The organism is Ruegeria sp. YTSB088 (genome assembly GCF_059609825.1).
In genome coordinates this window covers 112,371-167,074 of the sequence record NZ_JBXWMM010000007.1, presented here as the reverse complement: position 1 = coordinate 167,074, position 54,704 = coordinate 112,371, and the positions used below count along the sequence as shown (strand labels likewise).

At 58.3% G+C, this 54,704-nt stretch carries 60 protein-coding genes and 1 pseudogene (1 of these 61 only partly in view); 32 read left to right on the top strand and 29 right to left on the bottom strand.

Annotation, left to right across the window (positions count from 1 at the left end; all coding sequences use genetic code 11):
• The first annotated feature begins 39 nt into the window (after positions 1–39).
• The 7 genes from AC2FFA_RS13190 to AC2FFA_RS13160 all read left to right on the top strand — a co-directional run bounded on the left by AC2FFA_RS13190 (position 40) and on the right by AC2FFA_RS13160 (position 6,544).
• Complete coding sequence (locus tag AC2FFA_RS13190; RefSeq protein ID WP_117870451.1) at positions 40–1,743, top strand: acyl-CoA dehydrogenase; 1,704 nt, start codon at positions 40–42, stop codon at positions 1,741–1,743.
• Positions 1,743–2,789 (top strand): MBL fold metallo-hydrolase, encoded by a 1,047-nt coding sequence (locus AC2FFA_RS13185; protein WP_496851947.1) that lies wholly within the window; start codon positions 1,743–1,745, stop codon positions 2,787–2,789. The genes AC2FFA_RS13190 and AC2FFA_RS13185 overlap by 1 nt, the downstream gene beginning before the upstream one ends.
• Positions 2,790–2,793: 4 nt before the next feature.
• Complete coding sequence (locus AC2FFA_RS13180; protein ID WP_117870447.1) at positions 2,794–3,246, top strand: DUF6173 family protein; 453 nt, start codon at positions 2,794–2,796, stop codon at positions 3,244–3,246.
• 56 nt (positions 3,247–3,302) lie between these two features.
• Complete coding sequence (locus AC2FFA_RS13175; protein WP_496851946.1) at positions 3,303–5,144, top strand: glycerophosphodiester phosphodiesterase; 1,842 nt, start codon at positions 3,303–3,305, stop codon at positions 5,142–5,144.
• Positions 5,131–5,670, top strand: coding sequence for a hypothetical protein (locus AC2FFA_RS13170; protein ID WP_496851945.1), 540 nt, complete (start codon positions 5,131–5,133; stop codon positions 5,668–5,670). The genes AC2FFA_RS13175 and AC2FFA_RS13170 overlap by 14 nt, the downstream gene beginning before the upstream one ends.
• An 89-nt stretch (positions 5,671–5,759) precedes the next feature.
• Complete coding sequence (locus AC2FFA_RS13165; RefSeq protein WP_117870443.1) at positions 5,760–5,894, top strand: aa3-type cytochrome c oxidase subunit IV; 135 nt, start codon at positions 5,760–5,762, stop codon at positions 5,892–5,894.
• A 17-nt stretch (positions 5,895–5,911) separates the two neighbouring features.
• Positions 5,912–6,544, top strand: a complete 633-nt coding sequence (locus tag AC2FFA_RS13160; RefSeq protein WP_496851944.1) for a hypothetical protein — start codon at positions 5,912–5,914, stop codon at positions 6,542–6,544.
• On the opposite strand, the gene AC2FFA_RS13155 is transcribed toward AC2FFA_RS13160, so the two are convergent.
• Together AC2FFA_RS13155 and AC2FFA_RS13150 are read right to left on the bottom strand one after the other, a co-directional pair.
• Positions 6,533–6,865, bottom strand: a complete 333-nt coding sequence (locus AC2FFA_RS13155; protein WP_117870439.1) for an AzlD domain-containing protein — start codon at positions 6,863–6,865, stop codon at positions 6,533–6,535. The genes AC2FFA_RS13160 and AC2FFA_RS13155 overlap by 12 nt on opposite strands.
• Positions 6,862–7,578, bottom strand: coding sequence for an AzlC family ABC transporter permease (locus AC2FFA_RS13150; RefSeq protein ID WP_496682495.1), 717 nt, complete (start codon positions 7,576–7,578; stop codon positions 6,862–6,864). Before AC2FFA_RS13150 ends, AC2FFA_RS13155 begins: the two co-directional genes overlap by 4 nt.
• Before the next feature lie 49 nt (positions 7,579–7,627).
• Between AC2FFA_RS13150 and AC2FFA_RS13145 the strand changes: the two genes are divergently transcribed.
• Genes AC2FFA_RS13145 through AC2FFA_RS13120 form a run of 6 tightly spaced genes read left to right on the top strand, consistent with a single transcriptional unit; the run spans position 7,628 to position 12,833 of the window.
• The gene (locus AC2FFA_RS13145) at positions 7,628–8,515 is read left to right on the top strand and encodes a formate dehydrogenase accessory sulfurtransferase FdhD (RefSeq protein WP_496852032.1); all 888 of its coding nucleotides are present in this window, start codon (positions 7,628–7,630) and stop codon (positions 8,513–8,515) included.
• Complete coding sequence (locus tag AC2FFA_RS13140; protein ID WP_496851943.1) at positions 8,512–9,048, top strand: hypothetical protein; 537 nt, start codon at positions 8,512–8,514, stop codon at positions 9,046–9,048. The genes AC2FFA_RS13145 and AC2FFA_RS13140 overlap by 4 nt, the downstream gene beginning before the upstream one ends.
• The gene (gene mobA / locus AC2FFA_RS13135) at positions 9,045–9,689 is read left to right on the top strand and encodes a molybdenum cofactor guanylyltransferase MobA (RefSeq protein ID WP_496851942.1); all 645 of its coding nucleotides are present in this window, start codon (positions 9,045–9,047) and stop codon (positions 9,687–9,689) included. Before AC2FFA_RS13140 ends, mobA begins: the two co-directional genes overlap by 4 nt.
• The gene (mobB, locus tag AC2FFA_RS13130) at positions 9,686–10,177 is read left to right on the top strand and encodes a molybdopterin-guanine dinucleotide biosynthesis protein B (RefSeq protein WP_496851941.1); all 492 of its coding nucleotides are present in this window, start codon (positions 9,686–9,688) and stop codon (positions 10,175–10,177) included. The genes mobA and mobB overlap by 4 nt, the downstream gene beginning before the upstream one ends.
• Positions 10,174–12,243, top strand: coding sequence for a molybdopterin-binding protein (locus AC2FFA_RS13125; RefSeq protein ID WP_496851940.1), 2,070 nt, complete (start codon positions 10,174–10,176; stop codon positions 12,241–12,243). Before mobB ends, AC2FFA_RS13125 begins: the two co-directional genes overlap by 4 nt.
• Positions 12,240–12,833 (top strand): GNAT family N-acetyltransferase, encoded by a 594-nt coding sequence (locus tag AC2FFA_RS13120; protein WP_299899207.1) that lies wholly within the window; start codon positions 12,240–12,242, stop codon positions 12,831–12,833. Before AC2FFA_RS13125 ends, AC2FFA_RS13120 begins: the two co-directional genes overlap by 4 nt.
• Here the strand turns inward: AC2FFA_RS13120 and AC2FFA_RS13115 are convergent.
• From AC2FFA_RS13115 to AC2FFA_RS13105, 3 genes are all read right to left on the bottom strand, one after another.
• Complete coding sequence (locus tag AC2FFA_RS13115) at positions 12,830–13,825, bottom strand: hypothetical protein (RefSeq protein WP_496851939.1); 996 nt, start codon at positions 13,823–13,825, stop codon at positions 12,830–12,832. The two genes, AC2FFA_RS13120 and AC2FFA_RS13115, sit on opposite strands and share 4 nt — an antisense overlap.
• A gap of 14 nt (positions 13,826–13,839) precedes the next feature.
• On the bottom strand, positions 13,840–14,310 hold the full coding sequence (gene greA / locus AC2FFA_RS13110; protein WP_117870427.1) for a transcription elongation factor GreA: 471 nt from the start codon (positions 14,308–14,310) through the stop codon (positions 13,840–13,842).
• A gap of 231 nt (positions 14,311–14,541) precedes the next feature.
• Positions 14,542–14,922 carry a VOC family protein gene (locus AC2FFA_RS13105; protein WP_117870425.1) on the bottom strand — a complete coding sequence of 127 codons (381 nt, stop codon included), beginning with the start codon at positions 14,920–14,922 and terminating at the stop codon, positions 14,542–14,544.
• Positions 14,923–15,008: 86 nt separating this feature from the next.
• Between AC2FFA_RS13105 and soxR the strand changes: the two genes are divergently transcribed.
• From soxR to AC2FFA_RS13085, 4 genes are all read left to right on the top strand, one after another.
• Positions 15,009–15,464 carry a redox-sensitive transcriptional activator SoxR gene (gene soxR / locus AC2FFA_RS13100; RefSeq protein WP_496851938.1) on the top strand — a complete coding sequence of 152 codons (456 nt, stop codon included), beginning with the start codon at positions 15,009–15,011 and terminating at the stop codon, positions 15,462–15,464.
• A 136-nt stretch (positions 15,465–15,600) separates the two neighbouring features.
• The gene (locus AC2FFA_RS13095) at positions 15,601–17,247 is read left to right on the top strand and encodes an electron transfer flavoprotein-ubiquinone oxidoreductase (protein ID WP_496851937.1); all 1,647 of its coding nucleotides are present in this window, start codon (positions 15,601–15,603) and stop codon (positions 17,245–17,247) included.
• 103 nt (positions 17,248–17,350) lie between these two features.
• On the top strand, positions 17,351–19,063 hold the full coding sequence (locus AC2FFA_RS13090; protein ID WP_496851936.1) for a tetratricopeptide repeat protein: 1,713 nt from the start codon (positions 17,351–17,353) through the stop codon (positions 19,061–19,063).
• Positions 19,053–19,874 (top strand): 4-(cytidine 5'-diphospho)-2-C-methyl-D-erythritol kinase, encoded by an 822-nt coding sequence (locus AC2FFA_RS13085; RefSeq protein WP_496851935.1) that lies wholly within the window; start codon positions 19,053–19,055, stop codon positions 19,872–19,874. Before AC2FFA_RS13090 ends, AC2FFA_RS13085 begins: the two co-directional genes overlap by 11 nt.
• Here AC2FFA_RS13085 and AC2FFA_RS13080 read toward each other — a convergent pair.
• Positions 19,867–20,865, bottom strand: coding sequence for a polyprenyl synthetase family protein (locus AC2FFA_RS13080; RefSeq protein WP_496851934.1), 999 nt, complete (start codon positions 20,863–20,865; stop codon positions 19,867–19,869). The two genes, AC2FFA_RS13085 and AC2FFA_RS13080, sit on opposite strands and share 8 nt — an antisense overlap.
• Before the next feature lie 56 nt (positions 20,866–20,921).
• Here AC2FFA_RS13080 and AC2FFA_RS13075 point away from each other — a divergent pair, with 56 nt between their 5' ends.
• The 3 genes from AC2FFA_RS13075 (at position 20,922) to AC2FFA_RS13065 (ending at position 22,193) form a co-directional block, all read left to right on the top strand.
• Entirely contained in the window at positions 20,922–21,137 is a 216-nt protein-coding gene (locus AC2FFA_RS13075; protein WP_117870413.1) for a putative signal transducing protein, read from the top strand.
• Positions 21,134–21,898: a tRNA1(Val) (adenine(37)-N6)-methyltransferase gene (locus tag AC2FFA_RS13070; RefSeq protein ID WP_496851933.1), complete on the top strand. Its 765-nt coding sequence runs from the start codon at positions 21,134–21,136 to the stop codon at positions 21,896–21,898. The genes AC2FFA_RS13075 and AC2FFA_RS13070 overlap by 4 nt, the downstream gene beginning before the upstream one ends.
• A gap of 130 nt (positions 21,899–22,028) precedes the next feature.
• On the top strand, positions 22,029–22,193 hold the full coding sequence (locus AC2FFA_RS13065) for a YdcH family protein (protein ID WP_083445267.1): 165 nt from the start codon (positions 22,029–22,031) through the stop codon (positions 22,191–22,193).
• Here the strand turns inward: AC2FFA_RS13065 and yddG are convergent.
• From yddG to AC2FFA_RS13010, 11 genes are all read right to left on the bottom strand, one after another.
• A complete protein-coding gene (gene yddG / locus AC2FFA_RS13060) occupies positions 22,190–23,056 on the bottom strand; it encodes an aromatic amino acid exporter YddG (RefSeq protein WP_496851932.1) in 867 nt (288 codons plus the stop codon). The two genes, AC2FFA_RS13065 and yddG, sit on opposite strands and share 4 nt — an antisense overlap.
• A complete protein-coding gene (locus tag AC2FFA_RS13055) occupies positions 23,053–24,000 on the bottom strand; it encodes a transcriptional regulator GcvA (protein ID WP_496851931.1) in 948 nt (315 codons plus the stop codon). The genes yddG and AC2FFA_RS13055 overlap by 4 nt, the downstream gene beginning before the upstream one ends.
• Positions 24,001–24,298: 298 nt before the next feature.
• Positions 24,299–25,021, bottom strand: a complete 723-nt coding sequence (phbB, locus tag AC2FFA_RS13050; RefSeq protein WP_117870405.1) for an acetoacetyl-CoA reductase — start codon at positions 25,019–25,021, stop codon at positions 24,299–24,301.
• A gap of 186 nt (positions 25,022–25,207) precedes the next feature.
• The gene (locus AC2FFA_RS13045) at positions 25,208–26,383 is read right to left on the bottom strand and encodes an acetyl-CoA C-acetyltransferase (protein WP_117870403.1); all 1,176 of its coding nucleotides are present in this window, start codon (positions 26,381–26,383) and stop codon (positions 25,208–25,210) included.
• 190 nt (positions 26,384–26,573) lie between these two features.
• On the bottom strand, positions 26,574–27,407 hold the full coding sequence (locus AC2FFA_RS13040; RefSeq protein WP_496851930.1) for an EAL domain-containing protein: 834 nt from the start codon (positions 27,405–27,407) through the stop codon (positions 26,574–26,576).
• Positions 27,408–27,510: 103 nt separating this feature from the next.
• A complete protein-coding gene (locus AC2FFA_RS13035) occupies positions 27,511–27,699 on the bottom strand; it encodes a hypothetical protein (protein ID WP_117870399.1) in 189 nt (62 codons plus the stop codon).
• Positions 27,700–27,792: 93 nt separating this feature from the next.
• On the bottom strand, positions 27,793–28,764 hold the full coding sequence (locus tag AC2FFA_RS13030) for a sterol desaturase family protein (protein ID WP_299899184.1): 972 nt from the start codon (positions 28,762–28,764) through the stop codon (positions 27,793–27,795).
• Positions 28,761–29,147 carry a hypothetical protein gene (locus AC2FFA_RS13025; RefSeq protein WP_117870395.1) on the bottom strand — a complete coding sequence of 129 codons (387 nt, stop codon included), beginning with the start codon at positions 29,145–29,147 and terminating at the stop codon, positions 28,761–28,763. Before AC2FFA_RS13025 ends, AC2FFA_RS13030 begins: the two co-directional genes overlap by 4 nt.
• Before the next feature lie 59 nt (positions 29,148–29,206).
• Positions 29,207–29,536 carry a hypothetical protein gene (locus AC2FFA_RS13020; RefSeq protein WP_496717967.1) on the bottom strand — a complete coding sequence of 110 codons (330 nt, stop codon included), beginning with the start codon at positions 29,534–29,536 and terminating at the stop codon, positions 29,207–29,209.
• 84 nt (positions 29,537–29,620) lie between these two features.
• Positions 29,621–29,989, bottom strand: coding sequence for a hypothetical protein (locus tag AC2FFA_RS13015; protein WP_299899179.1), 369 nt, complete (start codon positions 29,987–29,989; stop codon positions 29,621–29,623).
• A gap of 64 nt (positions 29,990–30,053) precedes the next feature.
• Positions 30,054–30,620, bottom strand: coding sequence for a TlpA disulfide reductase family protein (locus AC2FFA_RS13010; RefSeq protein WP_496717970.1), 567 nt, complete (start codon positions 30,618–30,620; stop codon positions 30,054–30,056).
• Between the two features lie 21 nt (positions 30,621–30,641).
• Between AC2FFA_RS13010 and argH the strand changes: the two genes are divergently transcribed.
• The 5 genes from argH to AC2FFA_RS12985 all read left to right on the top strand — a co-directional run bounded on the left by argH (position 30,642) and on the right by AC2FFA_RS12985 (position 36,379).
• The gene (argH, locus tag AC2FFA_RS13005) at positions 30,642–32,030 is read left to right on the top strand and encodes an argininosuccinate lyase (RefSeq protein ID WP_496851929.1); all 1,389 of its coding nucleotides are present in this window, start codon (positions 30,642–30,644) and stop codon (positions 32,028–32,030) included.
• The gene (locus AC2FFA_RS13000; protein ID WP_371415277.1) at positions 32,012–32,227 is read left to right on the top strand and encodes an argininosuccinate lyase; all 216 of its coding nucleotides are present in this window, start codon (positions 32,012–32,014) and stop codon (positions 32,225–32,227) included. Before argH ends, AC2FFA_RS13000 begins: the two co-directional genes overlap by 19 nt.
• 87 nt (positions 32,228–32,314) lie before the next feature.
• A complete protein-coding gene (locus tag AC2FFA_RS12995) occupies positions 32,315–32,470 on the top strand; it encodes a hypothetical protein (protein ID WP_162896828.1) in 156 nt (51 codons plus the stop codon).
• A 62-nt stretch (positions 32,471–32,532) separates the two neighbouring features.
• Entirely contained in the window at positions 32,533–33,798 is a 1,266-nt protein-coding gene (gene lysA / locus AC2FFA_RS12990; RefSeq protein ID WP_496851928.1) for a diaminopimelate decarboxylase, read from the top strand.
• Between the two features lie 37 nt (positions 33,799–33,835).
• Positions 33,836–36,379 carry a TIGR02302 family protein gene (locus AC2FFA_RS12985; protein WP_496851927.1) on the top strand — a complete coding sequence of 848 codons (2,544 nt, stop codon included), beginning with the start codon at positions 33,836–33,838 and terminating at the stop codon, positions 36,377–36,379.
• A gap of 3 nt (positions 36,380–36,382) precedes the next feature.
• Here AC2FFA_RS12985 and AC2FFA_RS12980 read toward each other — a convergent pair whose 3' ends face one another.
• The gene (locus AC2FFA_RS12980) at positions 36,383–37,123 is read right to left on the bottom strand and encodes a zinc-ribbon domain-containing protein (RefSeq protein WP_496851926.1); all 741 of its coding nucleotides are present in this window, start codon (positions 37,121–37,123) and stop codon (positions 36,383–36,385) included.
• Between the two features lie 182 nt (positions 37,124–37,305).
• Here AC2FFA_RS12980 and AC2FFA_RS12975 point away from each other — a divergent pair, with 182 nt between their 5' ends.
• From AC2FFA_RS12975 to AC2FFA_RS12960, 4 genes are read left to right on the top strand one after another with little or no spacing between them, the layout of a single operon-like run.
• Positions 37,306–37,983 carry a cell division ATP-binding protein FtsE gene (locus tag AC2FFA_RS12975; protein ID WP_496852031.1) on the top strand — a complete coding sequence of 226 codons (678 nt, stop codon included), beginning with the start codon at positions 37,306–37,308 and terminating at the stop codon, positions 37,981–37,983.
• Positions 37,980–38,879 (top strand): cell division protein FtsX, encoded by a 900-nt coding sequence (locus tag AC2FFA_RS12970; protein WP_496851925.1) that lies wholly within the window; start codon positions 37,980–37,982, stop codon positions 38,877–38,879. Before AC2FFA_RS12975 ends, AC2FFA_RS12970 begins: the two co-directional genes overlap by 4 nt.
• Positions 38,879–39,619 (top strand): lysophospholipid acyltransferase family protein, encoded by a 741-nt coding sequence (locus AC2FFA_RS12965; RefSeq protein ID WP_496851924.1) that lies wholly within the window; start codon positions 38,879–38,881, stop codon positions 39,617–39,619. The genes AC2FFA_RS12970 and AC2FFA_RS12965 overlap by 1 nt, the downstream gene beginning before the upstream one ends.
• On the top strand, positions 39,606–40,211 hold the full coding sequence (locus AC2FFA_RS12960) for a pyridoxamine 5'-phosphate oxidase family protein (RefSeq protein ID WP_496672345.1): 606 nt from the start codon (positions 39,606–39,608) through the stop codon (positions 40,209–40,211). The genes AC2FFA_RS12965 and AC2FFA_RS12960 overlap by 14 nt, the downstream gene beginning before the upstream one ends.
• A 20-nt stretch (positions 40,212–40,231) precedes the next feature.
• On the opposite strand, the gene AC2FFA_RS12955 is transcribed toward AC2FFA_RS12960, so the two are convergent.
• Positions 40,232–40,825, bottom strand: a complete 594-nt coding sequence (locus tag AC2FFA_RS12955; protein ID WP_299899163.1) for an NAD(P)H-dependent oxidoreductase — start codon at positions 40,823–40,825, stop codon at positions 40,232–40,234.
• Between the two features lie 100 nt (positions 40,826–40,925).
• On the opposite strand from AC2FFA_RS12955, the gene AC2FFA_RS12950 reads away from it, so the two are divergent.
• The gene (locus tag AC2FFA_RS12950) at positions 40,926–41,504 is read left to right on the top strand and encodes a TetR/AcrR family transcriptional regulator (RefSeq protein WP_299899161.1); all 579 of its coding nucleotides are present in this window, start codon (positions 40,926–40,928) and stop codon (positions 41,502–41,504) included.
• Positions 41,505–41,525: 21 nt separating this feature from the next.
• Here the strand turns inward: AC2FFA_RS12950 and lpdA are convergent, their stop codons facing one another.
• The 9 genes from lpdA to sucC all read right to left on the bottom strand — a co-directional run bounded on the left by lpdA (position 41,526) and on the right by sucC (position 51,976).
• A complete protein-coding gene (gene lpdA, locus AC2FFA_RS12945) occupies positions 41,526–42,914 on the bottom strand; it encodes a dihydrolipoyl dehydrogenase (protein WP_496851923.1) in 1,389 nt (462 codons plus the stop codon).
• A 72-nt stretch (positions 42,915–42,986) separates the two neighbouring features.
• Positions 42,987–43,256, bottom strand: a complete 270-nt coding sequence (locus AC2FFA_RS12940) for a hypothetical protein (protein WP_117870372.1) — start codon at positions 43,254–43,256, stop codon at positions 42,987–42,989.
• Between the two features lie 2 nt (positions 43,257–43,258).
• Entirely contained in the window at positions 43,259–44,776 is a 1,518-nt protein-coding gene (gene odhB / locus AC2FFA_RS12935) for a 2-oxoglutarate dehydrogenase complex dihydrolipoyllysine-residue succinyltransferase (protein WP_496851922.1), read from the bottom strand.
• Between the two features lie 3 nt (positions 44,777–44,779).
• Complete coding sequence (locus AC2FFA_RS12930) at positions 44,780–47,737, bottom strand: 2-oxoglutarate dehydrogenase E1 component (protein WP_496851921.1); 2,958 nt, start codon at positions 47,735–47,737, stop codon at positions 44,780–44,782.
• Positions 47,734–48,276, bottom strand: coding sequence for a DUF805 domain-containing protein (locus tag AC2FFA_RS12925; RefSeq protein WP_496851920.1), 543 nt, complete (start codon positions 48,274–48,276; stop codon positions 47,734–47,736). Before AC2FFA_RS12925 ends, AC2FFA_RS12930 begins: the two co-directional genes overlap by 4 nt.
• Positions 48,273–48,926, bottom strand: a complete 654-nt coding sequence (locus tag AC2FFA_RS12920) for a hypothetical protein (RefSeq protein ID WP_496851919.1) — start codon at positions 48,924–48,926, stop codon at positions 48,273–48,275. The genes AC2FFA_RS12925 and AC2FFA_RS12920 overlap by 4 nt, the downstream gene beginning before the upstream one ends.
• A gap of 36 nt (positions 48,927–48,962) precedes the next feature.
• Positions 48,963–49,844 carry a succinate--CoA ligase subunit alpha gene (gene sucD, locus AC2FFA_RS12915; protein WP_117870362.1) on the bottom strand — a complete coding sequence of 294 codons (882 nt, stop codon included), beginning with the start codon at positions 49,842–49,844 and terminating at the stop codon, positions 48,963–48,965.
• A gap of 13 nt (positions 49,845–49,857) precedes the next feature.
• A complete protein-coding gene (locus tag AC2FFA_RS12910; protein ID WP_496851918.1) occupies positions 49,858–50,685 on the bottom strand; it encodes a glycosyltransferase family 25 protein in 828 nt (275 codons plus the stop codon).
• Positions 50,686–50,782: 97 nt separating this feature from the next.
• The gene (gene sucC / locus AC2FFA_RS12905; RefSeq protein ID WP_117870358.1) at positions 50,783–51,976 is read right to left on the bottom strand and encodes an ADP-forming succinate--CoA ligase subunit beta; all 1,194 of its coding nucleotides are present in this window, start codon (positions 51,974–51,976) and stop codon (positions 50,783–50,785) included.
• Positions 51,977–52,368: 392 nt separating this feature from the next.
• Here sucC and AC2FFA_RS12900 point away from each other — a divergent pair.
• Positions 52,369–53,361 (top strand): annotated as a pseudogene (locus AC2FFA_RS12900) (zinc transporter ZntB).
• A gap of 121 nt (positions 53,362–53,482) precedes the next feature.
• On the opposite strand, the gene mdh reads toward AC2FFA_RS12900, so the two are convergent.
• Complete coding sequence (mdh, locus tag AC2FFA_RS12895; protein ID WP_117870353.1) at positions 53,483–54,445, bottom strand: malate dehydrogenase; 963 nt, start codon at positions 54,443–54,445, stop codon at positions 53,483–53,485.
• A gap of 161 nt (positions 54,446–54,606) precedes the next feature.
• Here mdh and AC2FFA_RS12890 point away from each other — a divergent pair, with 161 nt between their 5' ends.
• A protein-coding gene (locus tag AC2FFA_RS12890; protein WP_496851917.1) for a sulfite exporter TauE/SafE family protein crosses the window boundary here: on the top strand, positions 54,607–54,704 show its 5' end (the start). 658 nt of this gene lie beyond the right edge of the window; 98 of the gene's 756 nt are visible here — the first part of the coding sequence; it begins with the start codon at positions 54,607–54,609; its stop codon lies off the right edge, out of view.

Sequence of the window (54,704 nt, the reverse complement as noted above, 5' to 3'; positions counted from 1 at the left end):
CGCCGATGTATTCTGATCCGTTAGACCCCGAGAGAAACCATGCCATATCGCGCCCCAATCTCTGATTATCAATTTCTGCTGGACCATGTCGTCGGGTTCGACCAGGTCGCTGCCACCGAGACTTTCGCGGATGCCAGCGCCGATGTCGTCAGCGCCATCCTGACCGAAGCAGCCAAGATGAGCGAAGAGGTTCTGGCTCCATTGCAGCGTGCCGGTGATCTGGAACCGGCACGGCTTGAGAATGGCGTGCTGCGCAGTTCTCCGGGCTATGCCGATGGCTGGAAGGCGATTGCCGAAGGCGGGTGGATCGGGATCAGCGCTGATCCTCAATTTGGCGGTATGGGCCTACCGATGGCCATCACTACTGCCGTGAACGAGATGATGAGCGCCGCTTGCCTGTCGCTGCAACTTGCTCCGCTGATGGCGCAGGGCCAGATCGAGGCGCTGGAACATCACGCCAGCGACGAACTGAAGTCGCTGTATCTGCCCAAAATGATTTCCGGTGAGTGGTCTGCCACCATGAACCTGACCGAAGCACAGGCCGGATCGGATGTCGGTGCGCTGACCTCGAAGGCCGAACCAAACGGTGATGGCACCTACTCAGTGACCGGGCAGAAGATCTTCATTTCCTGGGGCGACAACGACTTTGCTGAAAATGTCTGCCATCTGGTTCTGGCCCGTCTGCCGGACGGTGTGCCCGGCACCAAGGGCATTTCCTTGTTTCTGGTACCGAAATACATCCCCGATGCGGCTGGAAACCCCGGCGTGGCCAACGACCTGAAGGTTGTTTCTGTCGAACACAAGATGGGCCTGCATGGCTCACCCACCTGCGTGATGCAATATGACGGCGCCAAAGGATGGCTTGTCGGTAAGGAACATGGTGGTATGGCGGCCATGTTTACCATGATGAACAACGCCCGCCTGGGTGTGGGTGGCCAGGGTGTGGGCGTTGCGGAAGGTGCCTATCAGCACGCTTTGGCCTATGCGCTGGAGCGTAAGCAGGGCAGGACGCCTTCGGGTACGATCATCGATCATGCGGATGTGCGTCGCATGATCATGGATATGCGCGCCGATATCTTTGCTGCGCGTGCGATTCTCATGGCCAACGCAACGGCGATTGATATGGCGAAAGCCACCGGCGACACAGACTGGGTTGCGCGGGCCGCGTTGTTGACGCCAATCGGCAAAAACTTTGGGGCCCGGACCGGAATAAGCGTGGCTGAAACCGGCGTGCAGGTGCATGGGGGCATGGGCTTTGTCGAAGAAACAGGTGCGGCGCAGTATTCCCGCGATGTTCGCGTGACCGCGATTTACGAGGGAACCGATGGCATTCAGGCCATGGACCTTGTTGCGCGCAAAATGATGGACGGCGGGGAGGCGGCGTCGAACCTTCTGGACGAGATCGAAGAACAGGCAGAACACGCGCGTACGACGATGCCCGATTTGGCCGGTCCTGTGTGGGAGGCAACAGAAACCCTGCGCGAGGCCACCGAATGGTTGGTGGCGCAGGACGACATGAACGATCGATTTGCAGGCGCAACGGCATATCTTCAGGCGTTTGCCCGGGTGCTTGGCGGGCACTATCACCTGTCCGCGGCACTGGCCGATCCGGAAGGACCACGGGCCAAGCTGGCGCGATACTACATCAACGCCTTGTTGCCCGAGCATTCCGGCCTTCTGGCGCGGGTGCAAAGCGGGGCGGATGATCTCTTTTCGCTCAGCCCAGACGAATTGGCGGCGTGATGGACGGGGATCGCGTTTCGGGGATCAGGTATCCGTGGGCTGAACCGCCTGCGCCGGGTGAGGCCGTCGAGGTTGCCGAGGGCGTTCTATGGATGCGCCTGCCTCTTCCGATGGCGCTGGATCACGTCAATATCTACGCACTGGACGATGGCGAAGGTTGGACGGTGATTGATACCGGGCTGTCGTCGAACAAGACGCGGCGTATCTGGGAAACCCTGATGGGTGGGCCTCTCGGGGGCAAACCGATCACCCGTGTGGTGGTGACGCATCATCATCCTGACCATGTCGGCAATGTCGGGTGGTTTCAGTCGGAGCACGGGGCCGAGCTGGTCACAAGCCGCACCTCATGGCTGTTTGCGCGAATGCTGACGCTTGATGTGCAGGAAACATGGCCGCAGGAGACGCTTGATTTCTATCGCTGCGCGGGCATGGCACCCGAGGTTCTGAATGCGCGGATGAAGGATCGTCCGTTCAACTTTGCCGACACGGTCTATCCCATGCCGCTGGGCTTTAAACGGATCAAGCAGGGCGACGTGATCCGAATGGGTGGCCGCGACTGGGACGTTCATATGGGCAATGGCCACGCGCCGGAACACGCCACCTTCTGGAGCCGTGATGACAATCTGGTGTTGAGCGGCGATCAGATTCTCAGCTCGATCAGTCCCAATCTGGGCGTCTATGCCACCGAACCGATGGCCGATCCGGTTTCAGCGTGGCTGGAAGCCTGCGAGCGTTTGCAAACGCTTGCCCGGCCCGATCATCTGGTCCTTGGCGGGCACAAGCTGCCTTTTACGGGTCTGCCGCTTAGAATGAGGCAGCTTATCGACAACCACCACGGCGCTTTGGATCGCCTGTTGAAACATCTGGATCAGCCCAGAGCTGCCGCCGATTGTTTTCTGCCTCTGTTCAAGCGCACGATCCGTGAAGGTGAATATGGGCTTGCGCTTGTTGAGGCGGTTGCGCATGTGAATCATCTCTACCACATTGGTGCAGTAACCCGGACGCAACGCGCCGACGGGGCATGGCTGTATCAGCGCAAAGGGTAGAAGAATGCAGGACCAGATCGAAACCTCGGCCGAGGCCGCCGAAGCCGCTGCTTTGCCGCGGTGTCATGAGGTGCACGCAGATCCCAACGCTCAATCCGGTGCCAAGGACCTGCCCGAGAGCTTGAAGAAGCCGGTCAAGAACAAAAGCCCTGCGCAATGGGCTTACGAACGCTTGATCATGTACATCCAGAACTTCGAAAAGACGCTGGACGGTGATCACGAAGTCGCCATGGGCTTCACCGGTGGCGATGCCGGCGTAATGCGGATCGAGGGGATGGGGTATTTCGACCCCGACATGATTACTTTTTATGGATCGGGCGGGGCCGGGGCCCGCACGCAACTGGTGCAGCATGTCAGTCAGTTGAATGTGATGCTGCGCGCTTTGCCTAAATCCGTCGAGGATAAACCTGCCAACCGTATCGGGTTCCGTCTGGCTGCGGATCTGAATGACAGCTGACTTGCAATTCACGCGTGCGCGCCTTTGAATGACTGCATCAGTCCGGAGGCCGCCACGTGACAACATTTTTTCAAGCAGTAACACATGCCTACGCCGAAGCTTGGGCCCGGCGTTGGGTCTTTGTGCCAATCTATGTCGCTGTGCGTTTGCTGTTGGTGGCGTTGATCGCACCGGGTGTGGCCGTGGCCGTCAATCTGGCGGTCTCTCTGTCAGATCAGACCGCTCTGACCGACCAGGACATTGCGATGTTCCTGCTGTCTCCGGCAGGGTTCATCGCGGGTGTCGCGGTGCTCAGCCTGTTTTTGCTGGCCGAGGTCTTTGTGTTCTCGGTCATGGCCGGGTCCTTGCGCATGGGGGAAGGCGACCCCTGGCGCGCAGGGGGCGCGGCGCTGGCACTGAACCTGTCCCGCTTTCCGGCACTGTTCGGGTTTGCCGTTCGGTTCATCCTGCGTGTCTTGCTGCTTGCCCTGCCGTTTGTGGCCATCGCGGGGTTGATCGCATGGTGGACGCTGACGGAATATGACATCAATTATTACCTGACGTTCCACCCTCCGGCCTTTCAGGTGGCCGTGGTTCTTATTGGACTTGTCGGTCTTGCGTTGGCATGGGTGTTGATTCGCCGTCTGTCCGGATGGGCACTGGCCCTGCACTTGGTCCTGTTTGAAGGTGCTTTACCACGCGGAGCATTCGCCAAAAGCGAACAAAAGATGGAAGGCAAGCGCGGGCGCTTGAAGATCGAACTTGCCCTTTGGCTGGGAATGCGGCTTGTGATTGCGGCGTTGATAGCTGCAATGGCAAGTTTGTTGTTTGCGCTTGTGCCGGTGCAGGAAGGCGGCAGCCTCAGACTGGCATTGATCCTCAGCCTGATCATCGCAGGGCTTTGGTCCTTGGCGGGGTTGGTTCTGGCGGCAACAGCGCTGGGCGCGCTGGCGGTTGTGCTGGACGCGTTTTTCGAAGCTGAGACAAAAGAAGTTCCCCATCCCGAACCCCGAAGGGTCCGCGTACCTGTACTTGTGACTGTCGCAGCGGCCCTGGCGGCATTGGGCATTGGCCTTTGGTTCGGTCAAAGCCGGCTGGAACGGGTGCAGGCGCCGGATCATGCTGAGGTCATCGGTCACCGGGGCGCTGCGGCTTTACGACCGGAAAACACAATGGCCTCGGTCCTGAAAGCGATCGAGGATGGTGCGGACTGGGTTGAGATAGACGTTCAGGAAACGGCGGATGATGTGATTATCGTGGCCCATGACAGCGATTTCATGAAGTTGGCCGGCGTCAACCTGAAGGTCTGGGATGCTACGATACAGGATGTGGCTGATATCGACATTGGAAGCTGGTTCGGGCCGGAATACGCCGCGGAGCGGACCCCGACCCTGCGAGAGGTTCTGGAAGCGGCCAGGGGCAAGTCCAAGGTCCTTATCGAACTGAAATACTATGGTCATGACGTTGATTTGGAAAACCGGGTGATCCACCTTGTCGAAGAGCTCGGGATGCAGGGCGACATTGCTACCATGTCGCTGAAGTACCCGGCTGTGCAAAAGATGAAAAAGTTGCGCCCCGACTGGCGCTCTGGAGTGCTGGCGGCCACGGCTGTCGGGGATCTGTCGGGGCTTGAAGGCGAATTTGTTGCGGTCAATGCAGGCATGGTGACACCGGGACTGATCCGCAAGGTGCAGGACGCGGGCAAGGATATCTACGTCTGGACTGTGAATGATCCGTTGCAGATGTCCAGAATGGCCTCGATGGGGGTGGATGGTCTGATCACCGACCGCCCGGCCATGGCCAATGAGGTTTTGCGCGTGCGCGCTGAAATGGGGCCGGGTGAGCGACTGTTGCTGTGGCTGGCCACTACGTTTGGATTGCAGGTCGATACAGAGGCGATGCGCGATGAAAGCCCTTAAACTGGCGCTGATTCTGGCTCTGCTGCCACTGTCGGCATGGGCTCAGGATTTGATGCGAGGATTTGAAATGCCGGGCCACCGCGCGCTGATCGAACAAAGCGAGGGCGCCGAACTGACCTCGTTTGAAACTGACGGCTGTTCAGGCGGGTTGTCAGCCAGTTGGCGCTGGGTGGCAAAGCAGTTTCCGCAAGTTGGCGAACTGTATCAAGAGCACCCGCCATGGGAGTATTGCTGCGTGACCCATGACCGGGCTTATCACAATGCAGGAGGAGCGGAGACGACCGAGGAAAGCTATGACGCACGTCTGGCTGCGGATGACGCCTTGCACGCCTGTGTGGTAGAGCACGGAGACCGCCATGCAGAAGATTATGCCGACCGGTACGACATGACACCTGACCAGATTCGCAGCGTGCACGCGATCACTGCGGATGCAATGTATGGGGCGGTGCGATTCGGTGGCGGGCCCTGTAGCGGCCTGCCCTGGCGGTGGGGTTTCGGGTATCCCGGTTGCTCGGTTCTCAAGTAAGCGCATCTTGCGCGTGAAAGACGTGGTGACAGGCGTTGTATTTTCTATTATCCAACAGATCAAACACGCGAATTGGGAATCTGAGACTCATGGCTGAATACAAGCACGGCGAAATGGACATCACGGTCCAAACCAAAACTTTCAATGGTTTCATCAAAGCCACCACGTGGTGTGTAGTCGCCATTGCCTTCCTGTGCCTGTTCCTGGCGGTTTTCGCCTCCTGATAGTATTGGGGGCTAAATTGCTCAGGATTTTGATTGCCTGCTTGTTGGCAGCGACGCTGGCAGGCTGTGCCAATTCAAGCCGTCCTCAGGCGGATCAGAATGAAGTCGTATCCCGGTCCTACAGTGATCCGGGGCTATCGACGCTGACGCTTTACACGATGATCAGCACCCGCACCGGATCGGGTGCACATACGTCGCTGATGATTTCGGGTAGCGAGCGGGTGATCTTTGACCCTGCCGGTTCGTTCCGGGCGGATGTTGTTCCTGTGAAGGATGACGTGCTCTATGGCATTACCCCGGCGGTCGAGCGGGCCTATCGCAGCTCGCACGCGCGCGAAACGCATTATGCCCGTATACAGACCATACAGGTGAGCCCGCAACAGGCTGAAATCGCCTTGCAACTGGCAAAGCAGTCCGGTCCGGTCGCCGGCGCATTCTGCACCAACGCGACTTCGCAACTGTTGAAGCAGGTGCCGGGATTCGAGCAGATCGATGTGACGTTCTATCCGGTGAAATTGTCGGAACAGTTCGCACAGATTCCGGGCGTCGTGACCGAAGAATACCGGGAAAACGACGATGCGGATCTGCAAAAAGGGTTGGCGGCGAACAATGCGCGTCTCAACCAGCTGAACGCTGTCTCAACTCAGTAGATAAAGCAGACCATAGAGCGTGGCGGCCCCGGAAAAGATGGCCGCCAGCACGTTTTTGCTGATCACTCCCACTATCAGGGCAACAGCCGCCGCCGACATACGGGGCAGATCGGGCTGTCCTTCGGTGGCCGATGGCCAGACAACCAGCGGTGCGATCAATGCAGGAAGGATGGCCACCGCTGTATACCGCAGGTGACGCAGCAGCCAGGGCGGCATCGTGCGATCACCTACAAAACCGATAAAGACAAAGCGAAGCGCATAACTGCCGATGGCAAGCCCGATGATAATGGCCCAGATGGTGACGGACTCCGGCTGCGTCATGACTGCGTCTTTCTACGTTCGAGGATCAGTTCCGCTTGCGCTCCGGCAATCATTCCAGCGCATCCGGCGATCAACAGACCTAGATTGAACGGGATTGCGACCGTCAGCAACGAAACCGTGATGGCCACAAGTGCTGCGACCACATGTGCAAAGGTCCGCATCATAGGCCCTATCATGGCCAGAAAGGTAATAGGCAGGGCAAAATCCAGCGCCCAGCTTTCCGGTATTTGTGCACCCAGCACTGCGCCCAGATAGGTGCCCAGAATCCAGAGCGGCGTGATCGGCGTGACAGAGCCCACGAAATAGGCCATGCGTTGTGGCACTGACAGGTCAGGCTCTTTCTCGAACCGCACGATGGAGCAGGCATAAGATTGATCCACGGTCAGATATGCCGCAAAGGCACGCTGCCACATTGGCGCGGAACCCAGGTAAGGTGTCAGTGATGCGGAATACATCGCCATACGCAGATTCACGGCCAGCGCCGAGATTACGATGATCACGGTCGGGGTGTTGTCCTGCAACAGTTGCAGGGCCGCGAATTGCGCTGCTCCGGCAAAAACGGTTGATGTAAAGGCCATCGTCTGAACAAGGGTCAGCCCGGCTTCGGTCGCGAAAACACCAAACAGAAGGCCAAAGGGCACGGCGACGAAGATGAACGGCGTCCCGTCCCGAAAACCTTTCCAGAAGTATGACTTGGATGTGGCAGAGGCCATGGCTAAATCCTATGGTGATGCGTGCAGCAGTAACTGTCTTGGGAAGGGGTTGCAATTGGCCACGGAATTCGATCTGTCGAACTATCTTATCGCCCCTGATCCGGGCGCGACACGCCTGACCCGCGCGGTTGAGGGCGTGGACCAGAACGGCGAAATCAACCAGATTTCGGTGGTCGAAGAGCGCCCGTTGACGATATTCCTCAACGCGCAGGAAATCGTGACAGCGATGACCATTGGCGATTACCCCGAATATCTGGCGCTGGGCTTTCTGCGCAATCAGGGGATGCTACTGGCGGATGACGAAATCACGCGCGTGGAATATGATGACGATCTTGAAACCGTGATCGTCCGCACCGCGCGCCAGACGTCTTACGAGGATAAGCTGAAGAAAAAGACGCGCACCAGCGGGTGTGCCGTAGGTACGGTGTTTGGCGACATGATGGAGGGGCTTGAGGACGTGCAACTGCCGCAGGTTCAGGTGCGTACTTCGTGGCTGTACGAACTGGCCTCGAAGATCAACCGCACCCCGTCGCTGTATCTCGAGGCCGGGGCAATCCACGGCACTGTCCTGTGCCGTGAAAACCGCCCGCTGGTGTATATGGAAGACGTGGGCCGCCATAACGCCGTCGACAAGATTGCAGGCTGGATGCTGTCCGAGAATGAGGCGGCGGAGGACAAGATTCTCTATACCACCGGTCGCCTGACATCCGAGATGGTGATCAAGACAGCAATGATGGGCATTCCGGTTCTGGCCTCCCGCTCAGGCTTCACCGCATGGGGTGTCGAGATCGCGCGCGAAGTCGGGCTGACGCTGATCGGCAGGATGCGCGGGCAGCGCTTTGTCTGCCTCTCGGGTGACGACCGTCTGCTGCGCGACGTGGACCCGTCTACCGTGTCAGGCGAGGACAAGAAACACCGCCGCAAAAGTGCAGGATGATTTTGGAAACTCTCAGACTCTTTTTCTTGATTGTTGTGACGGTCAGTATCTTACCGCTGAGCATTCTTGCTGCCCGAAACTACGCGCGCAGCAAACGGACCATCGTAGACGGGATGGCACGGTTGGACGAGGAAACTCTGAATCGATTGGGATGGGACGCAAGAGACTATATCGGTACATTTGACCTGTTTGCCCCATTCCGGATGGGGTGGGCAGCTTGGGGATTGGCGGTGAAAAAACAAAGCGCTGTATTGCAACGTATCCTCCTTCAAGGTTTGCCGGACTCAGTCGTATTACCCGACGAAATCCGACGATCACTCCGCAGGTATCGGTGCTATTTCTGGTCGTTTTTCGCGCCTATGGCGGTTTTGGTGCTGTTTCTCGCTTCCATTCGCTTCAGCCATGTTTTGGCCGACTTTTCCGGACTTCCTTTGAGCCTGTGTTTCATTTTGCTTGGTGCGGGCAATGGGGTTTGGGTTTTTACACCGCTGGAGAAATTTCGAAAATGGCCGGATATCGAAGACCCATCATGACCAAACCGCTCGGCATAATTCTCGCAGGCGGGCAGGCCACACGTATGGGCGGTGGCGACAAAGGTCTGCTGCAGATTGGAAGGCAGAGCCTGCTGTCCCATGTTATCGAACGTATCGCTCCACAGGTGAGTGGCCTGGCGTTGAACGCCAATGGAGACCCCGAGCGTTTCGCCGACCTGAACCTGCCCGTCCTGCCTGATACGATCAACGGATTTGCGGGCCCTCTGGCCGGTGTGCTGGCCGGGCTCGACTGGGCGGCAGGGCAGGGGGCAGACAGCATCGTGACGGTTGCCGCAGACACGCCATTCTTCCCGCGCGACCTGGTGGCGCGACTGACACAGGCTGCGGAAGGGCAGGTGCACCCTCTGGTGTTGGCCACCACGCCGCGTACGGGCGACGAGGCGCTGAAATCCGGCGGGGGCAAGCGGGTCAACCGACACCCGACCTTTGGGATCTGGCCCGTGGCGCTGCGCGATGATCTGCGGGGGGCGCTGATGGACGGGTTGCGCAAGGTGGTGATGTGGACTGACAAACATGACGGGCGCGAGGCTTTGTTCAACGCCGACCCGTTCGATCCGTTCTTCAACGTCAACACGCCTGAAGATCTGGACCGTGCTCGAACTTTGTTGGAGCAAGCATGAGGGTCTATGGCGTCACGGGCTGGAAGAATGCCGGCAAAACCGGGCTGATGGAACGGCTGGTGGCCGAGATAACCAGCCGGGGTTTCTCGGTCTCTACGGTCAAACACGCGCATCACAGCGTCGATGTGGATCAGCCGGGCACGGACAGTCACCGGCACCGCGTGGCAGGGGCCAGCGAGGTATTGCTTGCCTCGGGGCTACGCATTGCTCTGATGCAGGAATTGCGGGGCGCGCCTGAACCGCCCCTCGCCGAACTGCTGGCGCGGCTCTCGCCGGTCGATCTGGTGCTGGTCGAAGGGTTCAAGCGCGAGGACCACCCCAAGATCGAAGCGTATCGCGTCGCGGCGGGTAACGCGCTGATGGCACCTGAAAACGGCACCATCCGCGCGGTGGCCAGTGACACCGCGCTGGATCTGGATCGCCCGGTTTTTGATCTGAACGACACGGCCGGCGTCACGGATTTCATACTGAAAGAGGTCGGATTGTGAGCCCGTTGCAAACCTTTGCAATGGTGGATTGGTCTGGGGGGAACGACACCGGGCCGACCCCGCGCAAGGATGCGATCTGGGCCTGCATTGTACGTAATGGAAAAGTGCTTGACCCCGAATACCTGCGTAACAGGCTGGTTGCAGAGCAATGGTTGGATACTCTGATCCGAGCCGAACTGAAGGCCGGTCGCCGTCTGCTTCTTGGGTTCGATTTTCCTTTTGGATATCCTTGCGGATTCGCCCGCGCGATGACCGGTACGGACGATCCGCTGGCTTTGTGGGACTGGTTCGACCAACATATCGAGGATTCCCCGAAGGCCAACAATCGCTTTGATCTGGCGGGTCGGATCAACTTGCGGTTTGGTGGTCTCGGCCCGTTCTGGATGAACGGATTGCGCCGAGATATTGACGGTCTGCCACGTACCAAAACGGGCTATTCAAACCCGTTCCCGGACCGCCGTGTCGTTGAGACTCTGGCAAAAGGCAGCTTCACTTGCTGGCAGATGGCAGGGGCAGGCGCGGTTGGCGGACAAGTTATGATGGGATTGCCGGTTCTGAACCGGCTTCGCCACCGGTTTACCGGGCAAGTCTCTGTCTGGCCGTTCGAGCCGCTGGATAAACCCGTCGCCTTCGTGGAAATCTGGCCGTCTTTATCCCTTGGCGCAGCACCGGATGGACGGATCAAGGACGCTTGGCAGGTTGAACAGGTTGCCTTGACTCTGTCGCGTCTGACAGAGCAGGAGTTGGATGCGCAATTGAACGTCTCAGCGGCAGAGGAAGGTTGGATATTGGGTGTGCCTCAGGACAAGCCGAACATAGCCCCGCCTCCGTTGCGGAACGATTGTTTTGCGTTGCCTGCCGGGGTCAACTGGACACCGGTCGATGACGCTCTAGCCTATTTGCGCGACAGGCTGCACCCGATCACGTCAGTTGAGACGGTTGCGCTGAACAACACGAGCGGGCGCATTCTGGCCGGGGATGTGGTCGCCCGACGCTCGAACCCGCCGTTACCGAATACGGCTGTGGATGGGTTCGGGTTTGCTGGCCCCGCCCCCGATGGCCCACAGATCATGCCATTGATTGACGGGCGTGCGGCGGCGGGAATTCCGTTCGACGGTGACGTGCCTCAAGGCCGGGCATTGCGCGTGCTGACGGGTGCGGCGCTGCCTGACGGGGTGGATACGGTTATTCTGGAAGAGGATGTCACGGTCAAAGACGGCCACATTGCTTTCCACGGCCCGCTTAAAAAAGGCGCAAATACACGGCGCGCGGGAGAGGACGTGACCGCAGGCGATATCGCTCTTCCTGCCGGGCGCAGGCTGACCCCCGCCGATCTTGCGCTGCTGTCTGCCGTGGGGATTGCCGAAGTCAACGTACGCAAACCGCTTCGCGTGGCTGTAGTGTCCACGGGCGATGAACTGGTCGAAGCCGGAGAGCGCGCTGGTCCGGGTCAGATTTTCGACGCCAACCGCCCGTTGCTGCTGTCATTGATCGATCGGATGGGGTTCGTGCCCGTGGATATGGGCCGTGTTTCGGATGATCGGGACGCCTTGCGGGATCGATTGGACCAGTCAACAAAACAGGCGGATGTGATTTTGACCAGTGGTGGCGCGTCAGCAGGCGACGAGGACCACGTCTCAGCCCTGTTGCGTCAGGCCGGGGCGATGCAGCACTGGCGCATTGCGTTGAAGCCCGGGCGGCCGCTGGCTCTGGGTTTGTGGTCCGGCGTGCCGGTGTTTGGCCTGCCCGGAAACCCGGTTGCGGCCATGGTCTGTACTTTGATCTTCGCGCGCCCGGCTTTGGGGTTGATGTCCGGCGAAGGCTGGGCTGAACCGCAGGGTTTCGAAGTGCCTGCCGCCTTTGAAAAGCGTAAAAAACCGGGTCGCCGGGAATATCTGCGCGCCAGAATGCGCGATGGGCGGGCCGAAGTCTTCCACTCGGAAGGGTCAGGCCGGATCAGTGGTCTCAGCTGGGCTGAAGGGTTGGTCGAAATCGAGGACGGTGCGCGTCACGTCAAACCGGGCGATATGGTCCGTTTCCTCCCGTATGGAAGTTTCGGGTTGTGACGGTCACAATTTCCAGAGAGTTCGCCGATCAGGAACGCGCGCAAGCGGCGGCCCTGTTCTGGCAGGCATTTTCGGCCAAGCTGGGCAAAGTCATGGGGCCGGACGAAAAAGGATTGGCTTTCTTTGAAATCGCATTGAACCCGGATTTCGCGCTGGTTGCGCGGGATGAAACGGGCCGGGTGCTGGGTCTGGCGGGTTTCAAGACACGTGACGGCTCTTTTGCGGGGGGCAATATGTCCGACCTGGCGCGGGTCTATGGCTGGTTCGGGGCTATCTGGCGCGCTTTGGTTCTGAGCGTGCTGGAGCGCGAGCTGAAACCGGGCGTGTTCCAGATGGATGGTATTTTTGTCGCTGCCGAGGCGCGCGGCAAAGGAGTGGGCACGGCATTGCTGAATGCCATCAAGTGCGAGGCCCGTAACCACAACATGTCAGAGGTTCAGCTTGATGTCATCGACACAAACCCCCGGGCCCGCAGCTTGTACGAGCGCGAGGGGTTTCTGCCTTTGGGTCAAGAAAAAACCGGACCGCTGAAGTATCTGTTCAATTTCAGCAGTGCGACCAAAATGTCGTGGGTTGTCGGGCCGGATTAATCAAACGTGCCTGCCACGCGGCCCAGCAACATGAATGCGCGTGCCGTTCGGGTTTCACCCAATTCACTCAGTTCCGCATCGCTTGCCGTGGGTTCAAACTCGGCCATCATCTTGTCAAACCGACGCAGGAAATGGTGAGCGGCGTCGCGGAAAATCGGGTCCTGTTTCATTCGGGCTGCCGTCAGTGCAAGTGAAGATCTGTCGCGTACACCCCCCAGCGCCGCCACAGCTCGCCCGCGTGTGCCCTGGGCGAACTGGCGCCAGATTTCTGGCCGGGCCATGTCGGGGCGCAGGTCATCCATGTAGATGCCTTCCTGGCTGAGCAGCGTCAGAACATCCTGCGAAGCTTGCACAAGCTGTGCCGTCTTGCGGTCCTTCAATGCAACACGCAGTGCATTGAACCCCTCGGTGTCGTCCTGCGTTTCGGGGAAATTCAGTGCGCGGATGAAAACCTCGGTACTCAGTGGTGAAGTGATCTCTTCCGCAGGTGTCCCAAGTTCCAACGAGGTCTGGTCGCCCTGAGTGGAAGGCTGCGCCGCTGCGGCAGAGCGCGCGGTGCGTTTGCTCGAGAATGTTGCCAAGGCGTCTTCGGTTTTCCGTGTGGCCGCAGCGATTTCGTCCAGCTTTTTGGTTACCGCGGGTTCATAAGTGCTGGAGGCGCGTTGCTGCTGCGCCACATAGGCTTGTCGGATCGCGTCAATTGCTGTTTGCAGGCGTTCGCTTTCCTCTCGCATCACCCGGCTGGCGCGCATCGCGGTGGCCGCAACCCAGATCATCGCCACGGGCATGAACACGGCCAGAAAGGCGACGACAAAGCCACCGTTCTGCCCTTGGCCGGGCAGCACGAGAAAGACGACCGACACCACCAGCCAGATCAGGCTGAGCACCAGTGCGGCAATCTCGATTTCGGTGACAGCCGGAGTCTTCGGGCGATCATAGATGCCCAGCGACGTCGGCTTTTCGGTTTCCGGGTCAGGTTTTGGCCCCGACATTACATGCGCTCCGGTCAGGCGTACTCGATACTCAGGATTTCGTAAGAGCGCACGCCGCCGGGTGTACGCACTTCGACACTGTCCCCTTCATCTTTGCCGATCAGGGCGCGGGCGATAGGGGATTTGATGTTCAGCAGGCCGTTTTCGATATTGGCCTCGTATTCACCAACGATCTGCCAGGTCTTTTCTTCCTCGGTATCTTCGTCGACCAATGTAACCTTTGCGCCAAATTTGACTGCGCCGGTCAACTTGGACGGGTCAATGACGTCGGCAAGCGACAGGATACCTTCCAGTTCCTTGATGCGACCTTCGATGAAGCCCTGTTTTTCGCGGGCAGAATGATATTCGGCGTTTTCCTTCAGGTCGCCCAGTTCCCGAGCCGATGCGATCGCTTCGATGATCGCCGGGCGTTCAACGGATTTGAGATTCTTCAGCTCAGCCGCGAGCGCGGCATTGCCCGCAGGCGTCATCGGGATCTTTTCCATACTCTCTACGTCCACGCATAAATTGAGTCGCCCCGCCGCACAGGAGCGTCGGGGCGAGTGTTAGGTTGGCAGTTACCTGACCCAAATGCCACGTGAATTGCAAGAGGTGTCAGCGCCAGCAGCGATCAATTCGCGACTTCGCGCCGTTTTGATTTAGGATGGGGCCTGTGCCGATGATCGGGATGCCGCGACCTGCGCCAACGCTGCGACGGGGTGCAAAGCCAAATCATCTCAATCATATTGCACCACTTCGAACTCGATGCCGTTATCATCTCTGAAATAGAATCGACGTCCAGGTTCGTAATCGGCGTGGTTGTGGGGTTCGAACCCCACATCGCGCACTTTGGCTTCGGTCGCATCGATATCTTCGACCAGCACGCCAACATGGTTCAGCCCTCCGACCACATCGTAGCTGCTTTCATCCGACTGTTTCGGGTCGTCAGGTTTATACAGCGCCAGATACGTATGGGCCGAGCCGACATGCACAGTGTATCCACCGGCAATTGCAGGGCCTTCCCAACGGGTTTTCCAGCCAAAGACCTTTTGCATCCAACCGGCCGAGGCCTGCGGGTCGCGGACAGTGAAATTGGTGTGTTCAAGCGTCGCCATCATGGGATCTCCTGTGTTTTTTGGCTTGTCCCGACTCACCGTAATTTCTAAACCTAACTTTAGGTCAAGGTGTTTTTTGTGAGGGTGTGATGGCTGTTTCAGAGGGGCTGGCGATTGGCGCATTGGCCCGGCGCACAGGGCTGGCCGTGTCGGCCATCCGGTATTACGAAGCACAGGGTCTGATTTCGCCCTGGCGCAACGCGGGCGGGCAGCGACGTTACCAACGGGCCGATATTCGGCGGCTGAGTTTTGTCATGATTGCGCAGCAGTTCGGCCTGACCCTGCCTGAAATCCGTGAGGTGTTGTCGGGCCTGCCGGGAAATCGCACACCGACGCCGCAGGACTGGAAGGCCATTAGTGTACAGCTTCGGGCCCATCTGGATCAGCGAATCGATACCCTGACGCGGTTGCGCGACAACCTCGATGACTGCATCGGGTGTGGGTGTCTGAGCTTGCCGAAATGTGCGCTCTATAACCCCGATGACCGCGCAAAATCGAATGGTAGCGGTCCCAGATACCTGATGGGGGACACACCGGAAGGTTGATGTGTCGAATAGCCCCCTTGTTACGCCGTGTTTCGATTGACCAATGTCTTTGAGACCATGTAATCAGCCGTGAAACAAAATTGCGCAGATCATGCGGTGACAGCGCCAATTCGGAAAGTTAGCTAGGGAGCCCGCGATGGCCGAGATTGAACGCGAAGCGATGGAATATGACGTGGTGATCGTGGGTGCAGGTCCTGCGGGCCTGTCTGCGGCCATCCGTTTGAAACAGCTGGATGCCGACCTGAACGTTGTGGTTCTGGAAAAAGGTTCGGAGGTTGGCGCGCATATCCTGTCGGGCGCGGTTCTCGACCCGTGTGGTCTGGATGCTCTGATCCCGGACTGGAAGGAAAAAGGCGCGCCGCTGAATGTACCGGTCAAGGACGACAAGTTCTACATGCTGGGAGAGGCGGGTCAGGTCCGTATCCCGAACTTCCCGATGCCGCCCCTGATGCACAACCACGGCAACTACATCGTGTCGATGGGCAATGTCTGCCGCTGGATGGCCGAACAGGCCGAGGAACTGGGTGTCGAGATCTTCCCGGGCATGGCGTGCTCGGAAATGGTCTATGGCGAAAATGGCGAGGTCAAAGGCGTGGTTGCCGGTGTCTTCGGTCTGGAACCAGACGGTTCCTATGGCCCCAACACCGAACCGGGGATGGAGCTGCACGGCAAATATGTGTTCCTGTCGGAAGGCGTCCGGGGTTCTCTTTCCAAGGAAGTGATTGCCAAATACGATCTGTCTGCCGGCAAAGAGCCGCAGAAATACGGTGTCGGCATGAAAGAGATCTGGGAGATCGACCCGGCCAAGCACAAGGAAGGCAGCGTCACGCACACAATGGGCTGGCCGTTGGGCAGCAACGCAGGCGGCGGTTCGTTCATTTACCATCTTGAAAACAATCAAGTTTATGTCGGCTTCGTTGTTCACCTGAACTACAAGAACCCGCACCTGTATCCCTACATGGAATTCCAGCGGTTCAAGCACCACCCGATGGTTGCTGATCTGCTGAAAGGCGGCAAGCGCGTCGCTTACGGTGCTCGTGCGATCACCGAGGGTGGTTATCAGTCTATGCCCAAGCTGGTTGCGCCGGGCGTGGCTCTGTTGGGCTGTTCGGCAGGCATGGTCAACGTGCCGCGCATTAAGGGCAACCACAACGCGATGTTGTCGGGCAAAGCGGCGGCTGAAGCGGCGTTTGACGCCATCAAGGCCGAGCGTTCGGGCGATGAACTGACGGCTTACGAGACTGAAGTTCGTAATGGTGCGATTGGTTCCGACCTGAAAAAGGTTCGCAATGTCAAGCCGATGTGGTCGAAGTGGGGCCTGACCGCCAGCCTGATGTTGGGTGGTCTGGACATGTGGACCAACACATTTGGCTTTTCACTGTTCGGTACGCTGGGTCACGGCAAAAACGATGCATTATCGACCGAAGAAGCCAGTAAGCACCAGCCAATCGATTATCCGAAGCCGGATGGAACGCTGTCTTTCGATCGCTTGACGAATGTGTCGTTCGCAGCGACCAACCACGAGGAAAGCCAGCCTTGCCATTTGCGTCTGACCGATCCTGATATCCCGGTAAAGGTCAACCTGCCCAAGTTCGACGAACCGGCGCAGCGTTATTGCCCGGCAGGTGTATATGAGATGGTCGAAGACGAAGACGGTCCGCGATTCGTGATCAATTTCCAGAACTGTGTTCACTGCAAAACCTGCGACATCAAGGATCCCAGTCAGAACATCACCTGGACCACACCGCAGGGCGGTGACGGACCAAACTATCCGAACATGTAAGCAAAAAACGGGCAATGGCAGCGTCATGAAGGCTCTGCCATTGCCTCTTGCCTGCCGAAGCCCTAGCTTAACCTTCAGTCAACGATAGCAAGGCAGGATTTCGGTGGTTTCCCTGGTTCGTCGCGCGGCTTTGTCCGTGCTTCTCATGTCGTCGGTCGCAGTCCCGGCCTATTCGGAATCGAGTGCCGGATCATATCTGGCCGGGCGACAGGCGATTTACGAAAGCGACTATTCTGCCGCTGAACGGTACTACGCTCAGGCCCTCAGGTTTGATCCCCAAAATGCGCTGCTGCTGGAAAGTGTTGTAGTTGCCCGCATCGCTTTGGGGGAAGTGGCCCGCGCGCTGCCTGTCGCCCAGCAGATCGAGAAAGCCAACTTGCCCAGCCAGGCTGCGCGGATGGTGATATCGGTCAATTTGATTGCCCAGGGAAAATTTGACGAACTACTGGCCCGTGACCCTGAAACACAGGGTGTCGGTCCTCTTGTTGATGGCCTGATGATCGCCTGGGCTTATCTGGGACAAGGTGAGATGACGAAGGCGATGGATCAGTTCGATTCTGTCGCCACTCAGGATGGCCTCAGGGAATTCGCGCTTTATCACAAGGCGATGGCATTGGCGTCTATCGGTGATTTCGAAGGCGCAGAGGCGATACTTGCGGACAATGATGGAACGGTTGCCCGGTTCTCGCGTCGGGCTGCGTTGGCCCGCACCGAGATTTTGTCGCAGCTTGATCGCAACGAGGACGCCATTCAGTTTCTGGACGAGGTGTTTGTGGCAGGCAGTGACCCGACCATCGAGACCTATTTGAGCCAATTGGAAGCAGGAGAAACCTTGCCGTTCACTCATGTCCGATCCGCTCAGGACGGCATGGCCGAAATATACTTTACCGTCGGTGCCGCGTTGAACAGCGAAGCTTCAGCCGACTATGTTCTGCTGTACACACGCTTGGCCAGTTTCCTGCGGCCCGATCATGTGGACGCCATTTTGCTGAGTGCAGATCTGCTGGAAAACTTGCAGCAATATGATTTGGCGGTTGAGGCGTACCGTCTGGTCCCAGCGGACAGCAACGATCACCACGCGGCCGAATTGGGCCGGGCCGAAGTTTTGGACCGTTCTGGAAAAACCGATGCCGCCGTCGAAGTGTTGCAAAACCTGGCTGCGCAAAACCCCGACTTGCCGGGTGTGCACGTCGCTTTGGCAGACCTGCAGCGGCGACAGGAAAACTATGCGGCCGCGGTGGCTTCTTACGACACTGCGATTGCCCTGACGGATAGTGCAGCGGGTGGGAACTGGTTCCTGCATTACGCGCGTGGAATCAGCCATGAAAGGCTGAAGCGCTGGGATCAGGCCGAAGCTGATTTCCGCCGGGCGCTGGAGCTGAACCCGGATCAGCCCCAAGTTCTGAACTATCTGGGTTATTCGCTGGTTGAGCGCAAAGAAAAGCTGGACGAAGCGCTGGACATGATCGAACGCGCTGTAGCTGCTCGTCCGGACAGCGGCTACATCGTGGACAGTCTGGGTTGGGTTCTGTTCCGTCTGGGGCGTTACGACGAGGCCGTCGAACACATGGAGCGTGCGGTTGAGCTGATGCCGGTCGATCCGGTGGTCAATGATCATCTGGGTGACGTCTATTGGGCTGTCGGGCGCGCACGTGAGGCCGAGTTCCAGTGGAGCCGCGCCTTGTCCTTTATCGACCCGGAAGATGCTGATGGCGAAGCTGATCCCGATCGCATCCGGCGCAAGATCGAAGTCGGGCTGGATGCCGTCTTGGCCGAAGAAGGTTCGGAGCCATTGAAAGTCGCCAATGGAAATTAAGGCGTTTGCGCCCGCCAAGATCAACCTGACCCTACATGTCACAGGCCGTCGTGAGGACGGTTATCACCTGTTGGATTCGCTGGTGGTTTTCGCTGATCTGGGTGATCAGCTGACATTCAGACCCGGTCCAGAGCTGTCTTTGGACGTGCGTGGCGAGTTTGTCGATGGAGTACCCGCGGACCGCCGAAACCTGGTCTGGAAAGCGGCTGAGGGCGTTGGTTGGACCGGGCATATCGACCTGAGCAAATCTCTGCCGCATGGGGCGGGCATCGGGGGGGGCTCTTCGGATGCTGCCGCAACACTTGGGGCTTTGGCAGGGCAGGGTTGCGACATCCCGCCGGAGCTGCCGTTGACACTGGGGGCAGATGTACCCGTCTGCCTGAAGGGCCGGGCGATAAGAATGCAGGGCATTGGCGATCGGTTGGCGGCGGTGAACCTTCCGCACCTGCCCGCCCTTTTGGTCAACCCGAATGTACAGGTGCCGACAGGTGCCGTTTTCGACGCGCTATCGTCCAGAGAAAATCCGCCGATGCCTGAGGTTATCCCGGACTTTGCAAGCGCTGACGATTGCGCCCAGTGGCTGGGCGAACAGCGCAATGATCTGCAAGTGCCTGCCATGGGTGTTGCGCGTGAGATTGAACAGGTGCTGGACGAGCTGAACATGACCAATCGCGCTCTGGTGGCGCGCATGTCAGGGTCAGGATCAACTTGCTTTGCGCTTTATCCGACGATGAAAGATGCGCATTTCGCGGCGTATGATATCGGCGCAGCCCATCCCGATTGGTGGTGCCGTGCCACGCAGCTTAACTGAGGCGCGAAACCACGTAGTCGGCCAGTTGGCGCAGCAGATTGCGAACTTCGTGGTCAGGCAATACAGCCAAAGCGGTTTTGGCTTTATTTGCCCAACCTAAAGCATCTTGCCGGGTTTCTTCGAGCGTGGCGTATTTGTTCATCAGACCCAGGGCGTGATCCAGATCACCGTCCTGCTGCCGGCCCTTTTCAATCGTACGCTCCCAAAAGGCGCGTTCTTCCGGCGTGGCTTGCGCCACGGCTTTGATGACAGGCAGGGTCAGTTTCCGTTCACGGAAGTCATCGCCAACGTTTTTTCCGGTCGTTTTGCTGTTGCCCTGATAATCCAGCAGATCATCGGCAATCTGGAACGCGATGCCCAATGAATCGCCATAGTCGAAAAGCGCTTGGATCTGCTCTTCCGAGGCGCCTGCGATCACACCGCCCACCTCGGTTGCGGCCGAGAACAATGCCGCCGTCTTACCACGCACAACCTGTAGATAAACGTTTTCATCCGTACGCAGATCGGTTGCGGCTGTCATTTGCAGCACTTCGCCTTCGGCAATTGTTGCAGAGGCATTGGCAAGGATGTCCAGAACCCGAAGCGAACCCGTTTCGACCATAAGCTGGAAACTGCGTGAAAACAGGTAATCGCCAACCAGAACACTGGACTTGTTGTCCCACAGCAGATTGGCGGTCGGGCGGCCGCGTCGCTGCGCGCTCTCATCCACTACGTCGTCATGCAGCAGGGTGGCGGTGTGGATGAACTCGACCGTCGCCGCAAGGCGCAGGTGGTGGTCGCCGGAATAGCCAAACAGGCGTGCTGCGGCCAATGTCAGCATCGGGCGCAGGCGTTTTCCACCGGCTTCGACCAGGTGCTGCGTCACTTCCGGGATACGTGGCGCATGGTCCGACGCCATCCGCGTACGGATCAGCCCGTTCACGGCCTCCATCTCGCCCGCCAGAATTTCGGCCAGGCGCTCATGCGGTTTCGAGATCATGTCGACGGTCATCACACTCCTGATACAAGGCTCGACTTCCGCCTCGCCTTGCCCTTACATCCATCCCCATGAAAGAACTATTGCGCAGTACCGATCCGACGATCCTAGCCTTTGCATCCGCTCTCCTTGAGGGCGAGGATATAGACTGCTTTCAGATGGACGTAAATATGAGCATCCTCGAAGGCGGTATCGGAATCTTTCCCCGACGTCTAATGGTTCGGACCGAAGACCTTACCCGAGCCGAGCGCGTGATGCGCGATAACGAGATCCCGCTGGGCCGATGACGCGCTTCAAAGACAGTGAATTGACGTGCAACGATTTCCTGGGTGGTCGGGTGCGATTGCTGCAACCTGCGTCAGGTTACCGCGCCGGGGTAGACCCTGTTTTGCTGGCTGCATCCGTCCCTGCCAAGGCCGGACAGTCCGTGCTGGAGCTGGGATGCGGCGCAGGGGCTGCCATTCTGTGCCTGTCCGCGCGGGTACCGGGGCTGCAAATGGTTGGGGTCGAATTGCAGCCTGCCTATGCAGATCTGGCGCGCCGAAATTCGGAAATCAACGGCTTTGATATGGACGTGATTGAGGCAGACCTGAACGCTTTGCCTGATGACGTTCGACAGCGCCACTTTGATCACGTTATTGCGAACCCGCCCTATTACCGTGCAGGGGCGCATAGCCCCGCCTGTGACACGGGGCGGAGCATTGCCCTGGGCGAAGAGACTCCGCTGATCGACTGGATCGCCGTGGCGGCCAAACGCCTTGCCCCTCGGGGGTTTCTGCACATGATCCAAAAAGCTGATCGTCTTCCCGATATGCTGACGGCCTGTCAGGGGAAGCTGGGTTCAATCGAGGTGCTGCCGCTCAGCGCGCGGGCGGGCCGCCAGGCCGAGTTGGTCATCCTGAGCGCCCGCAAAGGGGGACGCGCGGCATTTCGCCTCCATGCGCCTTTTATTCTGCACGCAGGTGAGCGCCACGAAAAAGACGGTGAAAGCTATACCGAGGCGGTCTCTGCCGTGCTTCGGCAGGCCGCCCCTTTGCCTCGGATCTGATGCCATCGGCAATGACCAGCCGAATTTGTCGGATTTATTACAGATTCTGTGCGTCTGCAGCGTGACAGTGTGGAAACGATGTGGTCAAATTCTTACGTGACATACAGACACGTAAACAAGGAGGATCCCAATGAGCGTGAGCGCACATCTGACGGAACTGAAGAAAAAGCACGAATCTCTCGGTCTAGAAGTGGAACAAGCCCAACGCTCGCCAGGCATCGATGATCTCCACATAGCTCAGCTGAAAAAACAGAAGCTCAAGCTGAAAGAAGAGATCGAGCGCCTGTCTGCTTAAGTTTTCAGGCTTGCGCGGGCCGCTATCAAGGCCCCGCCGGTAATCAGGAAAGCCGCGATCGCAAGCCCCCAGGATGGGGCGGCGATCCCGGCCGCCACCAAAGCTAGGGTCGACAATACCGGGGCCGCATATGATGAGGTTCCGAGGATTTGTATGTCGCCTTGCTTGACACCAATATCCCAGACGTAAAACGCCAACCCGACTGGTCCAAGGCCGAGTGCCAGCACCGACGCCCAGCCCAGTGCCGTATCGGGCATTGCAGTGTCTTCCACCGCCAGGTGCAGCAGCCCCGAGGCGAGCGCAGCCGCAAGACAGAATACCGCCACGGAACTTGTCGGCGTGCCCTCCAATTTGCGCGATAGAACCGAGTAGCCCGACCATGTCAGTGCGCAGAGCAAGGCCAACGCATACCCCGGCAGGTATTGGGCCTGAAAGCCTGCACCACCGCCTCCGGCGATGATCACAGCGGCCCCGGAAAACCCAAGACAGGCGCCGATCAGGTGACCGATACGCAGATGTTCACCTGGCAAAAGTCCCGACAAAAGCACAATGAGCAGAGGCCAGAGATAAGCGATCAGCCCAGCTTCGGCAGCCGGTGCCATGCGCAGAGCTGAAAAATACAGCGCGTGATAGCCGAATAAGCCCAATGCGCCAAAAAGGTAAGTTGTCCAGGGGACCTGTTTCAAACCGCTCAGACCACCTGTTGCCGCCGCCCAGATCAGTCCAAGCGCCCCGCCGATCGAAAAACAGATCGTGTTCAGCAGCAGCGGCGGCGTGGGTGCCGACCCAACAGTGAACAACGCCAGTAAGGCCCACAGCAAGACGGCCACGAAACCTATGGCCGTTGCACGCATTTTGGTCATGGGGAGGAAACCTCTTCAATCGGAACGATTTTGAAATCATCCGATATATGCGCGGTTTTTTCAATCTCGGCCAGGAACCAATCGCGAAACGCTGCGATCTGAGGTTTGTTTTCAGCCCCCGGCAGGCAAAGAAACCGGAACCGGCCTAGGGTTTCCAGGGCCACTTTGAAAGGCGCAACCAAGCGGCCTTCGGTCAAGTCCTTGAGAATCATGGCGCGCCGCCCCAGTGCGACGCCAACCCCGGCAACAGCCGCGTCAATCGCGTGATCAGCATTAGAAAAATGTGCGCCATGGGTCGGAGTAAAGTCCATTCCCACGGCACGGAACCAGGCGGGCCAATCGCAGGGCGGAGTCAGAAAACTGATCGAATCGTCATGGATCAACGGCGCCTCTTGAAGGCTTTCCGGCGTGGTGAATTGTTCCGCAAGTTCCGGGGTCATGACAGGGGTCAGCCATTCCTTTCTGACGGGAACGGAATACAGCCCGTTATCGGCCGAATTCCCGAACCGGATGGCGACGTCCACGTCGTCTCGCTCCAGATCCATGTTGCGCAGTGTGGCCGAGAACTTCAGATCGATCTCGGGATGCGCCCGAGCAAATTCGTAGAGCCGTGGCGCCAACCACTTGGCGGTCAAAGCTGGACCTGCAGTGACGGTCAGGCTTGTGCCATCTTCCTGTCTGCGCACTGCGCGCCACGCGGATTGCAATGTGGCAAACCCTTCTGCCGCACCGGGCGCGAGGGCACGGCCCGCCTCGGTCAGTTCTACGGCGCGGTTCAGGCGGCGAAACAGCGGCCGTCCAAGGTGTTCTTCTAGCGATTTGATCTGAAAGGACAGGGCGGCTGGCGTCACATGCAGCTCTTCCGCCGCCTTCGCGAAAGACATGTGCCGGGCTGCGGCGTCAAAAGCGCGCAGCGCGGTCAGCGGTGGAAGATAGTCGCTCATAGTGAAGTAAATCTTAACTGATGATCCAAGAAAGCTCGTTTGTCTCTTTCTTTCGTAACCTTCATATTCACATCAGGTCAAATAAAACTGATTTGAAAAGGAGGCTGCCATGATCGAGATGACGACAAATCCCGCCGCCCAAATGGCGATCCTGCGCGCCCATCAAGAGCGCAGCCTGGTGGTCTGGCAGTTTTGGGGATGGGTATTCGGTTCCCGCTGATCGCAGCGCGCGCGATCTTACGGGATTACAAAGGGCCGGCCCAAAAGGACCGGCCCGCTTTTTCTTTCCAAGTCTGGATCAGACGAAGAATTGCGCACCGTTGGCCGAAATCGTCGAGCCGTTGATGAACTGCGAATCATCCGAGGCCAGGAAAACCACACAACGCGCAATTTCCTCTGGCTCACCCAGACGTCCGGCCGGGATCTGGCCGATGATGGACTCGCGCACTTTCTCAGGCACAGCCATGACCATTTCAGTTGCGATATAGCCGGGGCAGATTGCGTTGGCAGTGATGCCCGCTCGCGCGCCTTCCTGCGCCAGAGACTTCACGATGCCCAGATCGCCCGCCTTGGTCGCAGCATAGTTCACCTGAGCGAATTGGCCTTTCTGACCGTTGATCGAGCTGATGACGATGACACGACCGAACTTGCGCTCGCGCATGCCGGGCCAGACGGGGTGTACGGTGTTGAAAACACCGGTCAGGTTGGTGTCGATCACATCCTTCCACTGGTCGGGGGTCATTTTGTGGAACGGAGCATCGCGGGTGATGCCTGCGTTGGCGACAACGATATCGATGGGGCCAACCTCGGCTTCGACCTGTTCGATGCCTGCTTTGGATTCGTCGTAATCGGCGACATTCCACTTGTAGGTCTTTATACCGGTTTCTTCGGTGAATTTTGCGGCGGCTTCGTCATTCCCTGCATAGGTGGCCGCAACGTTATACCCTTCGGCTTTGAGCGCCTTGGAAATTGCTGCGCCAATGCCGCGGGAACCGCCGGTTACGAGTGCTGTTCGTGCCATTTATGACTCCTTCAATTTTAGTCGTCTTGGTAATGCTGTTACTCTGAGAGATGATCGTGCGCAATATTGTTTCGTCATGAATTTCAGATTCCGGGCGGCAATATCGTCGCATCCAAGAGGTAGAACCTCAATGTAACAAAAAAGGCGCCCAACTGGGCGCCTATTTCTATTTGATTGTCAAAGCGCTTAGTCGCGCTCCACACACAGGGCAACGCCCATGCCGCCGCCGATGCACAAGGTCGCCAGACCCTTTTTTGCATCGCGACGCTTCATTTCGAACAGCAAAGTGTTCAAAACACGGCAGCCCGAAGCGCCGATCGGGTGACCGATGGCAATCGCGCCACCGTTTACGTTCACGATCGACGGATCCCAGCCCATATCCTTGTTCACGGCGCAAGCCTGTGCGGCAAAGGCTTCGTTGGCTTCTACCAGATCCAGATCGTCAACCGACCAGCCTGCTTTTTCCAGCGCTTTGCGCGACGCGTAGATCGGGCCGACACCCATGATCGATGGGTCCAGACCGGCGGTCGCGTAGGATGCAATGCGTGCCAGAGGTTCGATTCCACGCTTTTCGGCGTTTTCGGCTGACATCAGCAACGTGGCCGCAGCGCCGTCATTCAGGCCGGATGCATTGGCCGCGGTGACAGAGCCGTCCTTGGTAAAGGCCGGGCGAAGCTTAGTCATGGCCTCCATTGTTGCGCCGTGGCGAATGTATTCGTCCTTGTCCATCACGATGTCGCCCTTACGGGTCTTGATGGTGAAGGGCACGATTTCGTCTGCGAATTTTCCGGCTTTCTGAGCAGCTTCTGCCTTGTTCTGCGAGGCGACGGCGAATTCATCCTGCGTCTCGCGGCTGATCTGCCATTTTTCAGCAACGTTCTCGGCAGTCTGACCCATGTGATAGCCGTTGAAAGCATCCCACAGACCATCGCGGATCATCGTGTCGATGTATTTCATGTCGCCCATCTTGTGACCGGCGCGCAGGGCGGCAGCGTGGGGTGACAGAGACATGTTTTCCTGGCCACCTGCAGCGACGATTTCCGCGTCGCCCAACTGGATATGTTGAGCGCCCAATGCAACGGCGCGCAGGCCCGAGCCGCAAACCTGATTGATACCCCATGCGGCGCTTTCCTGTGGCAGGCCGGCATTGATATGCGCCTGACGCGCGGGGTTCTGGCCTTGGGCGGCAGTCAGAACCTGACCCATAATGGTTTCGCTGACTTCGCCTTTTTCTACTCCGGCGCGCTCGACAACTGCTTCCAGGACGGCAGCGCCCAGATCATGGGCAGGGGTGTTCGCAAACGAACCACTGAAGCTGCCGACACCTGTTCGTGCGGCGGATGCGATTACTACGTTGGTCATATGATCAGTCCTTTACCGTCATGGGCCAGCGGAATTTCTGACGGCGCAGGTCAAGAGGTGTCCTCTCGAAACAAGAGCGCCCCGTGATCCCCCGCTCAAGTACTCTTGCAATAGCGCAATGCTGCACATGCAGCAACGGGCAGCTTGTCTCAGTGTCTGAAAAGACATTAAAATGTCGGTCAAAAGGCGTTCAACTGCCTGTTTTTGATTTGTTTTCCTGCTTCCAGGGTTCCGCGACACTGGGTGCGCCAAACAAGAACCCTTGTAGGCAATCCACACCACTTGCGACCAAAAACGCGGCATCCTCCTGCGTTTCAACCGATTCGGCTGTGACCAGAATTTCAAATTCACGGGCCACCGCGATCAGGGCCCGCACCAATGTCTGGTTGTCAGGATTGTTGCTGATACCCCGCACAAACTGGCCATCGATTTTCGCCGCGTCGAACAGAAATTCGCGAAAATGGCGGAAGCTGAAGTTGCTGGCACCAAAGTCATCCAGCGCAAAAGCGATGCCGCGATCCTGCAATCGGTCCATGAAATCGACAACCAGCTCAGGTACCTGCATGGCCGAGCTTTCGGAAATCTCGAGAATCAACCGTTCGCCCAAGCCGGCATCTCGTTTCAAAAACCTGTCCAGTATTCTGGACCAGTTGGAATAACCGATTGAGCGAGCAGACATGTTGATCGACAGACGAATATCCGGGTTCTTTGCCAAAGTACGCAGCCCGAGTTCCAGCGCCACGCAGTCGAGTTCGCGGCCGATAGGCGTGTTTTCAACCTGAGGCATGAACTCGCGCGCCGGGATGACGCGACCGGTTTCGTCCAGAACCCGAATGAATCCTTCGTAAAACGCGACGCCACGTGGGGCGTGCGCTTGGATCACGGGCTGAAAGGCCAGCTTGCACTGCTTATGCTTCACTGCATCGGTTGCCATCTGCACGACCGAGCGATCCCGTGTCGAAACTGCCGCGTTCAACGGGCTGTCCGACCCCTCAGGCAGATGTGCCAGTCTTTTGTTTCCCATACGCGCGGATTCCCATGTGACCGGGACAGGTGTCCGGTCACAATCTCGGGGCAAAGAGATGAATCTGGAGTTAAGGGTTCAGAAAAAAATCTGCGGCACGGTCTCAGCGGGCGGATTGCCACGCACGCGCCAGTGAAGCTGCTGCACCAAGTATCGCGCCCATTGCGCCAAGGGCCATCATTGCAAAACCAAGCGCAATCAGGGTTGCAACAGCGCCGCCAAGGGCTGCGAGCATGGCAATCATCAAGCCGAACAACCCAACAAAGGTTGAAATGGTTGCCAAACGGTTCATGCCGACCCTCGCTCACTCTTACACTACGCCTATCGACCGATATGGCGCACAAAGACCAGATTTCAAGGTACAAGCAGGCTTTAGTCAGCAGGTTCAGGCCTTTTCTGCTTGTCCGCTGGGCAACTTTCGGTCCAGATTCTCAAAACCGGGCGTTCCGCGATCTTCTGGATGGCGCGTCAGATGCTTGGCCTTGATCTGTTCCGAATTATCCCGGCTGCCATCGTGGCTGTACCCCGGTGGGGCGAAGCAATAGGCCAACCGCTGGCGCAGGGTCAGCCCGGGCTGCGTGGCATCGTTCCAGATGCCGACCCATTCGTGAAACGCAACGCGCAGCGGGTTGAACGTGCCGATATTGTGAACCAACCCGTAATCTACCCGGTCGTTTTCCTGTTCTGGCACAAAAGTGCCAAACATCTTGTCCCAGATGATGAACACCCCGGCATAGTTGCAATCCAGATAGCGCGCGTTGCGGCCATGATGGGCGCGGTGATGGCTGGGCGTGTTCATTACTGCCTCGAACCAGCGGGGCATCTTGCCGATGGCTTCGGTGTGAATCCAGAACTGATAGATCAGATTGAGGCCACCGACGAACAAAACCATCGCCGGATGGAACCCAAGCAGGATCAGTGGAGCGCGTACGACCATCATGAAGGTGAATGTATAGGTCCATGTCTGCCGCAGTGCGGTCGTTAGGTTATAGTGCTGTGAGCTGTGATGGTTTACGTGGCTGGCCCAGACCCAGCGGATGCGATGGCCAAAGCGGTGGACCCAGTAATAACGCAGATCATCCAGGACAAAGCACAGGATGATAACGGGAATTGATGTACCCAGGTTCATCGGAGTGATCTGCCACAGCCACATGAAAAACGCATAGGCGATAAAGCCCAGCAAAAAGCCCGACGCGATGTTTCCAGCGCCCATTATCAATGAGGTCACCGCATCGCGTGTTTCATAACGCCCGCCTTTGCCTTTGACTGCGATCCACAGAAACTCGGCCAGAATCGCTGCGATGAAAAAAGGAACGGCCCATTGTACCGCATCGGGAAAACTAATCTGGTTTGTCATGCGGGCTCCATCAGGTAACGCCAGTGATGGCGTTCGAATTCGTCCAGTCGGATGAGTGTTTTGGGTGCCGAGAATTCGTGAAACAGAATCTCATAACCTTCCGGATGATCCAGAAGGTCATAATCCAGCAGATGCCGGGCAACGGTGTCGGCCCCGAAGGACCAAAGCAACCCATTGCCCGTACTGGTGCGCACCACCGCGGCGTGGCCATCATGGGAAACCGTGACGTCGACCACATCATCGTCCGGAAAGTGACGTGCCCATTGTGAGCGTGCCGTGTCGGGCGTCAGCATCACCTGCTGCGACCTGCCGGTGAGATGCAATAACAGGGTGACGCCAGCTATGCCGCCGACGACCAGCGCCAATAGAATTTCAAGTGGCATTCCATCCTCCTGAGCGTAGAGTGCAAAGGAGCTGAAACTCTGTCAAAGGTGGCGTGACGTCAGCTGTTTTCCAGCCGTTCCAGTATCTCGTGTTGCACCACACGTTCGACGAAAGGTACCAGCCCCTCGGGGCCGGATGCCCGGTCCTTCAGGTGGATGCAGATATCCGGGCGGCGGGCGGCAATTATGCCCACCATTTCACCGCGGATCGTGTCGTCAAGTCCCGCGCCCAACATGGCGCAGGCAATCCGGGGCTCGGCATCCAGCTGTTTTCGAACCTCGTCGGTGTCATGTGCACCCAGCCACTCTATCGGCAGGTGATCCAGTTGCCGCGCCACATCTCCGATCACATTTGGCAACCGTCCGATCAGCAGTACGACGGGTTTCATCATTGCCTCCATTCCAAACAATATGCCTGCCCTGCCCGGCAGGGCAGGAACAGTATACCATGAGATTGATTGGGGGTGATGCCTTTAGTTGTTGATCGAATAAATGGTTGTTTTGCCCTTGCCTTTTTCACGGGTCATTCGGGCAGTGTCCCCGTCAGTTTCCCAAAGCTGACAATCCGTGCCCAGTGCCTTGCCGTCCAATACCCCGTTTCGGCACCAGAATTTTTTGTTCCAGACCCAGGTTCCACTGAACTTTTTCCCGCTTTTGAGTTTGGCTGAAATCGTGCCATCGGCATTCGCGACAAAAACATTGCCTTGTTCGTCGGTCAGCTTTTTTCCAACAATATCTGAATTGAACTGCTTTGCGGTCTTGACCCGTTTGTAGTCGGCATGTGCGGCGCCAGCGATTGCCAATGTGCCTGCAACAGCAAGGAATAGAATCGTATGTTTCATAAAAAAACCTCCCACTCTTAATACGTGGGAGGATACCACAACTCCGCGAATTTTTCTAAATGCGTTAACTTTCAGCGCCAACGAGCGTCGAGATAATCGCCTTCGCACTGTCCGAGTTCCATTCCGCGTCGCCGATCAGCCGGGCGATTTCCTGCCCTTCGGGGTTCAGGATGACTGTGATCGGCAACGCGATCACGCCAAACTCACGCGCAGCTGCCGAACTGGGGTCTTGATGACGGGGCAGGTTGGCGATGCCGTTTTCTTCAAAGAACTTTTTGATACCGGCAGGTGAATTGCGACCCGTGGCCAACGTCAGAACCTGAAACTTGTCGCCGCCGAATTCTTCCTGAAGCTCGGCAATCTGAGGCATTTCCTTGCGGCAGGGCGCACACCAGGTGGCCCAGAAATTCAGCAACACATACTTGCCCTCGTAATCAGCAAGTGTTCCGACACCGCTGTCATCTTCCAGCTGAAACTCAATCAGTTTGGCCGGTTTGGGCTCTTTATGCAGGATCAGGCGTTTCAGGCTGTCTTCCCGCAGAGGGGCGAGCGTCTCGGCATCGGTCGCCAAAGCGGCGTTTGCACCCAGCGCAAGGGCCATATAAAGGGGGATCAGACGAAATAGGCGCATATCAACTCCGGGTTTTCTTACATGACCGATCAATCCTCGAACCAGATGTGGGGCGGCCGCTTTGCCGCCGGTCCAGACGCGATCATGGAGGCAATCAACGCCTCGATCGGGTTCGATCAGCGGATGGCAGCCCAGGACATCGCAGGCTCGCGCGCCCATGCGGCCATGTTGGCTGCCACAGGCGTCATAAGTGATAGTGACGCTGAAGCCATTCGGGAAGGGCTGCTCACCGTTTTGTCAGAAATCCAGAACGGAGAGTTTCAGTTTTCGACTGCGCTGGAAGACATCCACATGAATGTCGAGGCGCGCCTGAAAGAGATCATCAGTGAGCCCGCAGGCCGTTTGCACACAGGCCGGTCGCGCAACGATCAGGTCGCAACCGATTTCAAGCTGTGGGTCCGCGATCAGCTGGACGCGGCTGAATCCGGCCTGTTGGCCCTGATCCGCGCGCTTTTGGCGCAGGCCGAGGCCGGGGCCGATTGGGTCATGCCGGGTTTTACCCACCTGCAAACGGCGCAGCCGGTGACATGGGGCCATCACATGATGGCCTATGTCGAGATGTTTGGCCGTGATTTGTCCCGCGTTCGTGACGCCCGCGCCCGGATGAACGAATCCCCGCTGGGCGCAGCTGCGCTGGCTGGCACGTCGTTTCCGATCGACCGTCATATGACAGCTGAGGCGCTGGGCTTTGACCGCCCCGCTGCCAACTCGCTGGACGCCGTTAGCGACCGGGATTTCGCGCTGGAGTTCCTGTCGGTGGCCTCGATCTGCGCCATTCACCTGTCGCGCTTTGCCGAAGAGCTGGTGATCTGGTCCTCGGCGCAATTCCGCTTTGTCACGTTGTCAGATCGCTTCTCGACCGGATCATCGATCATGCCGCAGAAAAAGAACCCCGACGCGGCCGAACTGATTCGCGCCAAGGTGGGACGGATTTTTGGGGCCAACACGGCGCTGATGATGGTGATGAAGGGCCTGCCGCTGGCCTATTCAAAGGACATGCAGGAAGACAAGGAACAGGTCTTTGACGCCGCCGACAACTGGATGCTGGCGCTGGCCGCGATGGAAGGCATGATCAAGGACATGACCGCCAACCGCGCCAGCCTAGCCGCTGCGGCGGGTTCGGGTTTCTCGACGGCGACCGATCTGGCCGACTGGTTGGTGCGCGTACTGGGCCTGCCGTTCCGTGATGCGCATCATGTGACTGGATCTCTGGTGGCAATGGCCGAGAACAAGGGCTGTGACCTGCCGGATCTGTCGCTGGATGACATGCAGTCGGTCCATGCCGAGATCACAAAGGACGTCTACTCTGTCCTTGGTGTCGATAATTCTGTAAACTCACGCCAGTCCTATGGTGGCACGGCCCCGGATCAGGTCCGTGCTCAGGTTGAACGATGGAAGGCAATCGTGTGATGACCGCGCTGCGTGCGAGCTTGTTTATAGTTTTCGGCCTGATACTGGCCGGATGCGGAGCCGATGGCGAGCCCGTTCAGCCCGCGCCCGCACAGCCAACTGTCAGTGCGACAGTTGGGGTTGGCTCAAGCGGAGCGTATGTTGGCGGCGGTGTGGGTCTGAGCCGTGGACCGCTGGGTATTTACCTGGGATTCTGAGCCACTTTCATATTGCGCATCGGTTTTTGATCTACCAACGCGAGGTGGCATGTCGATGCGCGTGTCATCCAAAGAAAAGATACTGAAATGAGAACACTAGGACTGTTTCTGGTATTTGCGGTTTTGACGGCTTGCGAACCTACATCGGCAAGACGCCCGGAACCTGCGGCCGAACCGAAGCAATCGGGCACCGGAGTTTCGATCTCGGGCTATGGCCGGGTTGGAGTTTCAACCCGAAATTAAACCTGGTCGATGGGTTCGGAATCCATTGATTCGAAGCCATCTTCTGGTCTAAGCGCGCAGGTATGGATCATTTTCTCTACCGCGACGGCGCGCTTTTCGCCGAGGATGTCCCTGTCTCCGAAATCGCTGCTGCGGTCGGAACGCCGTTCTATGTCTATTCCACCGCAACCTTGCTGCGGCATTTCCAGCTGTTTGACGATGCGCTTGACGGCACGGACCACCTTGTCTGCTACGCGATGAAAGCGGCCAGCAATCAGGCGATCCTGAAGACCCTGGCGCAGGCAGGCGCGGGGATGGACGTGGTCTCGGGCGGTGAGTACCTGCGGGCCAAGGCGGCGGGAGTTCCGGGAGAAAAAATCGTGTTCTCGGGTGTAGGTAAAACGGCGGAAGAGATACGTACGGCGCTGACCGGCGGCATTCGTCAGTTCAACGTCGAATCCGAGCCCGAGATGGAAGTGATCAACGCCATTGCACTGGAATTGGGTGTGGTTGCTCCGATCACTGTCCGGGTGAATCCTGATGTGGATGCCAAGACCCATGCCAAGATTGCGACCGGCAAGTCCGAGAACAAGTTTGGAATACCGATTTCCCGCGCCTCGGAAGTCTATGCGCATGCGGCCAGCCTGCCCGGGCTGGAGGTGATCGGCATCGACGTCCACATAGGCTCGCAACTGACCGAACTGGAGCCGTTCGAGCTAGCCTACACGAAAGTGGCCGAACTGACCGAGCAGTTGCGGGCTGAAGGCCACAACATCCGCCGTCTTGATCTGGGCGGTGGATTGGGGATTCCTTATACCCGCTCGAATGACGCGCCGCCGCTGCCGGTGGAATATGGCGCTTTGATCAAGAAGACACTGGGCCATCTGGGCTGTGAGATCGAGATAGAGCCGGGTCGCCTGATCGCAGGCAATGCAGGGCTGATGGTCAGCAAGGTGGTCTATGTGAAGTCGGGCGAAGGCCGTGACTTCCTGATTGTCGACGCCGCCATGAATGACCTGATCCGTCCGGCAATGTACGAAGCGCATCACGATATTGTCGCGGTACAGGAGCCGGCGGCAGGCGTGGAACAGCAAGCCTATGACATCGTCGGCCCGGTTTGCGAATCCGGTGACACTTTTGCCAAGCAGCGCAACATGCCGCCGCTGAAATCGAGAGACCTAATCGCCTTCCGCAGCGCGGGTGCCTATGGCGCGGTGATGGCCAGCGAGTACAATACCCGCCCGCTGATCCCCGAGGTTCTGGTCAATGGCGATCAATTTGCAGTCATTCGTGAACGCCCAAGCTTTGACGAAATCATAAACCGCGATACCATACCTACGTGGCTTTGACGCGATAACCGCGCGGGCCAAACCCCGGAGGCCCGTCTTGTCCGACCGTTCCAACCTGCCCATTCCGCGCCTGTCCCTGTGGCTGACCCATGTCGGCATGGTGGCCGAACAGGTGCTGCGCGCATTCTGGCCGGTGTTCTCGATTGTACTGGTTCTGCTTGCGGCGTTGATGCTGGGGCCGCAAGATCACGTTTCGGTGGAAATCGTCTGGGGTGCCGGTGCGCTGGCGTTTTTGTCGCTTTTGGTGGCGGTTGCTCTAGGCCTGCGAAAGTTCAATCTACCCTCTCGTGTGGACGCTCTGATACGTCTGGATGAGACCCTTCCAGGCCGGCCGATTCAGGCCTTGATGGATGATCAGGCCATCGGTGCGGCCGATCGGGATTCCGTGGCGCTATGGCAAGCGCATAAAGCCCGGATGGCGCAACGGGTCGCGACGGCCGAGCCTGTCAAACCAGACCTTCGGTTGGCATCGCGAGATCCGTATGCGCTGCGCTACGCGGCATTGCTGGCTTTTGTCGTAGCGCTGGTTTTCGGCTCTTTGTGGCGCGTGGGGTCGGTGGTGGATATGGCACCGGGTACTGCAGCCGCCGGGCAAGGACCGACTTGGGAAGGATGGGTTGAACCACCCCGTTACACGGGCCTTCCGACGCTGTACCTCGCGGATCAAACGGACGCGGAGCTTTCCGTGCCCAAAGGCAGCCGCATTACCTTACGGCTTTACGGTGAGGTTGGCGCACATAGCCTGACCGAAAACAGCTCGGCCCTGGGCGTCGAAGCTGCGACCGACCCAGAGCAGGAATTCGTGGCCGAACGCTCTGGTCAATTGCGCATCGACGGGCCTTCGGGGCGGGAATGGGCCGTTGATATCATTGACGACACGGCACCACAGATAGCCGTGGCCGGATCGGCTGAGGCCGAGGCGGGCGGGCAGATGAAGCTGCCATTCGTCGCAGGAGATGACTATGGTGTGGTTTCAGGTTCAGCCCGGATTGAACTGGATCTGGCTGCCGTTGATCGCCGTTATGGTCTGGCAGCAGAGCCCGAACCACGGGAAGCGATCGAGATTGAACTGCCGATGCCGATCACGGGCGACCGGGCGGACTTTGCCGAAGATCTGATCGAGGACTTCTCGCAACACCCCTGGGCGCATTTGCCGGTCCGGATCACTTTGATGGCTACGGACGCGGCGGATCAGCAATCTTCCTCCGAACCATATGTGACCGACCTGCCGGCCCGAAGGTTTTTTGATCCGTTGGCTGCTGCGGTGGTCGAACAACGGCGTGATCTGCTCTGGTCGCGCTCCAACGCGCCTCGCATCGCGCAACTACTGCGGGCTGTATCTCATCTGCCAGAGGACCTGTTTCGTTCGGACACTGCCTATTTGCGCTTGAGGGTCGTACTGCGGCGGCTTGAGACCTTTGATCAATACGGGTTGAAACCTGAACAGCAGGCAGAGATCGCTCAGGCTCTCTGGGATCTTGCCGTGTTGATCGAGGATGGCACGCTGGCGGATGCGCTGGAACGAATGCGCCGCGCGCAGGAACGTCTGACCGAAGCGATGCAGAACGGGGCCAGCGACGAAGAAATCGCGGAACTGATGCAGGAATTGCGCGAAGCGACGCAGGATTACCTCCAGCAGTTGCAGCGGCTGGCTCAGCCCAATGGCGAAGATGGCGAGCGTCAGCCCGGCCAGAACGGCGAATCCCTGCAAATGACGCAGGATGACCTGCAACGAATGATGGACCGCATTCAGGAACTTATGGAACAGGGCCGGATGGCCGAAGCCCAGCAGGCATTGGAAGAGTTCCAGCAGATGATGGAAAACATGCGTGTGACCCAGGGACAGGGTCAGGGCCAGCAGTCCGAGGGTCAGCAGGCCATGGAAGGATTGGCGGAAACCCTGCGCGAACAGCAAGGTCTTAGCGATCAGGCCTTCCGTGATTTGCAGGAACAGTTCAACCCCGGCGCCCAATCCGGTGAAAGCCAGGGCAATGAGGGGCGCAACGGAGGGCAGGGCCGGGGGCAAAGCCACGAAGGTCAGGGCGGTCAGGGGGAAGGCTCGGATCAGGCAGGCGAAGGCCAGCAGGGTCAAGGTTCACTTGCGGATCGTCAGCAGGCTCTGAGAGATGAGCTGGGCCGCCAGCAACAGGGGCTGCCCGGCGCAGGCACACCCGAAGGCGACGCCGCGCGTGAGGCGCTGGACCGGGCTGGGCGTGCGATGGACGAGGCGGAACAAGCCCTGCGCGGTGACGATCTGGCGGAAGCCATCGATCAGCAATCCGAAGCCATGGAAGCGTTGCGTGAAGGCATGCGGTCGCTGGGCGAGGCGATGGCGCAGAACCAGCAAAACCAACCGGGTCAGGGAACGCAGGATGGCGATATGCAAGCCAATAACCGCGATCCACTGGGCCGAAACCCGGGTGCCGCCGGTTCGATTTCAACGGATGAGAATCTGCTGCAAGGCGAAGACGTGTACCGCCGGGCGCGGGAACTGCTGGATGAAATCCGACGCAGAACCGGGGAATCGGACCGCCCCCAGATCGAACTGGAATACCTGAAACGTTTGTTGGAGCGTTTCTAGACCTTAGTTCTGAGTGCCCGACCCAACCTGTGCTTCAAGCCAGATTCGCGCCTGATCCACAAGTGACACATATGAACTGAGCAACGGTTCGGTCTGGGGGATCACCTCGCTGATCTGTTGGGCATTTCCATAGATCAGATACAGAATCACGCCGATGATCAGCATCAGCGCAAAACCGCGTAAGAACCCTCCCGATTTGCGCGGTGTTTGCGCGGCCTCTTCCGGCTCATCTGATCGCATAGAGGAATTGATTGCCTCGACATCCGGTAACGCGTCTTTCTGCCCGGCATCAATTGCGGTTTCCGAAGCCGAAGGCCGTTTGGGTCGCACCTTGGGCTCTGGCGGCGTATCCAGTCCCAGATCGGGCTGGCTCTCAAGGCTACTGCCTTCTTGCGACCGAAGTTCCGCTTCGCGAGCAGCTTCTTCTTTCAGAATGCTGGCAACGGAAGGATCGACATTTCCGGTGGACGCAACGGGTTCGTCAACTTCGGGCTCATCTTCGGATACCACCTCTTCAACAGGTTCCGGTTCTGCATCCTGCTGAGCTTCGACCACGTCGGACGATGCGTCATCCGGTTCAGGCCCTTCTGCTTTGTCGTCTGGTGTGCTTGCGGGCTCCGTGGGGTGCTTCGCTTGAAACCAGGTCTGATCGCAGTTGGAACACTGCACGTCGCGGCCTTCCTCGGGGATGACCTCGTCAGGAACCTCGTACTGCGCACTGCAATTCGGACATGTAAGACGCATGCTGCCTCCTCAGCCGGGTGAAGGGCCGATAATAGTTTTTTCAGGAATGATATTCCGTTAAGACCCAACAGCAAAGAGCGTTTTCGGTTTCACGGGTCAAGTGTCACCAATTGGACTCGGTAGAGCCATTGAAACCAAGACCATGCTCGGGCAAGAAGAGCGGCAAAATAATGGGGGCACGTGTGATCGAGCTGGAAAATGTCAGCTACACCTACGGTGGCGGTGAGTTGCTGAGCGATGTCTCGGTGCAATTGCAGCCGGGTTCGTTTCACTTTCTGACCGGGCCTTCCGGGACGGGTAAGACCACGCTGCTCAAGCTGTGTTATGGCGCCTTGCTACCAACTTCGGGGCGGTTGAGCGTGTTTGATCAGGATATTTCAGCCCTTGATCGCGACCAGCTGGCGGTACTGCGCCGCCGCGTGGGTGTCGTGCATCAGGATTGTCAGTTCCTTGACCACATGACGCTCGCCGAAAACGTCGCGTTGCCACTGATGGTGTCCGGGCGCGCGGGATCATCCGAGCAGGACAACCTGAGCGAACTGCTCAGCTGGGTGGGTCTTGGAGCCAGGCTTGAAGCCCGTCCACCCGAACTGTCCGGAGGCGAACGCCAAAGGGCTGCTCTGGCGCGCGCCGTTATCCTTTCGCCTGATGTGGTTTTGGCGGATGAGCCCACAGGCAACGTTGACTGGGAGATGTCGCAACGGCTGCTGCGTCTTCTGATTGAGTTGAATCGGATGGGCAAAACCGTCCTGATCGCAACCCATGACCTGAGCCTGATCCGCGCGGCCAAAAGCCAGGTGCAGGCGCGTGTCTTGCGTATTTCGCAGCGCAAGCTGCAACTGGCGGGGGCGGATCTATGATCAGCCCTGACCTGCGAAATCTGTTGCGTGGCGACAAGCGGGCAGACCGGGTTGTTCCCCCAACGGGATACACGGCGCACCTGACCCTGTTTGTCGCGGGTGCGATGGCGTTTCTTGCAGTATTCGCTTTGGCCCTGTCTCTGGCGTCGGGGCGCATTGCAGATCGTTGGGCTTCGGAGCTGGCCGGAGCCGCAACCCTGCGCATCAACGCGTCCGCGGAACAGCGCGCAGCCCAGACCGAGGCTGCGTTGACGGTTCTTAGCCAAACGCCCGGCGTGGCCTCGGCCCGTGCTTTGACGCAGGAAGAGCTGGCGGCGTTGCTTGCCCCGTGGTTCGGGCCGGATCTGCCGCTGGATACGCTGCCCGTGCCGCAACTTATCGAGATCATTGAAACCGAACCGGGCATTGATGTGGCCGGGTTGCGTTTGCGGTTGGGGGCAGAGGTGCCGGGCGCCGTACTGGATGATCATTCGCGATGGCGGGAACCTCTGGTTGATGCGGCGATGTCCCTGCGTCGTCTGGGGTGGATTTCGATCCTGCTGATCGGCGGTGCGACCGCGGCCATGATTACCCTTGCCGCCAATGCCTCGCTTGCCGCCAATGCCCAGATCATCGAAGTGCTGCGTCTGGTCGGCGCACGCGACGGGTTCATAGCGGGGGCATTCGTAAGGCGGTTCACATATCGCGCGTTTTTCGGGGCTTCGGTCGGTACATTGCTGGGGATGACATGTGTTCTGTTGTTGCCCGAAGCCTCGGACACAGGCGGTTTTCTGACCGGCATGGGCTTTCAGGGCAAAGACTGGGTGTTGCCGGTACTTATCCCGATCCTTGGTGCCATGGTCGCGTTTTTTGCCACCTGGGCTGCGGCCCGACGCAAATTGAAGGAGCTTTCCTGATGTTGATGGCTGTTCAATGGGTCCGGTCGTTGATCTTCATGATCGTGATCTACGCCTGGATGCTGATCCTTGGCATTGTTTTCCTGCCCTACGCGCTGTTTTCCAAGGCTGGCGCCCTGAAGGCGTGCAAGACCTACGCGCGCAGTACGATGTGGCTGGCCCGCTGGATGGTTGGCATCCGGTGTGAAGTGCGAGGTACAGCCCCAACGAATGAGGTGGTCATAGCGGCAAAACACCAGTCATTTCTTGATATCATCATGATTTTCGATGCCATTCCGCACGGCAAGTTCATTATGAAGCGTGAGCTCTTGTTTACGCCCGTCATTGGCATGTATGCACGACGTCTCGGCTGCATTCCGGTCAATCGTGGCAAGCGCGGTGCCGCCGTGGCCAAGATGGTCAAGGATGTATCGAAGGAGTTCTCGGAACCCGGTCAGCTTGTGATTTACCCGCAAGGAACACGCGTGGCGCCCGGTGCAAAGAAGCCCTACAAGGTTGGAACCGCGGTTCTTTACGAAGGGCTCGGTTTTCCCTGCGTTCCGGTCGCAACGAATGCCGGCGTCTTCTGGCCCCGCACAGGTGTCATGCGCATACCGGGCCTTGCGATCGTGGATTTCCTGGACCCGATCGAGCCGGGTGTTGGTCGGGACGACTTCCTTGCCCGGCTGGAAGAGGTGATCGAAACACGTTCTAACGAGTTGATGCGGGAAGTGGGGTTTGATCCGGATGGAGCACATTAGTGACATTGAAACGCTTGAAGCGTTGTATGGTCGGCCCGGCGCGCCGTCCTTGCGAAAGGTCGTTCGTCAACTGACGCCTCTCTATCGCAAGTGGATTCTCGCATCACGCCTCTGTGTGCTCAGCACCGTTGGTCCTGAAGGTGTGGATGGCAGCCCTCGGGGTGATGATGGCCCGGTGGTGAAAGAGTTGGATGAGAATACGCTGGCGCTACCGGACTGGCGCGGCAACAACCGTCTGGACAGTCTGCGCAATATCGTACGCGACCCACGTGTTTCGCTCATGTTCTTTGTTCCGGGGTCCAACAACGTCGTTCGGGTGAATGGGTTGGCGTTTGTAACGGTCGATGAGGGGCTGCGACATCAATTTGAAAAGGGCGGCAAACGCCCGGCGACTGTTATCGTCGTTAAAATCGCTGAGATTTACAGCCAATGTGCCCGTGCTCTGATCCGGGCGCGTATCTGGTCCAGCGGTGATGAAAGCGGCAATCTTCCCACGATAGGTCAGCTTCTGTCCGAGGCATCAGGTGGTGCGGAAGGCGGCGCGCAATATGACGAGGAATGGTCTGCACGCGCCGCAAAAACGATGTGGTAGATCTGGGTGGCGGCAGTGGTTCAAACCGCAGCGGCTCCGATCCTGGATACTTTTTCAATCCAGCGATCAACGTTGCCGGGCTTGGGATAGCTTGCGCCAGCAAAATAGGTGAACCGCGTTGGTTTGAAGCCGACGAACCCAAGGATCTGGTCCCGTACCTGACGGATAAGCGCCTGCCGGTATATCAGGCGCATGAACCATCCCGGCGTGTCTGAGGTCAGGATCACGCGTGCAGTACGCCCAGTCAGCATGGGCGCCGGGAACCCGATCTTTGTCGTATTCCGGGTGTCGAAAGTCCGCCCGGGGATGAATGTCCGGTCGATCAGTCCCTTGAGTTTTGCGGGAAGGCCGCCCCACCACATCGGTGTGGTCAGAACCAGATGGTCGCTCCACTCAAAGTCTTGCAGCACTTGTTCCAGAACCGGCTCAAGCGGTTTGAAATCGTGGTAATTGCCCTGACCGAAATCAAAATCGAACTGCAGGTCGCTCAGATGGACCAACCGGACGTCATGGCCCTTTTTACGGGCGGCGTCTCCATACGTTTCGGCGAATATTCGTGACAGGCTGCTTTCTGCGGGGTGTCCGTCAAGGATGAGGATTTTCTTCGATTGCATTGTGATTCTCCTGAAAATGACCGTGGTCAGTTTTTAGGCAAAAAAATGACCACGGTCAATATAAATTTGACCACGGTCAAAAATTGTGCAATTGAGCGGTATGCAAAAGACGATCCAGAAACGTACGATCAAGACCCGCGCCAAGCTTCTCTCGGCTGCCGAAGAGGTTATCCAAAATGGCGGATATGAAGCTTTGCGGGTGGAAGACGTTGTGAAGGCTGCAGGTGTTGCGAAGGGCACCTTCTTTGCGCATTTTCGCGACAAGGATGCGCTTATGGAAATTCTGATCGCGGACAAGCTGAATGCGTGTTTGGATCAGGCCGAGGCCGGAACTTCACCCAAAACTGTTGCAGAGATCATCATGGCGCTGGAGCCGGTTCACAGTTTCATGACGTCCGAGCGGTATGTATTCGATCTGTTGATCAGGTATTCCGGTGCAACGGCTGTCGCTGAGATAGGACCGGTCGCCTATTGCTTTGAGAGATATTTCCGTGTCGTGATGCTGTGGCTCGAAGCTGCAGAGGTGCGAAAGGACGTGCCATGCGAGTTATTGGCCGAAGGTGTGCAGGCTTTCGCCATTCAGGCCATGTCACTAAAGTTTTGCGCGTTGCATTCAGCGACGACATTTACAGACAGGTTGGAGACCTATCTGGATGCCTGGTTGACCCCGACAGGCTGATCGCTGCCGGGGTCAAGGTTGTCAGCTGTGGATCGGGCCGTCGCCGCAAGCCAGTGCCGCTTCACGCACCGCTTCGGAATAGGTCGGGTGCGCGTGGCAGGTCAGGGCCAGATCCTCGGCGGATGCGCCGAATTCCATGGCGACGCAGACCTCGTGGATCAGATCGCCCGCAGCCGGACCGATGATATGGGCGCCAAGGATACGGTCGGTCTCTTTGTCTACCAGAATCTTTACGAAACCGTCAGAGGCAAAGTTGGCTTTGGCGCGGCCATTGCCCATGAACATGAACTTGCCGACCTTGTAGGCACGACCCTGTTCCTTGAGCGTCGCCTCGGTCTCACCGACATTGGCGACTTCGGGCCACGTATAGATCACGCCCGGAATGACACCATAATTCACATGGCCATGCTTGCCGGCGACCACTTCGGCGGCGGCCATGCCTTCATCTTCGGCCTTGTGGGCCAACATCGGGCCTTCGATCACGTCGCCAATGGCATAAATGCCAGGTACGTTGGTTTGCCATTCCGCACCCACCTTGATCTGCCCGCGCGGGGTCATCTCGACTCCCAGCGCATCCAGCCCCAGCCCGTCGTAAAAAGGTTTGCGGCCCGTGGCCACCAGCACGGTATCGGCGTCGATCACATGCTCGCTGTCGTCCTTGAGGAGCTTGTAGGTAACCTTGGCCTTGGTCTTGGTTGCTTCGGTTTTCTGCACCGCCGCACCCATGATGAAATTCAACCCCTGTTTCTTGAGGATACGCTGGAATGTCTTCTGCACTTCCGGGTCCATGCCGGGGGTGATTTCCTTGAGAAACTCGATCACGGTTACTTCAGCACCCAAACGGCTGTAGACCGATCCCAGTTCAAGACCAATCACACCCGCGCCGATCACCACCATCTTTTTGGGGATCTTGCCCAGAGACAGCGCACCGGTGGACGTCACGACCACCTTCTCATCCACTTCGACACCAGGCAGCGAGGACGGTTCGGAGCCTGAAGCGATGATGATGCTCTTGGCCTCGTGCACCTCATCGCCCACTTTGACCTGACCGGCGGCAGGGATCGATCCCCAGCCTTTCAGCCAGTCGATCTTGTTCTTCTTGAACAGGAACTCAATGCCCTTGGTGTTGCCCTCGATCACCTCATCCTTGTAGGCTTGCATCTGCTTCCAATCGACCGAAGGGCTTTTGCCCTTCAGGCCCATCTTGGCAAAGTTGTGTTCGGCTTCGTGCAACTGATGGCTGGCATGCAGCAAAGCTTTCGAGGGGATGCAGCCCACGTTCAGGCAAGTACCACCCAGCGTTTCGCGCCCCTCGACAACAGCAGTCTTCAGACCCAGTTGAGCGCAGCGGATCGCGCAGACATAGCCGCCGGGTCCGGCGCCGATTACGATGACGTCATAATTTGCCATTAGATTCTCCTAAACCGACCGGACGATCCGGTGCTTCCCCGACCCGATTTGGTGGGTCAGGAATATCTTTTGTCAAACGGGTTCCAGCAGCTTGATCGAGATATGCGCAATGCCGCCTCGCTCGTGGTGCATTGCCAATTCCTCGGACCCGAAAAAGGCGCGCGCCTTTTCCAGATCCGTAACCTCGAACATCGCGATTGCATGGTCCTTCTGATCGGGATCGCGCCAGACATGCAGGTCGCGGATACCCGAGGCCTTGCGCATCGGCTTGTCCTCGCGGAACACTTTCAGCCAGGCGTCGAAATCCGCCACATCGGCCTGCCAGAGTACATGTGTCGCCATGGTTACAGATCCATCAGCAGGCGGCGGGGGTCTTCCAGCGCCTCTTTCACACGAACCAGGAACGTTACCGCGCCTTTGCCGTCAACGATCCGGTGGTCATAAGACAGGGCCAGATACATCATCGGGCGGATCTTGATCTCGCCATTGATGACCATCGGTCGTTCCTGGATCTTGTGCATGCCAAGAATGCCCGACTGCGGGGGGTTCAGGATCGGCGACGACATCAGCGACCCGTAAACACCACCGTTCGAGATGGTGAAGGTGCCGCCCTGCATCTCGGCCATTGAAAGCTTGCCATCGCGGGCGCGCTTGCCCTTTTCGGCGATGGCTTTTTCGATGGCTGCAAAGGACATGCTGTCCGCGTCGCGAATGACCGGTACGACCAGACCCTGCGGCGTGCCAGCAGCAACGCCCATGTGAACGAAGTTCTTGTAGACGATGTCGGTGCCATCGATCTCGGCATTGACCTCTGGCACTTCTTTCAGGGCATGGCAGCAGGCCTTGGTGAAGAAGGACATGAAGCCCAGGCGCACGCCGTGCTTCTTCTCGAACTGGTCCTTGTACTGATTGCGCAGGGCCATCACCTCGGTCATGTCCACCTCGTTATAGGTGGTCAGGATCGCGGCGGTGTTCTGCGCATCCTTCAGGCGCTTGGCAATTGTCTGACGCAGACGGGTCATCCGTACGCGTTCTTCGCGGGCCGCATCTTCGGCAGCAACCGGTGCGCGTGGAGCCTGAGCCGCTGGTGCAGACGCAGAAGCCGCAGGTGCCGGAGCAGAAGCGGCTGCAACCGCCTTGGCAACGTCTTCCTTCATGATGCGGCCATCGCGACCGGTGCCGGTGACCTGATCGGCTGACAACCCGGCTTCTGCCATTGTCTTTTCAGCCGATGGTGCGTTTGCAACATCTTTGCCGGTGCTTGCCGCCGCAGAAGCTGCCGCCGCCGCAGGAGCTGGCGCAGGAGCTGCGCCAGCGGCCGCGCCAGAGATGACTGCCAGCTTTGCGGTTGCATCCACGGTTGCACCTTCCGGCGCGACAATCTCTGCCAGAACACCGGAAGCCGGGGCCGGTACTTCGACCGAGACTTTGTCGGTTTCCAACTCACACAACATCTCGTCCTGCGCGACGCTGTCGCCGACTTGCTTGAACCAGGTTGAAACAGTTGCTTCCGTCACGGATTCGCCAAGTGTCGGGACCATCACGTCAACCGACCCGCCAGATGCGGCAGGTGTGGCCTCCGGAGCTGCTGCGGCTGTTGCTGGGGCAGGCGTGGCTGCGCCTTCGCCGGCATTTATCGTCGCCAGCAGAGCATCGACACCAACCGTTTCGCCTTCGGCGGCTACAATCTCACCCATCACACCAGCAGAGGGAGAGGGCACTTCGACCGTGACCTTGTCAGTCTCCAGCTCACACAGCATCTCATCCACGGCGACCGCATCACCGGGCTTTTTGAACCATGTTGCAACAGTGGCTTCGGTGACCGACTCGCCAAGCGTGGGAACACGAACTTCAATCGTCATCGCTTATTTTCCTTCGATGCTCAGCGCTTCGTTAACCAGCGCTTCTTGTTGGGCTTTGTGTTGGCTGGCCAGGCCCGTTGCGGGCGAAGCCGAGGTTGCGCGACCGACGTAAGCCGGACGGGTATGTTTCGCGCCGATCCGGGACAGAACCCATTCGATATTGGGCTCAATAAAGGTCCAGGCGCCTTGGTTTTTGGGCTCTTCCTGACACCAGACCATTTCAGCATTCTTGAACCGTTCAAGCTCGTTGATCAGCGAATGTGCCGGGAAGGGATAGAACTGTTCGATCCGCATCAGGTAGACGTCGTCAATGCCACGTGCATCGCGTTCCTCCAGCAGGTCAAAATAGACTTTGCCGGAACACATCACCACGCGTTTGATCTTGTCATCCGCCACCAGCTTGGTGTCGGAATTACCCTTCTGTGCATCATCCCACAGCACGCGGTGGAAGCTGGAGCCGGTGGTAAAATCCTCGGCCGTGCTGACCGCCAGCTTGTGGCGCAGCAACGATTTAGGCGTCACCAGAATCAACGGCTTGCGGAACGTCCGGTGCAGTTGGCGGCGCAGGATGTGGAAATAGTTCGCGGGCGTGGTGCAGTTCGCCACGATCCAGTTGTCCTGACCGCACATTTGCAGGAACCGCTCAAGCCGCGCGGATGAGTGTTCGGGGCCCTGTCCTTCAAACCCGTGCGGCAACAGCGTGACCAAACCGGACATCCGCAGCCATTTCGATTCACCAGAACTGATGAACTGGTCGAACATGATCTGCGCGCCGTTGGCGAAGTCCCCGAACTGGGCTTCCCATAGAACAAGTGCATTGGGTTCGGCCAGCGAGTATCCGTATTCGAACCCAAGCACTGCATATTCGGACAGCATCGAGTCGATCACTTCGTACTGCGACTGGCCTGCGCGAATGTTGTTCAGCGGGTAGTACCGCTCTTCGGTTTCCTGATGAATGAAACCCGAATGGCGCTGGCTGAAGGTGCCGCGCGTGGCGTCCTGGCCAGAAAGGCGTACCGGGTACCCCTCGGTCAGCAATGACCCGAAGGCCAGCGCCTCACCAGTGGCCCAGTCAAAGCCTTTACCGGTTTCAAACATCTGCTTCTTGTGCTCAAGCAGCCGACCGACCGTCTTGTGCATGGCAAATCCGCTCGGTACGCGGGTCAGGGCGCCACCCATTTCGGCCAGAGTGTCCGGCGCGATCGCCGTCTCGCCGCGCATGTATTCGTCTTTGTTCTTGTCCAGATGCGACCAGCGCCCGTCCAGCCAATCGGCCTTGTTGGGTTTATAGTCTTTACCGGCCTCGAATTCGTCGTTCAGATGGGCCTGGAAGGCCGCTTTCATATCCTCGATTTCACCTTCGGGGATTAGGCCATCCTGGACGAGGCGTTCTGTGTACAGAGACAGCGTGGTCTTATGCGTCTTGATCTTCTTGTACATGATCGGGTTGGTGAACATGGGCTCGTCGCCCTCGTTGTGACCAAACCTGCGGTAGCAGAAGATATCCAAAACCACATCCTTGTGGAATTTCTGGCGGAACTCGGTCGCCACCTTGGCTGCATGAACAACCGCTTCGGGGTCATCCCCGTTCACGTGGAAAATCGGTGCTTCGACCATCAGCGCGATATCCGTCGGATATGGGCTGGAGCGTGAGAAATGCGGTGCGGTGGTAAAGCCGATCTGGTTGTTCACCACGATGTGCATTGTCCCGCCGGTGCGATGCCCGCGAAGACCGCTCAGGCCAAAGCCTTCGGCTACGACGCCCTGACCGGCAAAGGCCGCATCCCCATGCAGCAAAATGGCCATGACCCTGGTGCGATCAGTGTCGCCCAATTGATCCTGCTTGGCGCGGACCTTGCCCAGAACCACAGGGTTCACCGCCTCAAGGTGCGACGGGTTTGCAGTCAGCGACAGGTGTACGCTGTTGCCGTCAAACTCGCGGTCGCTTGAGGCACCCAGATGGTACTTCACATCACCCGAGCCATCCACGTCTTCGGGCTTATAGCTGCCGCCCTGGAATTCGTTGAAGATGGCGCGATAGGGCTTGCCCATCACGTTGGCTAGAACATTCAGACGACCGCGGTGCGGCATGCCGATGACGATATCGCTGAGACCCAGCGCGCCACCCCGCTTGATGATCTGCTCCATCGCCGGAATAAGCGCCTCACCGCCATCGAGACCAAAGCGCTTGGTGCCCATGTACTTGACGTGCAGGAATTTCTCAAAGCCTTCGGCCTCGACCATCTTGTTCAGAATGGCTTTGCGGCCTTCCTTGGTGAACTGGATTTCCTTGCCATAGCCCTCAATGCGCTCTTTCAGCCATGCGGCCTCTTCCGGGTTTGAGATATGCATGTATTGCAGCGCAAAAGTGCCGCAATAGGTCCGCTTCACGATCTCGACGATCTGCCGCATCGAGGCGACCTGCAGCCCCAGCACGTTGTCGATGAAGATCGGACGGTCCATGTCCGCATCGGTGAAGCCGTAGGTTTTGGGATCCAGTTCCGGATGATTGCTGGCCGCGCGCATGCCCAGCGGGTCCAGATTGGCGGCCAGATGGCCCCGGATCCGGTAAGCCCGGATCAGCATCAGGGCGCGCAGGCTGTCCAGCACGGCGCGCTTGATCTGGTCATCGCTGACTTCAACACCTTTGTCGGCAGCCTTGTCCTTGATCTTCTTGCCCGCCGCCTTGGCGTCAATCTCGGCCCATTCGCCGGTCAACGCACCGGTCAGATCATCGGCCGGCATGGGTGGCCAGTCCGTGCGCGCCCACGAAGGCCCTCCGGCCTCACGCTGAACATCAGGCGCGGCGTCACCCATGGCCTTGAAGAACTCGACCCAGGCAGCGTCTACCGCACCGGGGTTCTTGGTGTACTGCGCATAAAGCTGTTCCAGGTATTCGGCGTTGTGCCCCTGCATGAAGCTCGAGGCGTGAAAGGCAGTATTGGGCGAGTGTTCGGTCATTTGGCTACCTCATGTGGGTTGGGACCGTATTGATTGGTGCCTGGTTGACTGGGGCGGGTTAGCCACCACAGCACCAGAAGGGGCGACACAAACAAAACAAGCAGTGTCGGAATGACAGTCAGCAGAGTGGCACGGGTGAACAGAATGTCCAAACTGCCCCCATGCTGGAAGCTGGACGCAAGGCCGATGCCAAAGATCAGAACGGCAGCGGCCCCGACGATCAGCAGGATTGGCAGCAACGCATAAAGCCCGCTGCGCCCGGTATCATGCATCCGTCGCCACGCGACAGCCAGATGCGGGAAGAAAACGATCAGGCTGACGATACTTTGCACCGGTTGCGAAGAAGTGGCAGTGACGGATTTGACCTCATCGCTTTCTGTGATCGCGACCTGAGTGAAGAACTGCCAGTCAATGATCCCGGCGATGATGCTCCAGATCAGGATGAACAGGAAAAAGAACCAGTACTCAGACCGCGAGGCACGACCCGAGAAGGTGAAGAACTTGGAGAAACAGGTTTGGATGGCGTCCGAGAAGGTCATCGTGACTTCTCCGGTCGCTTTGTGGTTACAGTTGTGAAAACTGACGATACATCAAATTCTGGGTCTGAGGCAGATTGCATTCGATCTATGTTCAGGATCGCGCCGTTCATGCTTCTTTTGAACGTATCATTTTCGGAAGACTGTGACCGAAGATGAAGAACTGGCGGAAGGGATTTGGGGTCGCGGTCCGAGTCCACTAGTAACTTTTCAAAAGTAGTTGGAGAGTCTTCTTCTTTGAGCGCCAGAACACAGTTGGTTTGCTCGAACTCTCCATTCTTGTAGCTATCGACACGCAAAACGCTTCCGGTTTGGTCACGAACAAACCATCTGTCCTTCTTTTCGGAACCATCAACTATCTTCAAATTGCGCGCACCTGTCGCATTGGTGAGAGCTAACTCCCAAGTGCTTGCGATGCGCGTGTCTGAGTAGTCGCCAGTGCCGAAGTGATTTGGTAAATAGGTGGCTGCATAAGACCGGATTGCACTGTCATCAAGATTTGCAGGCACCTTGGGCGTCCACCCAACTTGAATAAGCGCATCTGTCAGTATGGCCAGATCGGTTGCTGACTGGCATGCGCTAATGGCGTCTGAGGCCGGATCATAGTTTTCCGCACCAGCAGGTGCGGATGTGACTGCCAATAGGGCAGCCACTAAGCCTATTAAGGATTGACGGCCTCGGATCACGACTTACCCAATCGCTTCCAGCACAGCCTCGCCCAGTTGCGCCGGGCTTTCGGCCACGACGATACCGGCACTGCGCATAGCTTCGATCTTGTCCTCGGCGCCGCCTTTGCCGCCAGCGACAATCGCGCCTGCGTGGCCCATGCGGCGGCCCGGAGGGGCTGTGCGGCCAGCGATGAACCCTGCAGTCGGTTTCTTGCGGCCTTTCTTGGCCTCGTCCGCCAGGAACTGCGCGGCTTCTTCCTCGGCCGAGCCACCGATCTCACCGATCATGATGATCGACTCGGTCTCGTCATCGGCCAGGAACCATTCCAGCACATCGATATGCTCGGTGCCTTTGATCGGGTCACCGCCGATGCCCACGCAGGTGGACTGGCCCAGACCCACATCGGTGGTCTGCTTGACGGCCTCATAAGTCAGTGTGCCGGAACGGGACACAACACCGACCGAGCCGCGCTTGTGGATGTGGCCGGGCATGATGCCGATCTTGCAAGCATCCGGCGTGATGACACCGGGGCAGTTCGGGCCGATCAGGCGCGAGCTTGAGCCTTCCAGTGCGCGTTTGACCTTCATCATGTCCAGCACCGGGATGCCTTCTGTGATGCAGACGATCACTTCCATCTCGGCATCAATCGCTTCGAGGATCGAGTCAGCCGCAAAGGGCGGCGGCACATAGATCACCGAGGCGTTGGCTTCGGTCACGTGCTTGGCTTCGTGGACCGAGTTGAACACGGGCAGGCCCAGATGCTCCATCCCGCCTTTGCCGGGGGTCACGCCGCCGACCATCTTGGTGCCATAGGCAATGGCCTGTTCGCTGTGGAATGTACCCTGCGAGCCGGTAAAGCCCTGACAGATCACTTTGGTGTTTTCGTCGATGAGGACTGCCATTTTGTCCCTTTCTCTAGGCGGTGTTGGATTGATTGGGTTCAGTCGCCGGCAGAACCTGCGGCGCATAGGTAATCTTCTCGAGCGTGGCACGTCCCAGGGCAAGGTTGGCCGTCGTGCGAAGGCCGCTGCTGATTTCGGCGATGCCACGCCTAACTTTTTGCCGGATCAGGGGCCAGCCGTTGGGACGCGCGCGTGGCGCACCCATCTGGTATTCGCCGGGCGCTTCGTTGCCCTGTTCGACCATGGCCGGGATCACCTGATAGATGTTGATCTGACGCGCCGCCGGCGAGGCGGAAGGGTTGAACAACAAACCATCCAGCGTAATGTCAAAGGGTTTCTGTGCCAGAAAGTGCCGGGCCGCTTCGCGTGTCAGCGCATAAGCTGCACCACCGGGATGGCGCGAGCGCATCAGGCGCAGTTCCCGTCCCAAATGGGACAACCGCTTGCGTCCAAGTGCCACGTAAAGCTTCGTGCTGCGCCAACGTTCGAACCGAACGATGTCGGCATCCTCAGGCCACCAGGACGGATCGTTCAGCCAGTCTGCCAGTTCCGGTGTCAGGAAAACATCATCCTCAAGGATCAAGGCCTGTTCCGCGCCCGAGGCAATCACCGCCTCCCACGCTTTGGCGTGGCTGAGGGTGCAAGCCATGTCCTTGGTATGGAAATAGCCCCAAGGTCCTTCCGCCCGGCATTCGCGCAGAAAGTCCTCACGGGTGGCGGCATCGCAGTCAATAGCGTTGACGCGCGTCGCCGACAGGCCTGCCTTTTGTAGCTCCTGCTCCATCAAGCGCGCCCGCCCTGTGGCGCGTTCGAGGCCTATGAGGAAGATGGGGATGGTCATCAGATCGATTGCTTCTTTCGGCCTTGCGCGGCAGTGATTTGCAGCTTGGTATTTGCCGCGATGGGGCGGGCCCGAGGCCAGCCCCACTCAAACAAGCTTACCCCTTAACTGCCTTCACGATCTTCTCAGCACCGTCTTTCAGGTTGTCTGCCGCGATCACGTCCAGGCCAGAGGTGTTGATGATCTCTTTGCCCTTCTCGACATTCGTGCCTTCCAGACGGACGACCAGCGGCACTTTCAGGCCGACCTCTTTCACTGCGGCGACAACGCCCTCGGCGATCACGTCGCAACGCATGATGCCGCCGAAGATGTTGACCAGAATGCCTTTGACCTGCGGGTCCGAGGTGATGATCTTGAACGCCTCGGTCACTTTCTCTTTGGTGGCGCCGCCACCCACGTCGAGGAAGTTGGCAGGCTCTGCCCCGTAAAGCTTGATGATGTCCATCGTGGCCATCGCCAAACCGGCGCCGTTGACCATGCAGCCGATCTCACCATCCAGTGCGATGTAGTTCAGGTCGTACTTGGAGGCTTCCAGTTCCTTGGGATCTTCCTCGGTCGTGTCGCGCAACTCGGCGATGTCGGGGTGGCGGTAGACCGCGTTGCCGTCAAAACCGACCTTGGCGTCCAGTACTTTGAGGTCGCCCTTGTCGGACACGATCAGCGGGTTGATCTCCAGCATCTCCATGTCCTTCTCGACGAAGGCGGCATACAGCTGGCTCATCAGTTTGACGCATTGCTTGACCTGCGCGCCTTCCAGACCCAGCGAGAAGGCGATGCGGCGGCCGTGATAGGGCATGTAACCGGTGGCCGGATCGACCGAGAAGGACAGGATTTTCTCGGGCGTCGCGGCGGCCACTTCTTCGATGTCCATGCCGCCCTCGGTCGAACAGACGAAGGAAATGCGGCTGGTCTGACGATCCACCAGCAGAGCCAGGTACAGTTCACGCTCGATGCCCGAGCCTGCTTCGATATAGATGCGGTTGACCTGCTTGCCCGCCGGACCGGTCTGATGAGTGACCAGCGTACGGCCCAGCATCTTTTTGGCTTCTTCAGCGGCTTCTTCAACCGATTTGGTCAGACGAACACCGCCTTTTTCACCGGCGTCGGCCTCTTTGAACGAACCCTTGCCGCGACCACCCGCGTGGATTTGTGCTTTGACAACCCAAAGCGGGCCGTCCAGCTCACCTGCTGCGGTTTTGGCTTCTTCGGCGCGCAACACTGCGCGACCATCGGACACCGGTGCTCCGTAGCTGCGAAGGAGGGCTTTGGCCTGATATTCGTGAATGTTCATCGAAACTGTCCCGTCTGACTGCGTTTAAACGTTATAGGGGTGTTTAAACGTCAGATTTAAAGGGTTTTCTGACTCCTTGGGGCGATTAGCCAAAGATTTTCAACTTTTGTGATCACGGTTTTTTCGCGTGTGATCACAAATTCAGTGCGCTGCGACGCTTGATTCGACAATCCGAGGATTTGTGCAAAAAAACTCATTCTTCGAGGCTCAGCTTACTGCTTACGCTAACAACATCGGTCACACTTGTGGAGCGTACACCGTATGCGAGCGCGGGAAAACGCAGCGGCGCTGACTGTCTCGGGCGTCGCTTGGGCTTGGCGGTTGTCAGTTGGTTGGATAGTCTCCCGATGCCGCAAGGTGCGGCAGATTGATAGCCAGAAGGGTCCAACAGGATGAATGCACAAGGCCACAGCCTTCCGGATGCCTTGACGCTTGTCTTTGATGGTGCGGGTCGGGCGACGACGGTAAACGACGACAGTTTTCCGGTTTGGTCACCGCCGGATACCGGGGTTGGGTTCGCATGGCAGCACCTGCGACTGGAAGCGCCAGCCACTCAATCGCTTCTGCGCGCCAGCGGGTTGGACGAATTTGTGATTGACGCGCTGATGGCTGACGAAACCCGGCCTCGGTGTACCGTACACGGTGACGGCGTCATCCTGAACCTGAGAGGCGTAAACCTGCTGCCGGATCAACTACCCGAAGATATGATTTCGGTCCGGATGTGGCTGACGGAAGCCAAAGTGATAGGTGTCTGGCGTCGGCCACTGGACGCGGTTTTCGATTTGCTGGCGTCGATAGAACGGGGGCAAGGCCCAAGAACACCCAGTGATTTTGTCGCGCGCATGGCGCTTCGGCTGGCCGACCGGGCCGAGCCGGCGATCACAGATCTAAACGAGCGCGTGGATGATCTTGAGGAAATCCTTTTGGAACCGGATGCCGATATCTCGCGGACAGAGCTTTCAGCGATCCGTCGGTCGTCGATTGTTCTGCGCGGTTACCTCGTACCCCAACGCGATGCGCTGACCACCTTGGAAATCTAAGACCTGCCCTGGCTCCAGGCGCAAGATCGGTCACGTTTACGCGAAGCATCGGAACGCATCTACCGGATCGGCGAGGACCTTGCCGCGGTTCGCGAACGAGTCCAGATCATTCATGACCAATTGATGGATCAGCGCGCCGAACGCATGAACAGCCGGATGCTAGTTCTGTCGGTCGTGAGTGCGGTGTTTCTTCCGCTAAGTCTGGTCGCGGCGGTTCTTGGGATCAATGTCGGCGGCGTGCCTGGCGCAAGCAACCCAAGCGCCTTCTGGGAGGTGTGTGTCCTGTTAGTCGTTTTAGGGGGGCTGCTTCTGGCCGTAGCTAGATGGTTAGGCATGTTCCGGTAGGTTGGGTTTAGGTCGGGCAATGTAAGTCGGCAATGTAAAAAGCCCCGCCACAATCTCGGGCAGGGCTCTATTCTGTCCTGGCTCTCCTGTCGCCAGATCCACAGGCGACAGGGGTAGGCTACTATGCCAGCGAGCTGTCGATACCCTTGCAAGCGTCGATCAGACCTTTCACTGCGTTCACAGAGTTGTCGAAACCTGCCTGCTCGTCTTCGTTCAGCTTGATGTCAACGATACGCTCGACACCACCAGCACCGATGACGGTCGGAACGCCGACATAGAGGCCATCGACGCCCAGCTCGCCGTTGCAGTAGGCGGCGCATGGCAGAACGCGTTTCTGGTCTTTCAGATAGGCCTCTGCCATTTCGATCGCCGACGTGGCAGGCGCGTAATAGGCAGAACCGGTCTTCAACAGGCCAACAATTTCAGCGCCGCCGTCACGGGTGCGCTGCACGATGGCGTCCAGTTTCTCTTGCGTGGTCCAGCCCATCTCGACCAGATCAGGCAGCGGAATACCGGCAACCGTCGAGTAGCGTACCGACGGTACCATGGTGTCGCCGTGGCCGCCCAGCACGAATGCGGTGACGTCGCGCATCGAGACGTTGAACTCTTCCGACAGGAAATGTGCAAAGCGGGCCGAGTCAAGCACCCCAGCCATGCCACAAACCTTGTTGTGCGGCAGGCCCGAGAATTCACGCAGGGCCCAGACCATGGCATCCAGCGGGTTGGTGATGCAGATCACGAACGCATCGGGTGCGTGGGCAGCGATGCCTTCACCGACCGACTTCATGACCTTCAGGTTGATGCCCAGCAAATCATCGCGGCTCATGCCCGGCTTGCGGGCCACGCCTGCGGTCACGATGCACACATCCGCACCAGCGATATCGGCATAGTCGCTGGTGCCTTTCATCGAGGCGTCGAACCCTTCCGAAGGGCCGGATTCAGCGATGTCGAGCGCCTTGCCCTGCGGCAGCCCGTCTGCGATGTCAAACAGGACAACGTCACCCAGTTCTTTGACAGCTGCGAGATGTGCAAGCGTGCCGCCGATGTTCCCCGCGCCGATCAGCGCAATCTTGGGTCTGGCCATTTGGAATATCTCCGGTCGGTATTGAAATCGCGGCTGTGCTAGTCGTTAAAACGTCAATAGGCAAGGGTTCTGCGACGTGGCATACAACCGCATACCGTTTGCAGGCCCTGCTTTGATTGCGCTAAACGGCCTTTGAGACAAGCCAAAACCGGGACCGTCACATGTTCGAACTGAACCTGATGTTTTTTGCCGTGGCGATCCCGGCAGTGATCTTTGCCGGTATCTCAAAGGGTGGTTTCGGTTCTGGCGTGGCCTTTGC

Excerpts from the sequence above, each read along its gene's own strand:
- AC2FFA_RS13115 (WP_496851939.1), bottom strand. The coding sequence starts at position 13,825 with ATGTCGGGGCCAAAACCTGACCCGGAAACCGAAAAGCCGACGTCGCTG.
- AC2FFA_RS13095 (WP_496851937.1), top strand. The coding sequence starts at position 15,601 with ATGGCCGAGATTGAACGCGAAGCGATGGAATATGACGTGGTGATCGTG.
- AC2FFA_RS12930 (WP_496851921.1), bottom strand. The coding sequence starts at position 47,737 with ATGACCGAACACTCGCCCAATACTGCCTTTCACGCCTCGAGCTTCATG.
- sucC (WP_117870358.1), bottom strand. The coding sequence starts at position 51,976 with ATGAACATTCACGAATATCAGGCCAAAGCCCTCCTTCGCAGCTACGGA.
- AC2FFA_RS13080 (WP_496851934.1), bottom strand. The coding sequence starts at position 20,865 with ATGACCGTCGACATGATCTCGAAACCGCATGAGCGCCTGGCCGAAATT.
- AC2FFA_RS13180 (WP_117870447.1), top strand. The coding sequence starts at position 2,794 with ATGCAGGACCAGATCGAAACCTCGGCCGAGGCCGCCGAAGCCGCTGCT.
- mobA (WP_496851942.1), top strand. The coding sequence starts at position 9,045 with ATGACCAAACCGCTCGGCATAATTCTCGCAGGCGGGCAGGCCACACGT.
- AC2FFA_RS12925 (WP_496851920.1), bottom strand. The coding sequence starts at position 48,276 with ATGACCTTCTCGGACGCCATCCAAACCTGTTTCTCCAAGTTCTTCACC.
- AC2FFA_RS12950 (WP_299899161.1), top strand. The coding sequence starts at position 40,926 with ATGCAAAAGACGATCCAGAAACGTACGATCAAGACCCGCGCCAAGCTT.
- AC2FFA_RS12995 (WP_162896828.1), top strand. The coding sequence starts at position 32,315 with ATGAGAACACTAGGACTGTTTCTGGTATTTGCGGTTTTGACGGCTTGC.
- AC2FFA_RS13065 (WP_083445267.1), top strand. The coding sequence starts at position 22,029 with ATGAGCGTGAGCGCACATCTGACGGAACTGAAGAAAAAGCACGAATCT.
- AC2FFA_RS12970 (WP_496851925.1), top strand. The coding sequence starts at position 37,980 with ATGATCAGCCCTGACCTGCGAAATCTGTTGCGTGGCGACAAGCGGGCA.
- AC2FFA_RS13015 (WP_299899179.1), bottom strand. The coding sequence starts at position 29,989 with ATGAAACATACGATTCTATTCCTTGCTGTTGCAGGCACATTGGCAATC.
- AC2FFA_RS12980 (WP_496851926.1), bottom strand. The coding sequence starts at position 37,123 with ATGCGTCTTACATGTCCGAATTGCAGTGCGCAGTACGAGGTTCCTGAC.
- odhB (WP_496851922.1), bottom strand. The coding sequence starts at position 44,776 with ATGACGATTGAAGTTCGTGTTCCCACGCTTGGCGAGTCGGTCACCGAA.
- AC2FFA_RS13000 (WP_371415277.1), top strand. The coding sequence starts at position 32,012 with ATGGAAGGCAATCGTGTGATGACCGCGCTGCGTGCGAGCTTGTTTATA.
- mobB (WP_496851941.1), top strand. The coding sequence starts at position 9,686 with ATGAGGGTCTATGGCGTCACGGGCTGGAAGAATGCCGGCAAAACCGGG.
- AC2FFA_RS12955 (WP_299899163.1), bottom strand. The coding sequence starts at position 40,825 with ATGCAATCGAAGAAAATCCTCATCCTTGACGGACACCCCGCAGAAAGC.
- AC2FFA_RS13105 (WP_117870425.1), bottom strand. The coding sequence starts at position 14,922 with ATGATGGCGACGCTTGAACACACCAATTTCACTGTCCGCGACCCGCAG.
- AC2FFA_RS13040 (WP_496851930.1), bottom strand. The coding sequence starts at position 27,407 with ATGGGAAACAAAAGACTGGCACATCTGCCTGAGGGGTCGGACAGCCCG.
- mdh (WP_117870353.1), bottom strand. The coding sequence starts at position 54,445 with ATGGCCAGACCCAAGATTGCGCTGATCGGCGCGGGGAACATCGGCGGC.
- AC2FFA_RS13020 (WP_496717967.1), bottom strand. The coding sequence starts at position 29,536 with ATGAAACCCGTCGTACTGCTGATCGGACGGTTGCCAAATGTGATCGGA.
- AC2FFA_RS13075 (WP_117870413.1), top strand. The coding sequence starts at position 20,922 with ATGAAAGAACTATTGCGCAGTACCGATCCGACGATCCTAGCCTTTGCA.
- AC2FFA_RS13155 (WP_117870439.1), bottom strand. The coding sequence starts at position 6,865 with ATGACGCAGCCGGAGTCCGTCACCATCTGGGCCATTATCATCGGGCTT.
- AC2FFA_RS13030 (WP_299899184.1), bottom strand. The coding sequence starts at position 28,764 with ATGACAAACCAGATTAGTTTTCCCGATGCGGTACAATGGGCCGTTCCT.
- AC2FFA_RS13055 (WP_496851931.1), bottom strand. The coding sequence starts at position 24,000 with ATGAGCGACTATCTTCCACCGCTGACCGCGCTGCGCGCTTTTGACGCC.
- phbB (WP_117870405.1), bottom strand. The coding sequence starts at position 25,021 with ATGGCACGAACAGCACTCGTAACCGGCGGTTCCCGCGGCATTGGCGCA.
- AC2FFA_RS13140 (WP_496851943.1), top strand. The coding sequence starts at position 8,512 with ATGATTTTGGAAACTCTCAGACTCTTTTTCTTGATTGTTGTGACGGTC.
- AC2FFA_RS13035 (WP_117870399.1), bottom strand. The coding sequence starts at position 27,699 with ATGAACCGTTTGGCAACCATTTCAACCTTTGTTGGGTTGTTCGGCTTG.
- AC2FFA_RS13170 (WP_496851945.1), top strand. The coding sequence starts at position 5,131 with ATGAAAGCCCTTAAACTGGCGCTGATTCTGGCTCTGCTGCCACTGTCG.
- AC2FFA_RS13165 (WP_117870443.1), top strand. The coding sequence starts at position 5,760 with ATGGCTGAATACAAGCACGGCGAAATGGACATCACGGTCCAAACCAAA.
- AC2FFA_RS13085 (WP_496851935.1), top strand. The coding sequence starts at position 19,053 with ATGGAAATTAAGGCGTTTGCGCCCGCCAAGATCAACCTGACCCTACAT.
- AC2FFA_RS13010 (WP_496717970.1), bottom strand. The coding sequence starts at position 30,620 with ATGCGCCTATTTCGTCTGATCCCCCTTTATATGGCCCTTGCGCTGGGT.
- AC2FFA_RS13070 (WP_496851933.1), top strand. The coding sequence starts at position 21,134 with ATGACGCGCTTCAAAGACAGTGAATTGACGTGCAACGATTTCCTGGGT.
- sucD (WP_117870362.1), bottom strand. The coding sequence starts at position 49,844 with ATGGCAGTCCTCATCGACGAAAACACCAAAGTGATCTGTCAGGGCTTT.
- greA (WP_117870427.1), bottom strand. The coding sequence starts at position 14,310 with ATGGAAAAGATCCCGATGACGCCTGCGGGCAATGCCGCGCTCGCGGCT.
- AC2FFA_RS12910 (WP_496851918.1), bottom strand. The coding sequence starts at position 50,685 with ATGACCATCCCCATCTTCCTCATAGGCCTCGAACGCGCCACAGGGCGG.
- AC2FFA_RS13185 (WP_496851947.1), top strand. The coding sequence starts at position 1,743 with ATGGACGGGGATCGCGTTTCGGGGATCAGGTATCCGTGGGCTGAACCG.
- yddG (WP_496851932.1), bottom strand. The coding sequence starts at position 23,056 with ATGACCAAAATGCGTGCAACGGCCATAGGTTTCGTGGCCGTCTTGCTG.
- argH (WP_496851929.1), top strand. The coding sequence starts at position 30,642 with ATGACCGATCAATCCTCGAACCAGATGTGGGGCGGCCGCTTTGCCGCC.
- AC2FFA_RS12940 (WP_117870372.1), bottom strand. The coding sequence starts at position 43,256 with ATGGCGACACATGTACTCTGGCAGGCCGATGTGGCGGATTTCGACGCC.
- AC2FFA_RS12960 (WP_496672345.1), top strand. The coding sequence starts at position 39,606 with ATGGAGCACATTAGTGACATTGAAACGCTTGAAGCGTTGTATGGTCGG.
- AC2FFA_RS13025 (WP_117870395.1), bottom strand. The coding sequence starts at position 29,147 with ATGCCACTTGAAATTCTATTGGCGCTGGTCGTCGGCGGCATAGCTGGC.
- lpdA (WP_496851923.1), bottom strand. The coding sequence starts at position 42,914 with ATGGCAAATTATGACGTCATCGTAATCGGCGCCGGACCCGGCGGCTAT.
- AC2FFA_RS13190 (WP_117870451.1), top strand. The coding sequence starts at position 40 with ATGCCATATCGCGCCCCAATCTCTGATTATCAATTTCTGCTGGACCAT.
- lysA (WP_496851928.1), top strand. The coding sequence starts at position 32,533 with ATGGATCATTTTCTCTACCGCGACGGCGCGCTTTTCGCCGAGGATGTC.
- AC2FFA_RS12965 (WP_496851924.1), top strand. The coding sequence starts at position 38,879 with ATGTTGATGGCTGTTCAATGGGTCCGGTCGTTGATCTTCATGATCGTG.
- AC2FFA_RS13150 (WP_496682495.1), bottom strand. The coding sequence starts at position 7,578 with ATGGCCTCTGCCACATCCAAGTCATACTTCTGGAAAGGTTTTCGGGAC.
- AC2FFA_RS13045 (WP_117870403.1), bottom strand. The coding sequence starts at position 26,383 with ATGACCAACGTAGTAATCGCATCCGCCGCACGAACAGGTGTCGGCAGC.
- soxR (WP_496851938.1), top strand. The coding sequence starts at position 15,009 with ATGGCTGTTTCAGAGGGGCTGGCGATTGGCGCATTGGCCCGGCGCACA.